This is a genomic window from Massilia glaciei (genome assembly GCF_003011895.2).
GTDB lineage: Bacteria > Pseudomonadota > Gammaproteobacteria > Burkholderiales > Burkholderiaceae_D > Telluria_A > Telluria_A glaciei.
This window is the reverse complement of the sequence record NZ_PXWF02000223.1, coordinates 1-53,444: the sequence shown is the minus strand read 5'-3', so window position 1 is coordinate 53,444 and position 53,444 is coordinate 1. Positions and strand designations below refer to the sequence as shown.

Annotated in this window: 58 protein-coding genes and 2 pseudogenes; 26 read left to right on the top strand and 34 right to left on the bottom strand. The window is 64.7% G+C overall.

Annotation, left to right across the window (positions count from 1 at the left end; all coding sequences use genetic code 11):
* Window positions 1-165 precede the first annotated feature (165 nt).
* A complete protein-coding gene (gene rpoH, locus C7C56_RS13645) occupies window positions 166-1,065 on the top strand; it encodes an RNA polymerase sigma factor RpoH (RefSeq protein ID WP_181373175.1) in 900 nt (299 codons plus the stop codon).
* A 146-nt stretch (window positions 1,066-1,211) separates the two neighbouring features.
* Window positions 1,212-1,634: a hypothetical protein gene (locus C7C56_RS13640; protein ID WP_106757927.1), complete on the top strand. Its 423-nt coding sequence runs from the start codon at window positions 1,212-1,214 to the stop codon at window positions 1,632-1,634.
* Window positions 1,635-1,890: 256 nt separating this feature from the next.
* Here C7C56_RS13640 and C7C56_RS13635 read toward each other — a convergent pair whose 3' ends face one another.
* The 4 genes and pseudogenes from C7C56_RS13635 to C7C56_RS13620 all read right to left on the bottom strand — a co-directional run bounded on the left by C7C56_RS13635 (window position 1,891) and on the right by C7C56_RS13620 (window position 4,963).
* A complete protein-coding gene (locus C7C56_RS13635) occupies window positions 1,891-2,472 on the bottom strand; it encodes a TerD family protein (protein ID WP_106757926.1) in 582 nt (193 codons plus the stop codon).
* 15 nt (window positions 2,473-2,487) lie between these two features.
* Window positions 2,488-3,170, bottom strand: a pseudogene (locus C7C56_RS13630) (TIGR00266 family protein).
* A 60-nt stretch (window positions 3,171-3,230) separates the two neighbouring features.
* Window positions 3,231-3,806 (bottom strand): TerD family protein, encoded by a 576-nt coding sequence (locus C7C56_RS13625; RefSeq protein ID WP_106757925.1) that lies wholly within the window; start codon window positions 3,804-3,806, stop codon window positions 3,231-3,233.
* A 119-nt stretch (window positions 3,807-3,925) separates the two neighbouring features.
* The gene (locus C7C56_RS13620) at window positions 3,926-4,963 is read right to left on the bottom strand and encodes a DUF475 domain-containing protein (RefSeq protein ID WP_106757924.1); all 1,038 of its coding nucleotides are present in this window, start codon (window positions 4,961-4,963) and stop codon (window positions 3,926-3,928) included.
* A gap of 110 nt (window positions 4,964-5,073) precedes the next feature.
* Here C7C56_RS13620 and nhaR point away from each other — a divergent pair, with 110 nt between their 5' ends.
* Together nhaR and C7C56_RS13610 are read left to right on the top strand one after the other, a co-directional pair.
* The gene (nhaR, locus tag C7C56_RS13615; protein ID WP_106757923.1) at window positions 5,074-5,982 is read left to right on the top strand and encodes a transcriptional activator NhaR; all 909 of its coding nucleotides are present in this window, start codon (window positions 5,074-5,076) and stop codon (window positions 5,980-5,982) included.
* Window positions 5,983-6,085: 103 nt separating this feature from the next.
* Window positions 6,086-7,426, top strand: a complete 1,341-nt coding sequence (locus tag C7C56_RS13610) for a hemolysin family protein (protein WP_106757922.1) — start codon at window positions 6,086-6,088, stop codon at window positions 7,424-7,426.
* Window positions 7,427-7,463: 37 nt separating this feature from the next.
* On the opposite strand, the gene C7C56_RS13605 is transcribed toward C7C56_RS13610, so the two are convergent.
* From C7C56_RS13605 to C7C56_RS13580, 6 genes are read right to left on the bottom strand one after another with little or no spacing between them, the layout of a single operon-like run.
* On the bottom strand, window positions 7,464-8,549 hold the full coding sequence (locus C7C56_RS13605; protein ID WP_106757921.1) for an AI-2E family transporter: 1,086 nt from the start codon (window positions 8,547-8,549) through the stop codon (window positions 7,464-7,466).
* 60 nt (window positions 8,550-8,609) lie between these two features.
* On the bottom strand, window positions 8,610-9,203 hold the full coding sequence (locus tag C7C56_RS13600; RefSeq protein ID WP_106757920.1) for an SCO family protein: 594 nt from the start codon (window positions 9,201-9,203) through the stop codon (window positions 8,610-8,612).
* 12 nt (window positions 9,204-9,215) lie between these two features.
* On the bottom strand, window positions 9,216-10,112 hold the full coding sequence (gene cyoE, locus C7C56_RS13595; protein ID WP_106757919.1) for a heme o synthase: 897 nt from the start codon (window positions 10,110-10,112) through the stop codon (window positions 9,216-9,218).
* Complete coding sequence (locus C7C56_RS13590) at window positions 10,109-11,275, bottom strand: COX15/CtaA family protein (RefSeq protein WP_229458761.1); 1,167 nt, start codon at window positions 11,273-11,275, stop codon at window positions 10,109-10,111. Before C7C56_RS13590 ends, cyoE begins: the two co-directional genes overlap by 4 nt.
* 3 nt (window positions 11,276-11,278) lie before the next feature.
* The gene (locus tag C7C56_RS13585; protein WP_106757917.1) at window positions 11,279-11,884 is read right to left on the bottom strand and encodes an SCO family protein; all 606 of its coding nucleotides are present in this window, start codon (window positions 11,882-11,884) and stop codon (window positions 11,279-11,281) included.
* Complete coding sequence (locus C7C56_RS13580; protein WP_106757916.1) at window positions 11,877-12,599, bottom strand: SURF1 family protein; 723 nt, start codon at window positions 12,597-12,599, stop codon at window positions 11,877-11,879. The genes C7C56_RS13585 and C7C56_RS13580 overlap by 8 nt, the downstream gene beginning before the upstream one ends.
* A gap of 36 nt (window positions 12,600-12,635) precedes the next feature.
* Here C7C56_RS13580 and C7C56_RS13575 point away from each other — a divergent pair, with 36 nt between their 5' ends.
* The gene (locus C7C56_RS13575) at window positions 12,636-12,842 is read left to right on the top strand and encodes a twin transmembrane helix small protein (protein WP_106757915.1); all 207 of its coding nucleotides are present in this window, start codon (window positions 12,636-12,638) and stop codon (window positions 12,840-12,842) included.
* Between the two features lie 182 nt (window positions 12,843-13,024).
* On the opposite strand, the gene C7C56_RS13570 is transcribed toward C7C56_RS13575, so the two are convergent.
* The 7 genes from C7C56_RS13570 to C7C56_RS13545 all read right to left on the bottom strand — a co-directional run bounded on the left by C7C56_RS13570 (window position 13,025) and on the right by C7C56_RS13545 (window position 19,137).
* Window positions 13,025-13,885 carry a cytochrome c oxidase subunit 3 gene (locus tag C7C56_RS13570; protein ID WP_106757931.1) on the bottom strand — a complete coding sequence of 287 codons (861 nt, stop codon included), beginning with the start codon at window positions 13,883-13,885 and terminating at the stop codon, window positions 13,025-13,027.
* 100 nt (window positions 13,886-13,985) lie between these two features.
* Window positions 13,986-14,225: a DUF2970 domain-containing protein gene (locus C7C56_RS13565; protein WP_106757914.1), complete on the bottom strand. Its 240-nt coding sequence runs from the start codon at window positions 14,223-14,225 to the stop codon at window positions 13,986-13,988.
* A gap of 11 nt (window positions 14,226-14,236) precedes the next feature.
* Complete coding sequence (locus C7C56_RS13560; RefSeq protein WP_106757913.1) at window positions 14,237-14,791, bottom strand: cytochrome c oxidase assembly protein; 555 nt, start codon at window positions 14,789-14,791, stop codon at window positions 14,237-14,239.
* Between the two features lie 6 nt (window positions 14,792-14,797).
* Window positions 14,798-14,902, bottom strand: coding sequence for a cytochrome oxidase small assembly protein (locus tag C7C56_RS29370; RefSeq protein WP_219933156.1), 105 nt, complete (start codon window positions 14,900-14,902; stop codon window positions 14,798-14,800).
* Between the two features lie 78 nt (window positions 14,903-14,980).
* Window positions 14,981-16,579 carry a cytochrome c oxidase subunit I gene (ctaD, locus tag C7C56_RS13555; protein ID WP_106757912.1) on the bottom strand — a complete coding sequence of 533 codons (1,599 nt, stop codon included), beginning with the start codon at window positions 16,577-16,579 and terminating at the stop codon, window positions 14,981-14,983.
* Between the two features lie 11 nt (window positions 16,580-16,590).
* Window positions 16,591-17,790: a cytochrome c oxidase subunit II gene (gene coxB, locus C7C56_RS13550; protein ID WP_106757911.1), complete on the bottom strand. Its 1,200-nt coding sequence runs from the start codon at window positions 17,788-17,790 to the stop codon at window positions 16,591-16,593.
* A gap of 432 nt (window positions 17,791-18,222) precedes the next feature.
* Window positions 18,223-19,137, bottom strand: coding sequence for a methyltransferase domain-containing protein (locus C7C56_RS13545; protein ID WP_106757910.1), 915 nt, complete (start codon window positions 19,135-19,137; stop codon window positions 18,223-18,225).
* A 78-nt stretch (window positions 19,138-19,215) separates the two neighbouring features.
* Here C7C56_RS13545 and C7C56_RS13540 point away from each other — a divergent pair, with 78 nt between their 5' ends.
* A complete protein-coding gene (locus tag C7C56_RS13540) occupies window positions 19,216-19,968 on the top strand; it encodes a ComF family protein (RefSeq protein WP_106757909.1) in 753 nt (250 codons plus the stop codon).
* A 29-nt stretch (window positions 19,969-19,997) separates the two neighbouring features.
* Window positions 19,998-20,468, top strand: a complete 471-nt coding sequence (trmL, locus tag C7C56_RS13535) for a tRNA (uridine(34)/cytosine(34)/5-carboxymethylaminomethyluridine(34)-2'-O)-methyltransferase TrmL (RefSeq protein ID WP_106757908.1) — start codon at window positions 19,998-20,000, stop codon at window positions 20,466-20,468.
* 704 nt (window positions 20,469-21,172) lie between these two features.
* Here trmL and C7C56_RS13525 read toward each other — a convergent pair.
* Together C7C56_RS13525 and C7C56_RS13520 are read right to left on the bottom strand one after the other, a co-directional pair.
* Window positions 21,173-21,652 carry an adenylyltransferase/cytidyltransferase family protein gene (locus tag C7C56_RS13525; protein WP_106757907.1) on the bottom strand — a complete coding sequence of 160 codons (480 nt, stop codon included), beginning with the start codon at window positions 21,650-21,652 and terminating at the stop codon, window positions 21,173-21,175.
* Window positions 21,653-21,741: 89 nt separating this feature from the next.
* The gene (locus C7C56_RS13520) at window positions 21,742-22,926 is read right to left on the bottom strand and encodes a PilT/PilU family type 4a pilus ATPase (protein WP_106757906.1); all 1,185 of its coding nucleotides are present in this window, start codon (window positions 22,924-22,926) and stop codon (window positions 21,742-21,744) included.
* Between the two features lie 139 nt (window positions 22,927-23,065).
* On the opposite strand from C7C56_RS13520, the gene C7C56_RS13515 reads away from it, so the two are divergent.
* Window positions 23,066-24,007 (top strand): hydrogen peroxide-inducible genes activator, encoded by a 942-nt coding sequence (locus tag C7C56_RS13515; RefSeq protein WP_106757905.1) that lies wholly within the window; start codon window positions 23,066-23,068, stop codon window positions 24,005-24,007.
* 19 nt (window positions 24,008-24,026) lie between these two features.
* Here C7C56_RS13515 and C7C56_RS13510 read toward each other — a convergent pair whose 3' ends face one another.
* A complete protein-coding gene (locus C7C56_RS13510; RefSeq protein ID WP_106757904.1) occupies window positions 24,027-24,785 on the bottom strand; it encodes a CPBP family intramembrane glutamic endopeptidase in 759 nt (252 codons plus the stop codon).
* A gap of 118 nt (window positions 24,786-24,903) precedes the next feature.
* Here C7C56_RS13510 and ubiA point away from each other — a divergent pair, with 118 nt between their 5' ends.
* The 4 genes from ubiA to C7C56_RS13490 all read left to right on the top strand — a co-directional run bounded on the left by ubiA (window position 24,904) and on the right by C7C56_RS13490 (window position 26,951).
* Window positions 24,904-25,758 carry a 4-hydroxybenzoate octaprenyltransferase gene (gene ubiA, locus C7C56_RS13505; RefSeq protein ID WP_106757903.1) on the top strand — a complete coding sequence of 285 codons (855 nt, stop codon included), beginning with the start codon at window positions 24,904-24,906 and terminating at the stop codon, window positions 25,756-25,758.
* A 137-nt stretch (window positions 25,759-25,895) separates the two neighbouring features.
* Window positions 25,896-26,216 (top strand): ElaB/YgaM/YqjD family protein, encoded by a 321-nt coding sequence (locus tag C7C56_RS13500; protein ID WP_106757902.1) that lies wholly within the window; start codon window positions 25,896-25,898, stop codon window positions 26,214-26,216.
* A 2-nt stretch (window positions 26,217-26,218) separates the two neighbouring features.
* Window positions 26,219-26,599, top strand: a complete 381-nt coding sequence (locus tag C7C56_RS13495; RefSeq protein ID WP_229458760.1) for a phage holin family protein — start codon at window positions 26,219-26,221, stop codon at window positions 26,597-26,599.
* Window positions 26,589-26,951: a hypothetical protein gene (locus C7C56_RS13490; RefSeq protein ID WP_106757901.1), complete on the top strand. Its 363-nt coding sequence runs from the start codon at window positions 26,589-26,591 to the stop codon at window positions 26,949-26,951. The genes C7C56_RS13495 and C7C56_RS13490 overlap by 11 nt, the downstream gene beginning before the upstream one ends.
* Before the next feature lie 76 nt (window positions 26,952-27,027).
* Here C7C56_RS13490 and proC read toward each other — a convergent pair whose 3' ends face one another.
* Entirely contained in the window at window positions 27,028-27,849 is an 822-nt protein-coding gene (gene proC / locus C7C56_RS13485; RefSeq protein WP_106757900.1) for a pyrroline-5-carboxylate reductase, read from the bottom strand.
* 50 nt (window positions 27,850-27,899) lie between these two features.
* Complete coding sequence (locus C7C56_RS13480) at window positions 27,900-28,601, bottom strand: YggS family pyridoxal phosphate-dependent enzyme (protein ID WP_106757899.1); 702 nt, start codon at window positions 28,599-28,601, stop codon at window positions 27,900-27,902.
* Window positions 28,602-28,700: 99 nt separating this feature from the next.
* On the opposite strand from C7C56_RS13480, the gene C7C56_RS13475 reads away from it, so the two are divergent.
* From C7C56_RS13475 to C7C56_RS13460, 4 genes are all read left to right on the top strand, one after another.
* On the top strand, window positions 28,701-29,744 hold the full coding sequence (locus C7C56_RS13475) for a type IV pilus twitching motility protein PilT (RefSeq protein ID WP_106757898.1): 1,044 nt from the start codon (window positions 28,701-28,703) through the stop codon (window positions 29,742-29,744).
* A 20-nt stretch (window positions 29,745-29,764) separates the two neighbouring features.
* Window positions 29,765-30,901 (top strand): PilT/PilU family type 4a pilus ATPase, encoded by a 1,137-nt coding sequence (locus C7C56_RS13470; RefSeq protein WP_106757897.1) that lies wholly within the window; start codon window positions 29,765-29,767, stop codon window positions 30,899-30,901.
* Window positions 30,901-31,389, top strand: a complete 489-nt coding sequence (locus C7C56_RS13465) for a glutathione peroxidase (RefSeq protein ID WP_106757896.1) — start codon at window positions 30,901-30,903, stop codon at window positions 31,387-31,389. Before C7C56_RS13470 ends, C7C56_RS13465 begins: the two co-directional genes overlap by 1 nt.
* A gap of 144 nt (window positions 31,390-31,533) precedes the next feature.
* Complete coding sequence (locus C7C56_RS13460; protein ID WP_106757895.1) at window positions 31,534-31,737, top strand: hypothetical protein; 204 nt, start codon at window positions 31,534-31,536, stop codon at window positions 31,735-31,737.
* A gap of 207 nt (window positions 31,738-31,944) precedes the next feature.
* Here C7C56_RS13460 and C7C56_RS13455 read toward each other — a convergent pair whose 3' ends face one another.
* Together C7C56_RS13455 and C7C56_RS13450 are read right to left on the bottom strand one after the other, a co-directional pair.
* A complete protein-coding gene (locus C7C56_RS13455) occupies window positions 31,945-33,288 on the bottom strand; it encodes a sigma-54-dependent transcriptional regulator (RefSeq protein ID WP_106757894.1) in 1,344 nt (447 codons plus the stop codon).
* A complete protein-coding gene (locus C7C56_RS13450; protein ID WP_106757893.1) occupies window positions 33,285-35,144 on the bottom strand; it encodes a sensor histidine kinase in 1,860 nt (619 codons plus the stop codon). Before C7C56_RS13450 ends, C7C56_RS13455 begins: the two co-directional genes overlap by 4 nt.
* A 170-nt stretch (window positions 35,145-35,314) precedes the next feature.
* Between C7C56_RS13450 and C7C56_RS13445 the strand changes: the two genes are divergently transcribed.
* The gene (locus C7C56_RS13445) at window positions 35,315-35,863 is read left to right on the top strand and encodes a hypothetical protein (protein ID WP_146204475.1); all 549 of its coding nucleotides are present in this window, start codon (window positions 35,315-35,317) and stop codon (window positions 35,861-35,863) included.
* Window positions 35,864-35,875: 12 nt separating this feature from the next.
* Entirely contained in the window at window positions 35,876-36,700 is an 825-nt protein-coding gene (locus tag C7C56_RS13440; protein ID WP_106757891.1) for a fatty acid desaturase, read from the top strand.
* Here C7C56_RS13440 and glcF read toward each other — a convergent pair.
* The 3 genes from glcF to C7C56_RS13425 are packed head-to-tail and all read right to left on the bottom strand — an operon-like array spanning window position 36,697 to window position 40,452.
* Window positions 36,697-37,920 carry a glycolate oxidase subunit GlcF gene (gene glcF / locus C7C56_RS13435; RefSeq protein ID WP_106757890.1) on the bottom strand — a complete coding sequence of 408 codons (1,224 nt, stop codon included), beginning with the start codon at window positions 37,918-37,920 and terminating at the stop codon, window positions 36,697-36,699. The two genes, C7C56_RS13440 and glcF, sit on opposite strands and share 4 nt — an antisense overlap.
* 4 nt (window positions 37,921-37,924) lie before the next feature.
* Window positions 37,925-38,971 carry a glycolate oxidase subunit GlcE gene (gene glcE, locus C7C56_RS13430; protein WP_106757889.1) on the bottom strand — a complete coding sequence of 349 codons (1,047 nt, stop codon included), beginning with the start codon at window positions 38,969-38,971 and terminating at the stop codon, window positions 37,925-37,927.
* Window positions 38,971-40,452 (bottom strand): FAD-linked oxidase C-terminal domain-containing protein, encoded by a 1,482-nt coding sequence (locus C7C56_RS13425; RefSeq protein WP_106757888.1) that lies wholly within the window; start codon window positions 40,450-40,452, stop codon window positions 38,971-38,973. The genes glcE and C7C56_RS13425 overlap by 1 nt, the downstream gene beginning before the upstream one ends.
* Before the next feature lie 84 nt (window positions 40,453-40,536).
* On the opposite strand from C7C56_RS13425, the gene C7C56_RS13420 reads away from it, so the two are divergent.
* Window positions 40,537-41,091, top strand: coding sequence for a cob(I)yrinic acid a,c-diamide adenosyltransferase (locus C7C56_RS13420; RefSeq protein ID WP_106757887.1), 555 nt, complete (start codon window positions 40,537-40,539; stop codon window positions 41,089-41,091).
* 13 nt (window positions 41,092-41,104) lie between these two features.
* The gene (locus C7C56_RS13415) at window positions 41,105-42,118 is read left to right on the top strand and encodes a hypothetical protein (protein WP_146204474.1); all 1,014 of its coding nucleotides are present in this window, start codon (window positions 41,105-41,107) and stop codon (window positions 42,116-42,118) included.
* Window positions 42,119-42,137: 19 nt separating this feature from the next.
* Here the strand turns inward: C7C56_RS13415 and C7C56_RS13410 are convergent, their stop codons facing one another.
* The 3 genes from C7C56_RS13410 to C7C56_RS28180 form a co-directional block, all read right to left on the bottom strand.
* A complete protein-coding gene (locus C7C56_RS13410; protein WP_106757885.1) occupies window positions 42,138-42,449 on the bottom strand; it encodes a helix-turn-helix domain-containing protein in 312 nt (103 codons plus the stop codon).
* Window positions 42,436-42,813 (bottom strand): type II toxin-antitoxin system RelE/ParE family toxin, encoded by a 378-nt coding sequence (locus C7C56_RS13405; protein ID WP_106757884.1) that lies wholly within the window; start codon window positions 42,811-42,813, stop codon window positions 42,436-42,438. The genes C7C56_RS13410 and C7C56_RS13405 overlap by 14 nt, the downstream gene beginning before the upstream one ends.
* Window positions 42,814-43,215: 402 nt before the next feature.
* Window positions 43,216-43,533, bottom strand: a complete 318-nt coding sequence (locus tag C7C56_RS28180) for a hypothetical protein (protein ID WP_146204473.1) — start codon at window positions 43,531-43,533, stop codon at window positions 43,216-43,218.
* A 51-nt stretch (window positions 43,534-43,584) separates the two neighbouring features.
* Here C7C56_RS28180 and C7C56_RS13400 point away from each other — a divergent pair, with 51 nt between their 5' ends.
* From C7C56_RS13400 to C7C56_RS13385, 4 genes are read left to right on the top strand one after another with little or no spacing between them, the layout of a single operon-like run.
* A complete protein-coding gene (locus C7C56_RS13400) occupies window positions 43,585-46,158 on the top strand; it encodes a hypothetical protein (protein WP_106757883.1) in 2,574 nt (857 codons plus the stop codon).
* Entirely contained in the window at window positions 46,151-46,441 is a 291-nt protein-coding gene (locus C7C56_RS13395; protein WP_106757882.1) for a molecular chaperone DnaJ, read from the top strand. Before C7C56_RS13400 ends, C7C56_RS13395 begins: the two co-directional genes overlap by 8 nt.
* Window positions 46,438-47,091: a nucleotide exchange factor GrpE gene (locus tag C7C56_RS13390; protein WP_106757881.1), complete on the top strand. Its 654-nt coding sequence runs from the start codon at window positions 46,438-46,440 to the stop codon at window positions 47,089-47,091. The genes C7C56_RS13395 and C7C56_RS13390 overlap by 4 nt, the downstream gene beginning before the upstream one ends.
* 14 nt (window positions 47,092-47,105) lie before the next feature.
* The gene (locus C7C56_RS13385; protein ID WP_106757880.1) at window positions 47,106-48,845 is read left to right on the top strand and encodes an Hsp70 family protein; all 1,740 of its coding nucleotides are present in this window, start codon (window positions 47,106-47,108) and stop codon (window positions 48,843-48,845) included.
* 309 nt (window positions 48,846-49,154) lie between these two features.
* Here C7C56_RS13385 and C7C56_RS29900 read toward each other — a convergent pair whose 3' ends face one another.
* Complete coding sequence (locus tag C7C56_RS29900; protein WP_229458759.1) at window positions 49,155-49,742, bottom strand: hypothetical protein; 588 nt, start codon at window positions 49,740-49,742, stop codon at window positions 49,155-49,157.
* 285 nt (window positions 49,743-50,027) lie between these two features.
* Here C7C56_RS29900 and C7C56_RS13370 point away from each other — a divergent pair, with 285 nt between their 5' ends.
* Both C7C56_RS13370 and C7C56_RS13365 read left to right on the top strand, forming a co-directional pair.
* Complete coding sequence (locus C7C56_RS13370) at window positions 50,028-50,741, top strand: transposase (RefSeq protein WP_106757877.1); 714 nt, start codon at window positions 50,028-50,030, stop codon at window positions 50,739-50,741.
* A gap of 166 nt (window positions 50,742-50,907) precedes the next feature.
* Window positions 50,908-51,255, top strand: coding sequence for an ORF6N domain-containing protein (locus C7C56_RS13365; RefSeq protein ID WP_267874698.1), 348 nt, complete (start codon window positions 50,908-50,910; stop codon window positions 51,253-51,255).
* A 97-nt stretch (window positions 51,256-51,352) separates the two neighbouring features.
* Here C7C56_RS13365 and C7C56_RS13360 read toward each other — a convergent pair whose 3' ends face one another.
* From C7C56_RS13360 to C7C56_RS13350, 3 genes and pseudogenes are all read right to left on the bottom strand, one after another.
* The gene (locus C7C56_RS13360) at window positions 51,353-51,859 is read right to left on the bottom strand and encodes a hypothetical protein (RefSeq protein WP_146204472.1); all 507 of its coding nucleotides are present in this window, start codon (window positions 51,857-51,859) and stop codon (window positions 51,353-51,355) included.
* 3 nt (window positions 51,860-51,862) lie between these two features.
* Window positions 51,863-52,627 carry a hypothetical protein gene (locus C7C56_RS13355; protein WP_146204471.1) on the bottom strand — a complete coding sequence of 255 codons (765 nt, stop codon included), beginning with the start codon at window positions 52,625-52,627 and terminating at the stop codon, window positions 51,863-51,865.
* Window positions 52,608-53,444 (bottom strand): annotated as a pseudogene (locus tag C7C56_RS13350) (GspE/PulE family protein); the annotation flags it as partial. The pseudogene C7C56_RS13350 and the gene C7C56_RS13355, both read right to left, overlap by 20 nt.

The following is a 53,444-nucleotide window of genomic DNA, read 5'->3' as shown; positions in this document are numbered from 1 at the left end:
ACCGATTGGCAGTCTAAGCAAGAGAGTGCTAATATATGATTTCGCGTGGCGGGGAGCGCATTCAACCCACCGCCGGCGTCAGCGAGTATCCACACCGAGTCGTGCCCGGCGCCAAGCTTTGCGCCGCTCGACTATGCTGCACTGATCACACAAACGAGGAAATACATGACTATGGCGTCCGCACAATCCGCATTGGTTCCGACCAGCAATCGTGCTCTGGGACTCGGCTTCACCGGCAACCTGGGCAACATCGACGCTTATATCTCGGCCGTCAACCGCCTGCCCATGCTGACCCACGAAGAGGAAGTCTCGCTTGCCAAGCGGCTGCAGGAACTCAACGACCTCGGGGCCGCCCAGGAACTGGTGCTCTCGCACCTGCGCCTCGTCGTCTCGATCGCGCGCGGCTATCTTGGCTACGGCCTGCCGCACGCCGACCTGATTCAGGAAGGCAATATCGGCCTGATGAAGGCCGTCAAGCGTTTCGACCCCAACCAGGGCGTGCGCCTCGTGTCCTATGCGATGCATTGGATTAAGGCCGAAATGCACGAGTACATCCTCAAGAACTGGCGCCTCGTCAAAGTGGCCACCACCAAGGCCCAGCGCAAGTTGTTCTTCAACCTGCGCAGCAACAAGCTCGGCCTCGACGCGATGACCCCGACCCAGATCGACGCCCTCGCCAAGTTGCTCGACGTTAAGCGCGAAGAAGTGATCGAGATGGAGACCCGCCTGTCCGGCCGCGACATCGCCCTCGAGGCGCCCACCGACGACGAGGACGACAAGTTCTCGCCGATCGCCTATCTGTCGTCCGACCTGTCGGAGCCGACCAAGGTGCTCGAGGCGCAGCAAGTGACGCGCCTGCAGTCCGAGGGCCTCGAGACCGCGCTAGGCAAGCTCGACGCCCGCTCGCGCCGCATTGTCGAGGCGCGCTGGCTCGCCAACGACGACGGCTCGGGCGCCACGCTGCACACGCTGGCCGAGGAATTCGGCGTCTCCGCCGAACGCATCCGCCAGATCGAAGCGGCCGCGCTCAAAAAAATGAAGGCGGCGCTGACCGCTTTCGTGTAAACGTTTCGAGCACCGACCGGGGCGCCTGTTTTGGGCGCCCTTTTTCGTTGGCGCGGCGTAAGCGTCCGCCCCGGCCGCCGCGCTCACGACCGCCCCCGGTGTTCTTTGATACTATTGAATCCATCTCGATCGCAAGGGCTACCACGATGGCTATCTCTCCCCGCACCTTAAGCGCGCTTAGCATCGCCGCGATCGCGGGCGTCTTGTCCGCCTGCGCCACTGAGTCGGCAGGCACCGCCGTCAACAAGGGCCAGCACACCTTGACCCAGGGCCAGCAAGTGGCCGTCACACCCAAGCTCACGCTCAGCTTCGACAACGTCAACGACAGCCGCTGCCGCAAAGACATGGTCTGTGTCTGGGCCGGCAAGATCATCTACAACTTCACGCTGCACGGCGCCATCGACGAGACCTTCTCCCTGTCCGACAACGCGCCCCGCTACGCGTCGCCCAGCCATGCCGGGGTTCTCGTCACGCTGGCCAATCCGGGCCCGGCGCCGCTGCCGGCCGCGACCGATCCGGCGCCGGTTTACGCCGTCACGCTCAAGCTCGGCACCACCGACGCCGACTGACACGCCCGCAAACCGCCGCGCACAGCGGCACGCCACGGCACCGGCACGGCCGATACGAGGGCGCACGCGTGCCGGCCCGCGCCGGCGGCGGCAAGTCGGGACCAAAGGGAGTTTGAAGAAGCGGGGACGGGCGGAAACAGGCGGGGAAACAGGCGGAAACAGGCGGAAACAGGCGCCACCCTCGCCGGCGGTGTCAAGTGGACTGCAACCATCGCAGTCCACCAGTCAGGCGTGAAACGTGGAACGTGAAACGGGCTTACAGGTGCGGGGTGATGCGCGGCATCAGATCTTCGAAGGTGCGGCCGCTGCCGTTTTCGCCGATCGCGTGCATCTTCCATTCGCCGCCGTGGCGGTACAGCTTGGCCATCACCTGCGCCGTGTGCGCGCCCTGCACCGACAGGTCGTAGCGCGCGACCTCTTTCTTGTCCGCGGCGTTGATGATGCGGCAGTACGCGTTCTCGACCTGCGAGAAGTTCTGGCCCGTGAAGCTGTTGACGGTGAACACAAGCGACTTCACGTTGGCCGGCACTTGCGACAGGTCCACGTTGATCTGCTCGTCGTCGCCGTCGCCTTCGCCGGTGCGGTTGTCGCCCGTGTGCAGGATGCTGCCATCTTTGCTCTTGAGCTGGCGGAACCAGACGTAGTCGACCGGCTTGTTGTTCTCGTCGAACAGGATGCACGAGGCGTCGAGGTCGACGCTTTCGGATTTGCTGCCGAAACCGAACAGGCCCTTGGTCTTGATGGCGTCCCAGCCCAAGCCCATCGTGATGCGCGTGAGCGCGCCACCGGCCTCTTTGTCGAGGGAAATCTTCTGACCTTTTTGCAAACTCACTGACATGCTTGTCTCCTTGGATTAGCGTGCAACCTGGCGCGTCCAGGCTTGGAACGCGGCGCGGTTGCGCGAACATACATACACTTTGCCCTGCCCTGAAAAACGCAGGACCACGCCTTCACCGCTGGTCTGGCTGTTGATCAGGTTGCCCAGGAAACCGCTGCTGGCCCCGGTCGTGATCGAGATCTCGTAGCGTACCGAACTGTCCCAGCACACGACATGCGCATTGTCGATCGTGATGTCTTTGCCCGGTTCGACCTCGAGCCGAAACCGGAGACCACGAGCTGGCCCTTGCCCGACGTTTCGGTCACGAAAAAACCACCGCTGCCGGCGAACAAGGCGTTGCCCACGCTTTGCGTGCGCACCTTGAGTTCGACGTCGGAGCTGGCCGCGACAAATGCGCCGTCGCTGATGATGTACTGGCGCGCGCCGACGTCGACCACCTGCATGGCGCCCGGCAGCATCGGCGAGAGCAGGCAATCGCCGGCGCCCCGTACCGCTTCGATGTGCTGCTGGAAGAACGATTCGCCGTTGGCGAAGGTGCGCATCAGGGCGCTGCCCAGACCGCCCTTCATCTTGCCTTTGAGGTCGAGATTGGCCTCCATCATGACCATCGCGCCGGACTCGCAGTAGATGGTTTCGCCCTTCGCGAGCGTGGCGTGGAGGAATGGATCGACGTCGCCCGTGACTGTGAAAACCGGCATTGCTTATCCTTTGAGTCAGTGTGCGGCCCGCCGCTTGGCCGGCCGCACAGGCGATTAGACTTAGACGTTGACGCCGTAGTTCTTGGCCAGTGGGCCGAGGCCGCCTTTGAAGCCCTGGCCGATGGCGCGGAACTTCCAGTCGGTTCCGGCGCGGTAGACTTCGCCGAACACCATCGCCGCCTCGGTCGAGCCGTCTTCGGACAGGTCGTAGCGCGCGATTTCGGCGTTGCCGGCGGCGTTGATGCAGCGTACGAACGCCTTCGACACCATGCCGAAGTTCTGGCCGCGCGCCTCGGCGTCGTGGATCGTGACGCAGACGGCGATCTTGTCGACGCCGGCCGGCACATTGCCCAGTTCGATCGTGACGGTCTCGTCGTCGCCGTCGCCGTCGCCGGTGGTGTTGTCGCCCGAGTGGGTCACGGAACCGTCGGTCGATTTGAGGTTGTTGTAGAACACGAAGTCCGCGTCGGTGCGTACCTTGCCGTTGGCGTCGAGCAGGAATACCGCACCGTCGAGGTCGAAACCGGCGCCGTCGGTGGCGCGCGTGTCCCAGCCGAGGCCGACGATCAATTTCGACAGGCCCGGGGCTTCTTTGCTCAGATTGACGTTGCCGCCTTTTTGCAGACTGATTGCCATGATGTGGTTCTCCAGATAGTTGATTAAAAAAGCGCGTGGGTGTACAGCTTACTGCAATAGCGCGGCGAACCGGTGTTCGTCCGTTCGCCGCGGGTTTTTTTACGCTGCCGGTTGGATCGTCATTCTTTTGGCAGTTGCTTGCGGTGTTTCAGCGAGGACCAGAGCGAGGCGAGAATGAATGCCACGCCGATCAGGCCGGTGAACAGCTCCGGCACGTGGAACTTCATGCTCGCCAGCATGATCAGGGCCAGGATGCCGATCGCGTAGTGCGCGCCGTGCTCGAGGTAGACGTACTCGTCGAGCGTGCCCTTGCGCACCAGGTAGACCGTCATGGAACGTACGAACATGGCGCCGATGGCCAGGCCGAGCATGATGATGACGACGTCGTTGGTGATCGCGAACGCGCCGATCACGCCGTCGAACGAGAACGAGGCGTCGAGCACCTCGAGGTACAGGAAGCCGCCGATGCCGCCGCGCTTGACCATCTCGCCGACATTGGTGCCGCCCTCTTCCTCTTTTTCGAGGAAGCTGCTGATGGCGTCGACGCCGACGTAGATCAGGATGCCCCACAGGCCCGACACCAGCACCACCATCTTCTGCGCCTCGGGGACCATCGTTAGCGCGCCCATCAGGGTGCCGATCGCAATCATCACCGCCAGCGAGGACACCTTGCCCAGCGAGGCGAGCTTCTTTTCGAAGTTGCCGAGCCAGTGCATTTCCTTTTCTTCGTCGAACAGGAAGTTGAGGAACACCAGCAGCAGGAACATGCCGCCAAAGGCGGCCACCTCCGCGTGGTGCGCTGTCAGATGGCCAGAGTAGGCCTTCGGATCGTTGAGCGCGAGGTTCCACACCTCCATCAGGCCGAGGTCGGCGGCGGCGGCGACGATCACCAGCGGGAACAGCAGGCGCATGCCGAACACGGCGATGATGATGCCCACGCCGAGGAACAACTTCTGCCAAAACTCATCCCAGTTCTTGAGCACCGAGGCATTGACGACCGCGTTGTCGAACGACAGCGACACTTCCATCACGGCCAGGATGGCGGCGATCGAGAGTGCCGTGACAGCGCCCGCGAGGCCATGGTTGCTGTAGCCCCACCAGGTGGCCAGCATAAGGCAAACGGCGGTCACGACGAATGACCAGGTGAAATGCTTCATAAATAAGTCTTCCAGTATAGATATTGAATGGGCATGAGTGTAGGGCCGTCCGATTGATAAAAAAATAGGAGATAATGGAAGAGTTACTTCGCAAAAACAGAAGGATTGCTTTGAAGAACCACAATATCAATTTCAGGCACCTGTATTACTTCTGGGTGGTCGCCAAGGAGGGCAGCGTCACGCGCGCCGCCGAGCGGCTGGGGCTGGCGATCCAGACCGTCGGCACGCAGCTGGGACTGCTCGAGCAGTCGGTCGGCAAGGCCCTGTTCACGCTGCAGGGGCGGCGCCTGGTGCTGACCGAGCCGGGCCGGTTGGCGCTGAGCTATGCCGACCAGATCTTCCTGCTAGGGGAACAATTGCAGGAGGCGCTGGGCGAGGCCGACACCGGCCGCGCCCGGCTCACGGTCGGGATCTCCGATTCGGTGCCCAAGCTGACTGCGTTCCGCCTGCTCGAGCCTACCCTGCAGCTGGCCACGCCGGTGCGGCTGGTCTGTTTCGAGGGCCAGTTCGAGGCCCTGCTGGCCGACCTGGCGCTGCACAAGCTCGACGTGCTGCTGACCGACCGCGCGGTGCGCTCGGGCACCACCTTGCGCGTGTTCAGCCATCTGCTGTTCGAGAGCGAGACCATCGTGGTCGGCGCGCAGGCGCTCGCCGACAGGTACGGCCCCGGCTTTCCGAAGAACCTCAACCAGGCCCCGTTCCTGCTGCCCACGCGTAACAACGCGCTGCGCGGCAAGATCGACGAATGGTTCGAGTCGCACGAGGTGCGCCCCGACGTGGTCGGCGAATTCGAGGACAACGCCCTGCTCAACACCTTCGGGCGGCGCGGCGCGGGTCTGTTCTTCTCGCCCGCCGCGCTGGCCTCGGACCTGTCCGAGCAGCTCGGCGCGGTGCTGGTGGGCACCGTGCCGCAGGTGCGCGAACAGTTCTACGCGATCTCGAACGAGCGCAAGATCCAGCACCCGGCGGTAGAGGCGATCCTGTCGGCGGTCCACCAAAGTGGCTCGGGCACGGCCTGATCGGTATAATGGACGGGTCGAGCCGGTACGCGCCCGCATCCCCTGACCGCGGGCCAAGCCGGCGCGCGCCCAGCGCGCGCCACCCGGACCGCCCAAAAAAACTATGCAAAATATCCTGTTTGTCCTGCTCGCCCTGTTCCTGGTCGTGCTCAATGGCTTCTTCGTGGCGGCCGAATTCAGCATCGTCTCCCTGCGCAAAACGCGCATCCGCGCCATCGCCAAGACCCAGGGCCTGCGCGGGCGCATCCTGATGAAGGTCCACGGCGAACTCGACGCCTACCTGTCGGCCTGCCAGCTCGGCATCACGCTCGCCTCGCTCGGCCTCGGCTGGGTCGGCGAGCCGGCGTTCGCCAGCCTGCTCGAGCCGCTGCTGAGCGCCGCCGGGGTCACCTCGCCGAAGGTGCTGCACGGCATTTCGTTCGTGGCCGCGTTCAGCGTCATCTCCTACCTGCACATCGTGGTCGGCGAACTGGCCCCCAAATCGATGGCGATCCGCAACCCCGAAGTGGTCGGACTGTGGAGCGCGATGCCCCTGTACGGCTTCTACTGGTCGATGTACCCGTTCATCTTTGTGCTCAACAAAAGCGCCAACGCGGTGCTGCGCGTGTTCGGTATCGGCGGCGGCGGCTCGCACGACGCCCATTATTCGACCGAGGAGCTCAAACTCATTTTGCGCACCAGCCAGCCGGGCGAGAAATTCACCCGCGACGAGCGCCACATCCTGGCCCAGTCGCTCGACTTTTCCAAGATGACGGTGGCCGACCTGATGCGCCCGATCAACGAGGTGATCGCCCTGCACGCGTCCAAGTCGCTCGAGGAGAACCTGCAGACGGTGCTGCGCAACCGCTTCAGCCGCTACCCCTACTTCGCCAAGAACGGCGAGGACGTGCTCGGCGTGATCCACCTGAAGGACTTGTTTTTCGCGCAGCAGGCCGGGCACAAGATCAACGACCTGACGAGCTACCTGCGGCCGGTCGAAACCATGTCGGCGCGCACCCCGGCGCAGGAGATGTTCCGCCGCTTCCGCGACGGCGCGCCGCACTTCGCGCTGATCGGCGAAAAGGGCAAGCGCGCGGTCGGCTTCATCACGCTCGACAACCTGCTCGGCGCCATGGTCGGCGAGATCCGCGACGAATTCCGCCTCAACGAGAACGACTGGCTGCGCCAGCCCGACGGCACCTTCGTGGGCAAGGCCAGCCTGCCGATCTTCTCGCTCGAGCGCATGCTAGGGATCGACATCGACAATGAAACGCTCGGCCTCGACGAGGTCGAATCGGTCGGCGGCATGCTCATGGTCAAGCTCGGCGACATCCCGCAGCAGGGCCAGTGCATCGAGTTCCCCACCTTCGACATCGTCGTCAAGAAGATGAACGGGCCGCGCATCGTGCTGCTCAAAGTGATCCCGCGGCCCGACCGCGAGCCCGACCGGGACGAGCGCGACTAGGACGAACGCGACCTGGACGAGCGCGACCAGGAGACGATCAGGCCTTCGGTTCGCCGGGCAATTGGATCAGCGGCGGCGAACGGGTCGAGATCCAGTCGCGCAGCAGGGTGTAGCCGACCGCCAGCAAAACAGGGCCGATGAACAGGCCGACGAAGCCGAACGCGAGCACCCCGCCCAGCACGCCGAGCAACACCAGCAGGAAGGGCAGATCGCTGCCCTGGCTGATCAGCATCGGCTTGACCACGTTGTCGACCCCGCTGATGAGCACCAAGCCCCATACCAGCATGAAGATCCCCCAGCCGGTCTGGCCCTCGGTGAACAGCCAGACCGCGGCGCCACCCCAGATGATCGGCGGGCCGATCGGCACCAGCGAGCCGATGAAGGTGGCCACGCTCAGCAGCGGCACCGCCGGCACGCCGGCGATCGTGAAGCCGACCGCGGCCACGATGGCCTGCGCCAGCGCGGTGCCGAGCAGGCCGTACATGACGCCGCGCACCGTGTGGCTGACGATCTCGGCGACCTTGGCGGCGCTCTCGCCGATGATCCGGTGCATCATCACGGCGAGCGCGGCGAGGATGCGCACGCCGTCGCGGAACAGGAAGAAACTGACGAAGGCGGCCAGGCTCATCTGGGCCAGGCCGGTGCCCACCGCGACGCTCCCGACCATCAGCGTCTGGCGCGCCGGTTCGACCATGCGCTTGCCCATCTCGATCATCCGCTCGCGGTCGCCGAACACGCCGCGCACGTAGTTGTCGAGCCACTCGCCGACCACCGGCACCTGTTGCAGCCAGGCCGGCGGCACGATCTTGCCGGTTTCGAGCGCGCCCCGCAGCTGCGCGTAGAAGCGGCTGGCGTCGTCGGCGAGTTGGTAGAAGATGAGTGCGATCGGCGCGACCACGAGCAGCAGCAGGCTCAGGGTCATGACCAGCGCGGCCATCGAGCGCCGCCCCTTCATGCGCGCGAGCAGCCGCAGGTAGAGCGGCCAGGACGAGATGGCGATGGCCGCCGCGAACAGGATCGCGGGGAGGAAGGGCAGCAGCACGAATACGCAACCGGCCACGAGCAGGAAGGTCACCGTGATCTGGGGGTAGTTGCGTTCCTTACTTTCCAGGTATTCTGACATTCCCCCTCCAGCGTGACCACGGACAATCGGCCAACGCGGCGTGCCGCTACGTCGGGATAGTCAAGATAATAACTGTTTCAGATCGTGCACGATTGGAGTTGGACCGTTGCCGTGCCGCACCAGCAGGCGGATCTTGCCGTTGCGGTCGAACACATAGCTGGCCGAGGTGTGGTCGACCGAGTAGTTGTTCGGCGTGCTGCCGGCGACCTTGGCGTAGTGGATCTTGAATTCGCGGGCCACCTTGGCGGTCGCGGCGGCGTCGCCGCGCAAGCCGAGGAAGCGCTTGTCGAACGCCGGCACGTACTGCGCCAGCAGGGCCTGGGTGTCGCGCTCCGGGTCGACCGTCACAAACAACACCTGCACCTCGTCGGCCTGGGGGCCGAGCGCCTGCATCACGCCGGCCATCTCGGCCAGCGTGGTCGGGCACACGTCGGGGCAATGGGTGAAGCCGAAGAACATCAGCACGACCTTGCCCTTGAAGTCGGCCAGCGTGCGTGCCTTGCCGTTGTGGTCGGTCAGGGCGAAGTCGCGCCCGAACTCGAGGCCGGTGATGTCGTTATTGTTGAAGCTCAGCGGTTTTTTGGCGATCTTGTCGCAGCCCGGCAGCAGCACGATGCACGCGACCATCGCCATGAGGCCCAGGAATTTTTTCATCTTGTGGCAATCCTATATCTGTATCGGGATGTAATGGTCGACCAGCAGCGCCGCGAACAACAGCGACAGGTAGACGATCGAATACGTGAACGCCTTGCGCGCGACCAGGTCGGTGTAGTGGCGGTGCACGCGCCAGGAGTGCAGCAGGAAGAAGAAGTTGAGCACCACGGCCGAGGCGAGGTAGATCAGGCCGCTCATCTTGACGATGAACGGCAGCATGGTGGTGGCCGCCAGCGCGATCGCGTACAACCAAACGTGGAAGCCCGTGAAGCTCATGCCGTGCGTGACCGGCAGCATCGGCAGGCCCGACTTGGCGTAGTCGTCGCGCCGGTACATGGCCAGCGCCCAGAAATGCGGCGGCGTCCAGACAAAAATGATCAGCACCAGCAGCCAGGCCTGCATCGGCACCTCGCCCGCCACCGCTGCCCAGCCCAGCGCCGGCGGCATCGCGCCCGACAGGCCGCCGATGACGATGTTCTGCGGGGTGGCTGGCTTGAGGATCAGGGTGTAAATCAGCGCGTAGCCGACGAAGGTGACCAGCGTGAGCCACATCGTGAGCGGGTTGACCAGGAAATACAGCACGGCCATGCCGGCGCCGCCGATGATGGCCGAGAAAATGACGGTCTCTTGCTTGGTCAGCTCGCCCATGGCGGTGGCGCGGCGCGCGGTGCGCGCCATGCGCGCGTCGATCTCGGACTCGAGCAGGCAGTTGACGGCGAACGCGGCGCCGGCGAGCAGCCAGATGCCGACTGTGCCGGCGAGCACGATGCGCCAGCTCGGCAAGCCGTCGGTGGCCAGGAACATGCCGATCACGGCGCAAAACACGGCGAGCTGGGTCACGCGCGGTTTGGTCAGCGCCCAATACTGGGCGATGCGGTTGCTCGGTTTTGTTGCGGTCTGGGTGGTCATGGATGCGGCCTGGCTGACAAAATGGGCGAACTGGCGGGCGCGCCGGGCGCCGCTGCGGGAAGGGTCGCCGCCTGGGGGTTGATCATGTAGCGCAGCTTGTAGTTTAACATGGTCACCAGCAGCACAAGCAGCGCGGCCCCCGCGTTATGCAGCACCGCGATGGCGAGCGGGAAGTTGAGGTACACCGTGGCCACGCCCGAGGCGAACTGGGCCGCCAGCACGAGGCCGATGTAGCGCGCCACGGGACGCAGCGCCGGGGTCGCCCGGGCGCGCCAGGCGGTCCAGCCGAGCACGCCGATGACGACGAACGCGAAGTTGCGGTGCACCCAGTGGATCGCGGTCAGCGCCGAAAACGGCAGGTATTCGCCGCCGGCGGTCATGCCGAGCTCGCGCCAGAGCGTGAAGCCGTGCGCGAAATCCATCTCGGGCACCACCTTGCCGCCGCACAGCGGGAAGTCGAGGCAGGCCAGGGTCGCGTAGTTGGTGCTGACCCAGCCGCCGAGGGCGATCTGGAGCGCCAGCAGCGCGGCGCTGGCGAGCGCTAGCGCGCGCAGACCGAACACCACGACAGCGTCCGGGGCCGGCTTGAGCAACTGGTCCTGACGCGACCCCATCCAGACGAGCAGCGACAGCAGCGACATGCCCAGCAGCAGATGGATCGTCACGATCACCGGTTGCAGCTTGAGCGTGACGGTCCAGGCGCCGAACGCGCCCACCACCATCACCAGCAGCAGCAGCGCGCTCGGCAGCGCGGGCGCGAATGCGGCGCGGCGCGTCTTGCGCCACTGGATCCATGCGGTGGCCATGATGGCGATGCACAGGCAGCCGATGCCCATCGCAAAGTAACGGTGCAGCATTTCGATCCAGGCCTTGACCACCGTCACCGGACCGGTCGGCATGAGCGCCTCGGCCGCCTTGATGTCGGCGTGCGCGAGGAAGGGGTTGGCCGCGCCGTAGCAGCCGGGCCAGTCGGGGCAGCCGAGCCCGGAATCGGTCAGGCGCGTGAACGCGCCGAACAGGATCAGGTCGAACGTGAGGAAGACCGTGAGCCAGACCAGTTTGCGGTATTTGTTGGCGTCGCGCGAGACGTAGACCATTGCCAGCGGCACGCTCGCGACGAGCAGCCCCTTGACCGCCAGCAACATCATGGAGGACGCTTGCATGGCTTATCCGATGGCCGAGGCTTTGAGCAGCTTATTGAGATCCTTGCTCACTTTTTTCGGATCGGGCTGCTTTGGAAAACGCATCATGAGGTTGCCCAGCGGGTCGACCAGGTAGTAGTGGTCCGACACCTTGCCGCCCGCCTCGACCGGCAGCCATTGGGCCAGCGGCCCGGCCGGCGCGCGCAGCATGCGGGTGCCGTCGAGGTCGCGCATGAGCACGCTGTCGAGCGGTTCGGCGTCGGTGATCAGCCAAACCCGCTCGATGCGCGTCATGGCCTTGCCCTGCATCGTGCGCAACTGGCGCATCGTGTAGAGCTGGTCCTTGCACTCCTTGGCGCAGGCGCCCGCGCCGGTCTGCAGCATGAGCCACTTGCCCTTGTAGGCCGACAAATCGGCCGGCGCGCCGTCGAGCGTGCGCAGGCCCAGTTGCGGCACCGGATGGACCCGCGGGTCGATCAGCGTGCCGTAGTTGGTGCGTCCCTCCGGCTTGATCACGTAGTAGGTCAGGTAGGACATCAGCATCGGGGCGGCGCACACGAGCACCACGGCCAGCAGCTTCCAGCGGCCCTTGCGTTGGGCGGCACCAGTCAGTTGGGCGGTATCAGTCATTTTGTTTGCTTCCACGTCGAAATCCTGTAATCACGAAAAAGAGCAGCGCCATCAGTGCCAACGCATACCATTGAAATGCATAACCCTTGTGCTTGTCGGCGCCGAGGGCGGGCGCCGGCCAGTCGCGCACCAGTTGTTCGCCCGGCCGCGCCGGGTCGGTTTGTTCGATGAAGAACGGTTGCAGTTTGAGCCCGCTAGACGCCGCGAACTGCCCGACGCTGACATTTTGCACGATCGACTTCGGCGCCAGCGGCGTCGGTGTGCCCAGTTGCATGACCTTGCCCATGCTTTCCTTGGCGACGCCCTCGAGCGTGACCTCGCCGGCGGGCGTGTCGAACGGCGGCAGGCGTCCGTATTCGCCCGCGTGGCGCGGCAGCCAGCCGCGCGCGACCAGCACATGCAGGTCCGAACCGGCGATGCGCAGCGGCATGAGCAGGTAGAAACCCGCCCTGCCGCCCTGCGGCCGGTTGTCGAGGAACACAGGCCAGTCCTGCACGAAACTGCCGCGCACGCGCACCCGCTGGAACGTGGGCGCGGCCACCGGCTGCGGCCCGAGCAGCAAGGGCGCCTCTTGCGCGCGCGCCGCCAGTTGCTCCTGCATTGCGATCTTGCCGGCCGCGCGCCGGTCCTGCCACTGGCCGAGCGCTATCCCGAGCGCGACCAGCAGCACCGTCGCGACGAAGGGAATGGCCCGAAACCGGAAGCGGATACGCATTACAATGGAACCTTCGCTAAAAAAACCTGCCACCACATGAATATCATTATCCCGATTGCCTTCACGCTGATCATCGGATGCCTGGGCGCCGCCCTGTTCTTCATGATGCGCGACAAGGGCAAGAGCAACCGCACCGTGAACATGCTGGCCATGCGCGTGGGCCTGTCGATCACCCTGTTCATCCTGTTGCTCGCGTCCTACGGCATGGGCTGGATCGCGCCGACCGGCATCCGGATCGGCTGAACGACCCGGCCGAAACAACATCGGCCGCACAAGCCGCGGCTGAAACACGAAACCGGGGACGGATCCCAATTTGATTGCCATCAAATTGAGGTCGGTCCCCGGTTTTTTATTCTGCTTTTCTTAAGCGGCTTTTTTTATGCTGCTTTTTTATTCGCATGCGGGGCTTGCGCCCCGCCACCGCTTTACAGCCAGTAGACGACGACGTACAGGCCGAGCCAGACCACGTCGACGAAGTGCCAGTACCAAGCGGCGCCTTCGAAACCGAAGTGGTTGTCGGCCGTGAAGTGGCCTTTGAGCACGCGATAGAGTACCACCGACAGCATGATCGCGCCGAGCGTGACGTGGAATCCGTGGAAGCCGGTCAGCATGTAGAAGGTCGATCCGTAAATGCCCGAGGTCAGTTTCAGGTTCAGGTCGCTGTAGGCGTGCATGTACTCGTAGACCTGGAAGCCCATGAAGATGGCGCCGAGCAAAATGGTGGCGAACAGCCAGATCGCGGTTTGGGCCCGGTGGCCGGCGCGCAGCGCGTGGTGCGAGATGGTCAGGGTCACGCCCGACAGCAGCAGCAGCGCGGTGTTGATGGTCGGGATCCAGAACGGGGTCATGGTGGTGAAGGCGTCGGTGACGCCGGCCGGACCGCCCGAACCCCACTGGGCCGCGTAGTCGGGCCAGATGATCTTGTGGTCGAGGTCGCCGAGCCAGGGCATCGAGATCGCGCGCGCGTAGAACAGGGCGCCGAAGAAGGCCGCGAAGAACATGACCTCGGAGAAGATGAACCAGCTCATCGACCAGCGGTACGACAGGTCGATGCGTTTGTTGTACTGGCCCGCCTCGGATTCGCCGATGGCGTCGCCGAACCAGAAGTACAGCACCAGGATCGTCGCCAACACGCCGGCGATGTTCACGGCCGGACCCCAGCTGGCGTCGTTGACCCAGCCCGAGGCGCCGATCATCGTAACCAGCAGCGAGGTGCCGGCCAACATGGGCCACTTGGAGGGACCTGGCACGAAATAATACGGCGCTGCTGCGTGTGGTGCACTCATCTTCATCTCCTAAATCAAACTGTATTCGTTCAAGTATTCGTTTAAATTCTGTACTGCCGTATGACTTTTGCTTCGACTTTGCTTCGAGCTTACTTTGGTTTTACTTCGCGACAGCGATCCGCACCAGCATCACCAGCACGCCGATGAACAGCGCCACGCCGATCAGGGCCGCGATGACCACGTGGACCGGATTGAGGTTCGCGGCGTCGCGCTCGTAATCGCTGCGCTTGCGGATCCCGAAAAACGACCAGAACACGGCCTTGAGCGTGGCCCCGAAAGACGCCTTGCGCGCGGCCGGCATGGGCTGTTCACCCGCCTGCTCATCGACCTGCTCATCCATTTGCCAGATCCTTATTTCGACACGTCGGCGCCGGCGATTTCAAAAAACGTGTACGAGAGCGTGATGTTCTTCACTTCGCGCGGCAGCTTCGGGTCGATGAAGAAAACCACCGGAAACTGCCTGGCCTCGTTCGGCTTGAGCGTCTGCTGCTTGAAGCAAAAACATTCCACTTTCTTAAAGTGCGGCGTCGCCGACTGCGGCGAGTAGCTCGGTATGGCTTGCGCCGCCATCGCGCGCGACTGCGTGTTGACCACTTCGTACATCACCGTGGCCAACTCGCCCGGATGCACCTTCATGCTGCTCTGGACCGGGCGGAACCGCCACGGCCCGCGCGCATTGGCGTCGAACTCGATCGTGATCGTGCGCGACTTGTCGATCTGCGTGTTGGCGTCGCGCTCGACCGTGCCGTCGGACTGCGTCAGCACGTTGATGCCCATGATCTCGCACAGCTGCTTGTAGATCGGCACCAGCGCGTAACCGAAACCGGCCATCAGCAGCGCGCAGACGACCAGCTTGATGAGCAGCTTGCGGTTCGATTCGGTCTTGCCGGTTGGTTCAGTTGCCACGTTCGCTCACAGCCAGATTCGTTTGATAAACACCATCGCGAAAAAAAACGCGGCCAGTGCGGCGATGATCAAACCGGTCTTCAGATTGTTCGGCTTCTTTGGATCAGACATCAGACATCTTTTCAACTTAGCGGTTCTGGCGTGGCGGGCAACTCCTGCGAGCGCCCGCCAGCGCCAGTATTACTCTAATTACTTGACCGTCGGTGGGGTTTCGAAGGTGTGGAACGGGGCCGGGCTCGGCACGGTCCACTCCAGGCCTTCGGCGCCGTCCCATGGCTTGGCCGGTGCCTTGGCGCCGCCGCGGATCGCCGGGATCACCACGAAGAACAGGAAGTATGCCTGCGACAGACCGAAACCGAAGGCGCCGATGGTGGCGACGACGTTGAAGTCGGTAAACTGCGCCGAGTAATCGGCGTAGCGGCGCGGCATGCCCGCAAGTCCCAGGAAGTGCATCGGGAAGAAGGTGATGTTGAACGTGATCAGCGACAGCCAGAAGTGCATCTTGCCGCGGAACTCGCTGTACATGAAACCGGTCCACTTCGGGCTCCAGTAGTAGAAGCCCGCGAACAGCGCGAACAGCGAACCGGCCACCAGCACATAGTGGAAGTGGGCGACGACGTAGTAGGTGTCTTGCAGCTGGATGTCGATCGGGGTCACCGCCAGGATCAGGCCGGTGAAGCCGCCCATCGTGAACACGAAGATGAAGCCGACCGAGAACAGCATCGGGGTTTCGAACGTCATCGAGCCCTTCCACATCGTGGCGACCCAGTTGAACACCTTGACGCCGGTCGGCACCGCGATCAGCATCGTCGCGTACATGAAGAACAGCTGGCTCGTGACCGGCATGCCGGTGGTGAACATGTGGTGGGCCCAGACGATGAACGACAGGATCGCGATCGACGCGGTGGCGTAGACCATCGACGCGTAGCCGAACAGCGGCTTGCGAGCGAACGCCGGCAGGATCTGCGAGACGATGCCGAACGCCGGCAAAATCATGATGTAGACCTCGGGGTGGCCGAAGAACCAGAAGATGTGCTGGTACATGACCGGGTCGCCGCCGCCGGCGGCGTTAAAGAACGAGGTGCCGAAATGACGGTCGGTCAGGGTCATGGTGATCGCGCCAGCCAGAACGGGCATCACGGCGATCAGCAGGTAGGCGGTGATCAGCCAGGTCCAGCAGAACATCGGCATTTTCATCAGGGTCATGCCGGGGGCGCGCATGTTCAGGATGGTGACGATGATGTTGATCGAACCCATGATCGACGAGGCGCCCATCAGGTGCATCGCGAAAATCGCCATGTCCATGCCGGGGCCCATTTGCGTCGACAGCGGCGCGTACAGGGTCCAGCCGGCGGCGGTGGCGCCGCCGGGCACGAGGAACGAGGTTGCCAGCAGCAGCGCCGCGGGCGGCAGCAGCCAGAACGAGAAGTTGTTCATGCGGGCGAACGCCATGTCGGCGCAGCCGATCTGCAGCGGGATCATCCAGTTGGCGAAGCCGACGAAGGCCGGCATGATGGCGCCGAACACCATCACCAGGCCGTGCATGGTGGTGAGCTGGTTGAAGAACTCGGGACGGAAGAACTGCAGGCCGGGCTGGAACAGCTCGGAGCGGATCATCAGGGCCAGGATGCCGCCCGAGATCAGCATGGTCATCGAGAACCACAGGTACAGCGTGCCGATATCCTTGTGGTTGGTCGCGAACAACCAGCGGCGGTAACCGTGCGGATGGTCGTGCGCGTGGTCGTGCCCGTGGTCGTCGTGGGCCTTGTCTAGAATGCTTGTGCTCATCTAACTACTCCTTATTGCTTGCGTGCAGCCAGAACTTCGGCTGGTTGAACGATGTTTTCCGATGCTTTGTTCGACCAGTTGTTGCGGGTGTAGGTGATCACCGCAGCAATTTCCGAATTCGACATGCTGTTCCAGGCCGGCATCGCCGTCGGGAACTTGCCGCTCTTGAGACCGTTGAGCAGGACATCGATGTGGGCCGCTTTCGGGCCGTTCACGATGGCCGAGCCGTCGAGCGCGGCGAAGGCGCCCTCGGAGCCCTGGCCGTTGGCCATGTGGCAGACGGCGCAGTTCTTGGCGTACACGTCGGCGCCCTTGGTGTTGAGTTCGTCGAGGGTCCAGACCTTGCTTGGGTCTTCGGCCAGCAGGGCCATTTCCTTGTTCTTTCCCTCGACCCACGCCGTGTATTCCTTGTCGGTGACGACCCGGACCACGATCGGCATGAAGGCGTGCTCCTTGCCGCACAGCTCGGCGCATTGGCCGCGGAAGGTGCCGGTGCGCTCGGACTTGAACCAGGTGTCGCGCACGAAACCGGGGATCGCATCTTGCTTGACGCCGAAGGCGGGGATCATCCACGCGTGGATCACGTCGTTGGCGGTCAGCACGATGCGGATCTTCTTGTTGACCGGCACCACGACTTCGTTGTCCACCTCCATCAGGTAGTGGGCGCCGCGGGCCTGGGTGGCGGCGACGCCCGGCTGGCCGATCTGCTCGCGCGGGGTCGACAGGTTCGACAGGAAGGTGATGCCCTTGCCCTCGCCCTCGAGGTAGTCGTAACCCCACTTCCATTGCATGCCGGTAGCTTTAATGGTGATGTCGGCGTTCGAGGTGTCTTTCATGTCGACCACGGTGCTCGTGGCCGGCAGCGCCATGACGATGACGATCAGGAAGGGAATGATGGTCCATGCGATCTCGACGGCGGTCGACTCGTGGAACGTCGCCGGCTTGTGGCCGACCGATTTGCGGTGCTTGAGGATGGAGTAGAACATCACGCCGAACACTGCCACGAAAATGACGATGCAAACAGCCATCATGCCGTTGTGCAGCGTGTAGATTTCCTTGGCGATCTGCGTCGCCGGCTCCGCCAGATTGAGCTGATAATCCACCGGCGCGCCCCCCGGCGTCGCCGGCGCGGCCGGTGCGGCCAACGCTGGGATACCGGCGCCCACCGCCAGGCCGAGCATCAAGGCTTGAAGTCGCTTTGCATATGTCATGTTTTCCCCAACCACCCAAAAATAAAAATCTTTTTATGACGTCCGACCCCGTCAATGCTGGCGCCGCCGCTCCTAAACCATCGCACAAAAAGGCCCCATGCCGGCCCGGGGCGCAAAAAACGCCGTGGGCCCGGCTGGAACCGGGACATCGATCACAGGTGAACTGAAAACACTGATGAGCGCTGACTTGCCATTGCTTTCGGCCGAACCGGGGCGCGGGAAGCCTTGAATTCGAGCGCTTCAACCCCAGAGTCGACAAAATTAGTCATTGATTATACTAAAGGACTAGCTCCACCATCAAGGAGTAATGCGTTGCCCCATAGGCACTTTGGCGCGAAATATTGCGCCTTTGTAGCCTTTTGGGCAAGCATGGCGGAAAATCCAAGCACGCCGCGCCCGCCCCGCGCGCCGCCCGGCCCGCCGCCCGACCCGCTACTTGCGCGGCATGAAGCGCACGATCGCCTCGCCGCCGGCGGTCACGCGCGGCGCCGGCCGGAACGCGTGGCCGTAGATCACCTCGAAGGTCAGGCCGAGCTTGCCGTCGGGCCGGCGCTGGCGCTCGAAGGCGTCGAGCACGCGCTGCCAGGCGGCGCGCCCGACCAGGCCGCGCCGGCGCGTGGCCAGCGGCTGGCCACCCAGCGCGCGCACGTCGGCCAGCAGGGCCGGCAGCGTGTCGTAGGTGACGGTGATCACCTCCATGTCCATGACCGGGGTCGAGAAGCCGGCCTCGACGAGCTGGTCGCCGAAGTCGTGCATGTCGACGAAGGGCAGCGCGTGCGGCGCCGCGTCGAGCGCGCCGAAGGCGGTGCGCACCTCGCGCAGACTGTCAGGGCCGAAATTGGAGAACATCAGCAGGCCGTCGGTGCGCAGCACGCGGCGCCACTCGGCGAACACGCGGTCGGGCTGCGGATGCCAGTGCAGCGCCAGGTTCGACCAGACCAGGTCGATGCTGTCGCGCGCCAGCGGCAGCTCGCCGAAGTCGCCGCACAGCAGGTCGATCCCGGCCTTGGAGGGCAGCAATTTGCTGAGCATCTGGTTGAGCGAGCGCAGCGCGGACGCGGGCGCTTGCGCGGCCTCGACCATCGCCGGGGCGGCGTCGAGCCCGATGATCTGGGCGGCCGGGAAATCCTTTTGCAGCAGCGCCAGGTCGGCGCCGGCGCCGCAACCGGCGTCGAGCACGCGGCGCGGCATGATCTTGACCACGCCGAGCCGCTCGTGCATGCGGCCGGCGATTTCGCGGCGCAGGAAGTTGGACGGGTCGATTTTGTGCGGGCGCGAAAACAGGCGGCGCACGCGCGCCAATTCGATCGGCGCGCTCAGCTTGGACGGGGATTGTGGGGAAACCATGGTGGCGAAGCGGCGAAATGAGATAGTGGGATTATGGGACAATGCGGCAGTGTACATGCTTGAAGGGGAACCAGTCCGATGACCGCCCGATTGCGCCTGCCCTCCCTGCAATGGTCCGTGGTCGCGGCCGCGCTGGCGCGCGCCCTGTTGCCGTCCTCGTGCGCCCTGTGCGGCGCCCGCAGCGACGCCTGCGTGTGCGCGCCGTGCCACGCGCAGTTCATCGCGCCGCGCCGCGCGCGCTGCAAGCAATGCGCCAACCCGCTCGCCGCATTCGAGGCGGGCCTGCGCTGCGCGGCCTGCCTGGTGCGCCGGCCGGCGTACGATGCGACGGTGGCGGCGGCCGACTACGCGGCGCCGGTCGACCAACTGCTGCTGCAACTGAAATTCGGCGGCCAGCTCGCGCTGGCGCCTTGGTTCGCGCAGGCAATCGCCGCCAGCGTGCGCGCGCAGGCGGCGCTGCTGCTGCCCAATGTGCTGTGCCCGGTGCCGCTGGGGCCGCGCCGGTTGCAGGAGCGCGGCTTCAACCAGGCGCTCGAGATCGCGCGCCCGCTCGCGCGCGCGCTCGGCATCCCGCTGCGGGCGCGGCTGGCGATCCGGGCGCGCGAGACGGCGGCGCAGTCGAGCGTGGCGCCGCAGGAACGGGTCGGCAACCTGCGCAATGCGTTTATCATTGCGCCCGAGGCGCTGGCGATGGTGCGCGGCCAGCACGTCGGCCTCGTCGACGATGTCATGACGAGCGGCCACACCCTCGACGAGCTGGCCGCGACGTTCAAACGTTTTGGCGCGGCGCGCGTGAGCAATTTTGTGTTCGCGCGCACCCCGCCCCACTGATCATGTTTTGCCACTGAAGGAGAAGCACCTTGTTCCACGTCGTTTTGGTCGAACCCGAGATCCCGCCCAACACGGGCAACGTCATCCGCCTGTGCGCCAACACGGGCGCGCAGTTGCACCTGATCGAACCGCTCGGCTTTCCGCTCGACGACAGCAAAATGAAGCGCGCCGGGCTGGACTATCACGACTACGCCACGATGAAGGTGCACAAGGATTGGGATGCGTTCATGGCCGACACCCGGCCCGATCCGGCGCGCATGTTCGCGATGACCACGCACGGGTCGTCGCCGTTCGCCGACGCGGCCTTTTTGCCGGGCGATGTGTTCGTGTTCGGGTCGGAGACGCGCGGGCTGGCCGTCGCGCTGCGCGAGTCGTTTCCGGTCGGGCAGCGCATCCGCCTGCCGATGCGGCCGGATAACCGCAGTTTGAATTTGTCGAACACGGTGGCGGTGGTGGTGTTTGAGGCTTGGCGCCAGAACGGCTATGCTGGCGGCGCGTAAGGCGGCGGCGTATCCCCGTCACTCCTGAGAAACGGCTCCCCGCGAATCTCTGCCATTCCTGCCATTGGCAGAAAACTTCTCGCGAATCCTCGTCATCCCCGCGAACATCCCCCGTCATCCCCGCGAAAACTACCGTCATCCCCGCGAACGCGGGGACCCATGCTGAATATACAGTCATGGGTCGCCTCAAATTTTTTTTACGCGCAGGTTGCGGGCCTAAACATTCGAACTGCACGTGTTTACTCGCTCAGTATGGGTCCCCGCCTTCGCGGGGATGACGGAGTGTTTAGTTTGCGCTTTCTGTTAGCGCTGCTTGGCGCTGCTTGCCGCTGCTTGCTGCTTGCTGCTTGCTGCTGCTTGCTGCTGCTTGCTGCTGCTTGCTGCTTGTTGCTGCTTGTTGCTGCTTGTTGCTGCTTGTTGCTGCTTGTTGCTGCTTGTTTCTGCTTGCTTCTGCTTGCTTCTGCTTTCTTCTGCTTTCTTCTGCTTGCTTCTGCTTGCTGCTGCTTGCTGCTGCTTGCTGCTGCTTGCTGCTGCTTGCTGCTGCTTGCTGCTTGCTGCTTGCTGCTTGCTGTTGCTTGCTGCTTGCTGTTGCTTGCTGCTTGCTGCTTGCTGCTTGCTGCTTGCTGTTGCTTGCTGCTTGCTGCTTGCTGCTTGCTGTTGCTTGCTGCTTGCTGCTTGCTGCTGCTTGGTCCTGCTCGGCGCCGCTATTTAGCTTCGCGCACTTTCGTGAGCAGCTTCGTGGTCGAGCGGTCGTGCTCGAAATCGATCGCGACGGCCTGCCCGCCGTAGGCCAGCACCGCCCGCCCCTCGGGAATGGCGGCCATGTCGTAGTCACCGCCCTTGGCGTAGATCTCCGGGCGCGCCTGCAGCACCACCTCGAGCGCCGTGTCCTCGTCGAAATCAACGACCAGACTGACCGACTCCAGCGCGGCGAGCACGGCCATGCGGTCGGCCGCGTTGTTGAGCGGACGGTCGTCGCCCTTGCCGAGCCGGCGCACCGAGGCGTCGGTGTTGGCGGCCACCACCAGCGAGGCGCCCAGCGCGCGCGCCTGCGCCAGATAGGTCACGTGGCCGCGGTGCAAAATATCGAACACGCCGTTGGTCAGCACGACCGGCTTGGGCAGCGCGGCCACGCGCGCCTGCAATTGCTCGCGGGCGCAAATCTTCGATTCAAAATCGGGCATAGGGGTCTTTGTCGAATTCGGAACGGTAAACTAACACAGGCCCCCACCCGAAAGCGGAGGCCCGTCGTGGGCGGGACCGCCTGCCACCCCTACTTGGCCGGCTCTTCTTCCTCCGGTTCCTCCTCGATCGCCATCGACAGGTCGTTCGAATTGCCCTTGTTGGCGGCGTCCGGCTCCTTGCGGTCGCCACGCAGCTTGATCTGCAGGCGCAGGCCGTTGGCCGAGTCGGCGTTGCGGATCGCCTCGTCGTAGCCGATCGCGCCCTTGTTGTAGAGCTCGTAGAGCGCCTGGTCGAAGGTGCACATGCCCAGCTCGCGCGACTTGTGCATGATTTCCTTGATCGCCTGGAAATTGCCCTTGAGGATCATCTCGGCGATCGTCGCTGTGTTGAGCAGAATTTCGATCGCCGCCTTGCGGCCCTTGCCGTCCTCGGTCTTGACCAGGCGCTGCGAGACGATCGCGCGCAGGTTCGACGACAAGTCCATCAGCAGCTGGTTGCGCCGCTCCTCGGGGAAGAAGTTGATGATCCGGTCCATCGTCTGGTTCGAGTTGTTCGCGTGCAGCGTGCCGAGGCACAGGTGGCCGGTCTCGGCGAACGCGATCGCGTGCTCCATGGTCTCGGTGTCGCGGATCTCGCCGATCAGGATCACGTCGGGCGCCTGGCGCAGCGTGTTCTTGAGCGCATTGTGCCAGCTCAGCGTGTCGACCCCGACCTCGCGGTGTGTGATCAGGCAGCCCTTGTTGCGGTGCACGTATTCGACCGGATCCTCGACCGTGATGATGTGGCCGGCCGAATTCTGGTTGCGGTAGTCGATCATCGCCGCCAACGTGGTCGACTTGCCCGAACCGGTGCCGCCAACGACCAGCACCAGGCCGCGCTTGGTCATGATGACGTCCTTGAGCACGTCGGGCAGGTCGAGCTTTTCGAAGTTCGGAATTTCGGAGGCGATCGTGCGGCACACCATCGCCACGCATTGCTGCTGCACATAGACATTGATCCGGAAGCGGCAGACGTTCGGCAGCGAGATCGCGAAGTTGCACTCCATCATCTCCTCGAACTCGGCGCGCTGCTTGTCGTTCATCAGCGACAAGGCCAGCGAGCGCGTCACCTCGCCGCTCAGTTTTTGCTGGCTCATGGGCTTCATCGCGCCCTGGTGCTTCATGCTGGGAGGGAAATCGGCCGAGATGAACAGGTCGGAGCCGCCCTGATGGTGCATCACGGTCAGCAATTTGTGGATGTAGGTTTGCGCTTCGGCTGGACCAAATGTGGACATGCGGGCTTTCTGTGTGGGGCCGTCGGACGCGGCTGGCCTGGCAATTATATCGACACGGTTCCGGTAAAATGCAAATAAATCAGCGGCCGACCACCATTTTAACTGTTGTATCTAGGCAACCAATATGTTTCAATAAATTATGACATTGACAGAATTGAAATACATCGTCGCCGTCGCGCGCGAAAAACATTTCGGCCACGCGGCCGAGGCCTGCTTCGTGGCCCAGCCGACGCTGTCGGTGGCGATCAAGAAACTCGAGGACGAGCTCGGCGTGCTGCTGTTCGAACGCGGCGGCGCCGAGGTCTCGGTGACCCCGCTCGGGGCCCAGATCATCGCCCAGGCCGAACGCGTGCTCGAGCAGACCGCCGCGATCAAGGAGCTCGCCAAGCAGAACAAGGATCCGCTGGCCGGCCCCTTGCGGCTCGGCGTGATCTACACCATCGGCCCCTACCTGCTGCCGCCGCTGGTGCGGCAGGTGATCGAACGGGTGCCGCAGATGCCGCTGATCCTGCAGGAGAATTTCACCGTGCGCCTGCTCGAATTGCTGCGCCAGGGCGAGCTCGACGCGGCCATCATGGCGCTGCCCCTGCCCGAGCACGGCATGTCGATGGAGCCGCTTTACGACGAGCCGTTCGTGGTCGCCATGCCCAAGCAGCACGCGTGGGCCAAGCGCAAGGCCGTGTCGGCGCAGGATCTCAAGTCCGAGACCATGCTGTTGCTCGGCAACGGCCACTGCTTCCGCGACCAGGTGCTTGAGGTGTGCCCCGATATGGCGCGCTACGCCTCGAGCGGCAACGGCATGCAGCGCACCTTCGAGGGCTCATCGCTCGAGACCATCCGCCACATGGTCGCCAGCGGCATCGGCCTGACCGTGCTGCCGCGCGCCTCGGTGCCCGACATGGGCAGCACCGACGGGCTGCTGCGCTACGTGCCGTTCGCCGAGCCGGTGCCCACGCGCCGCGTGGTGCTCGTCTGGCGCAAGAGCTTCACGCGGCGCGCCGCCATTTCGGCCCTGTGCGCGGCGATCGCCGCGTGCGAACTGCCGGGCGTCGAGATGCTCGCGCCGGCCAGCGCCGGCTAGACTGCCGGACTTGGGGCGCTCACCAGAGCGCCTGGAAGATCGCCATGCTCATCGTGAAGTTGAAGGCGGCGTGGGCGGCGATCGCGGGCAGCACCGAGTCGGCGCGCCGCCGGATCTCGCCGAACATGCGCGCCGTAAGCACCATCAACACCACCCACAGCGCGGCCGAGACGATCCCCGGCCGCAAGCCGGCGGCGTTGGCCACCAGGCCGTGGTGCACCAGATGGACCAGCCCGAACACGCTTGACTCGATCCAGCCGCCGGCGCGCGCGCCCCAGCGCTGCGCGAACGCGCGCTGCAAAAAACCGCGGAAGAAGATCTCCTCGCCGACCGGGCTGAAGATGCAGGCCGGCAGCGTCAGGGCGATTTGCAGCATCAGCGGGCTCATGCCGCCGGCCGGGATCGCCCGGCGGTAGCTGTCGGCGATGCTGACGTACCAATTGTCGGCGCCGCGCCCGTACAGGAGCATGCCCAGTGCGAAGCACAGCAGGGCCGAGGCGGCGCCGCAGGCGAGCGCACCGGAGAAGGCGAAGCGGCCGGTCGGCGCCTTCAGGCCGATCTCGCGCCGGCCCTGGCGCGAAAGCAGTATCCACGGCACGGCCGCCATCAGCACGAAACCGAGCGGCAACGCCCACTGCCAGCGCGCCGGGCCCAGCACGCCGGCGCCGCGCATCAGCAAGAACACCAGCGCCAGCGCGGCGCCGACGAAGGGCGCGGCCGGCAGCAGGCCGCTCCAGGCGGGACGCAGGCGCAGCTGGTTCGCGGTCTCGGGTGTCATTGGCGCCTGATTGTTGAAAATGCAATAATCTTATCATGGGAAAATCGGCCACGGGGATCGCCCGCAGTACGCCCCCGGGGAGTAAAATTCGCATCTTTCGTAGAACAAAGTTTGCGACATGGACAAGCTGGCCCTGTACTTCCGCTTGATCAGGCTGGACAAGCCGATCGGCATCCTGCTGCTGCTGTGGCCGACCCTGGTGGCCCTGTGGCTGGCCTCGGGCGGCGTGCCCGACCCGCTGGTGCTGGCCATCTTCGTGCTCGGCACCGTGTTGATGCGCTCGGCCGGCTGCGCCGTCAACGATTACGCCGACCGCGACATCGACAAGCACGTCAAGCGCACCGCCGAGCGGCCCCTCACGAGCGGCAAGATCAAGGGCTGGGAGGCGCTGGCGGTGGCCGGCGTGCTCGCCCTGCTCGCCTTCGCGCTGATTTTGCCGCTCAACACGCTGACCAAGCAATTGTCGGTCGCGGCGGTCGTGATCGCGGCCAGCTACCCGTATTTCAAGCGTTTTTTCGCCATTCCCCAGGCCTACCTCGGGATCGCCTTCGGCTTCGGCATCCCGATGGGCTTTGCCGCCGTGCAGGGCCAGGTGCCCGCGCTGGCGTGGTGGCTGCTGCTGGCCAATGTGTTCTGGGCCGTGGCCTACGACACCGAGTACGCGATGGTCGACCGCGACGACGACCTCAAGATCGGCATCCGCACCTCGGCCATCACCTTCGGACGCTACGACGTGGCCGCCGTGATGCTGTGCTACGGCCTGGCGCTGGCGATCATCCTGTGGTGCGGCTGGGAATTCGGCCTGCGCGCCTGGTTCGTGGCCGGCGTGGCCGTCGCCGCCGCGGTCGCGCTTTACCACTACACCCTGATCCGCGCGCGCGAGCGCATGGGCTGTTTTGCGGCATTTCGCCACAACAATTTCTTGGGTGCGGCCATCTTTGCTGGAGTCGCGTTAGACTATGCATTACGATAAGTTTGTTTCGTGAGCTATCCTGAAAGTGTGCTGTACTTAGGGCATGCGGCGGGGAATGGGCTTGTTCGGGCGCAAGGTGCGCCAGGGCGTCCTACCTACACTGTCATGCACACCATATTTTACCAATGAGGCCAACCATGATCGAACCAATTCCAACCCAGACCGGCGCCCGCGACCAGTTGATGAACGACCTTAAAACCGTCATTTCCGACGCCGAATCGTGGCTGCGCAACGGCGGCCAGTTGACGGGTGAAGAGTTCCAGGCCGCCAAGGCCAAGTTCGAGCGCACCTTGCACAACGCCAAGGAAGACCTGGTCCGTTTCGAGCAGAACGTGGTCGAAAAGACCAAGATCGCGGCCAAGGCCACCGACGAGTACGTGACCGAAAACCCATGGAAGTCGGTGGGCATCGGCGCGGCGGTCGGCGTCGTGATCGGCATGCTCATCGCCCGTAAATAACCGTGGCGCTCCCCGAGGTGGTGGGACGCATCGCGTCCACGTTCACGGACATCCTGCGCACGCGGGTCGAACTGGCCGCGCTCGAACTCGAAGAAGAATCGCGGCGCCTGATCGGCTATCTGCTGCTCGCGCTGGCCTCGATGTTCCTGCTCGGCCTGGCCACGATTTTCCTCGCGTTTTTCGTCATCGCGATATTCTGGGACACGCACCGCCTCGCGGCAGTGCTGTCGTTGGCCGGTTTGTTCACGGTGGCCGGCGTGGCGCTGGGCCTGAAGGTGCGCAACAGCTTTGCGACCAAGCCCAAACTGCTGGGCGACACCCTGGCCGAATTTGGCAAGGACATCAACTTCATCAAGATGGCGAGGCAATCCGATGAACACTGACACACTGCCCGACGCGCGGCTCGACGCATCGTCCGACGCAGGCCGGGACGCCCCCCCCGACGCACTCTGCGACGCGATCGCGCCGGCGGCGCCGACCACGGCGGCGCGGCGCGCGGCCCTGATCGCGCAGATCGCCGCCCAAAGGCAGCAGGTGAGCGAGCTGGTCGCCCCGGTCGCCGGCGGCGCCCTGTCGGCCATGTTCGGCGGCCGCGCGAAAATCGCGCTCGCCGTCGGCGGCGTCGTGCTGGGCCTGATCGCGACCCGCCCGGGCGGCGCGATGACGCTGATCACGGGCGCCATGTCGGCCTACAAAATGGTGCGCGGCATGCTGCAGCGGCGCGCCCTCGGCTAAGGAACCGTTTATTCACGGCTCCTAAGACGGCACGCGGGCCGGCGTTTGCGCCGGCCCGTTTCAATTCAATTTCCGGTCAATCGCCCGCGCCGAGTTCGTCGCCGAGCTCGCGCCCGCGCGCCGCCGCCGCCTTGATCGCAGCCACGATCGCCGGCCCCACCGCGTCCTGCTCCATCCTGGTGATGGCCGCGTGCGTGGTGCCGCCCTTGGAGGTCACGCGCGCGCGCAGCAGCTCGACCGGCTCGTTGGAGGCGGCCGCCAGCTCGGCCGCGCCGGCAAAGGTGGCCAGCGCCAGCTCGCGGCCCTGCTGCGCCGACAAGCCCAGTTCGACCGCCGCCTGCTGCATCGCCTCGATGAAGTAGAAAACATACGCCGGGCCGCTGCCCGAGACCGCCGTGACCGGATCGATCAGCGCCTCGTCGGCCAGCCAGACGGTGGCGCCGACTGCCTTCATGATGGCGTCGGCAGAGGCCTTTTGCGCCGCGCTCACGCCGGCGCTGGCGACCATGCCCGTGATGCCGCGCCCGATCAGGGCCGGCGTGTTCGGCATGCTGCGCACGATCGCGCCGTAGCCGCCCAGCCAGCGCGCCAGGTCGGCGCTGCGGATCCCGGCCGCGATCGACAGCAGCAGCGGCCGCGCCCGGCCCAGGTGCGGCAGCAGCGCGGCCGCCACTTCGCGCATCTGCTGCGGTTTGACGGCCAGCACGATCACCTCGCTGTCGGCCAGCGTGGCGTCGATCTGCGGGGCCACGCCGACCCCGAACGCCGCCTGCAGGCGCGCCAGCGCGTCGGGGTTCGGGTCGACCACGTGGATGTTGGCGCCGTCGGTGAGCTTGCCGGCCAGGCCCGCGATCAGGGCCGAGGCCATATTCCCGCCGCCGATGAATGAAATACGCATGCGTGTTCCTTTATGTAGTCGTAGTGACGGTCGTAGTGTCAGTTGTAGTGTCAGTCGTAGTGTCTGGCGCCGAAGATGGCCGAGCCGATGCGCACCATGGTCGCGCCCTCGGCGATGGCGGCGCCAAGGTCGCCCGACATGCCCATCGACAGGGTGTCGAGCGCATGGCCTTCGGCGCGCAGTTGTTCATACAGGCGCCGCACGGCGGCGAAGGCGGCGCGCTGGCGCGCCGGGTCGGTCTCGGGCTCGGGGATCGCCATCAGGCCGCGCAGGCGCAGGTTGGGCAGCAGCGCGACCGCGCGCGCGAGCTCCGGCAGCGCCGCGGGGGCCGCCCCGCTCTTGCTCGCTTCGCCACTGATATTTACCTGAAGACAGATATTAAGGGGCGCGAGCCCCGCCGGACGCTGCTCCGACAGGCGCTCGGCGATTTTGAGGCGCTCGACCGTGTGCACCCAGTCGAAGGCGGCGGCGATCGGGCGCGTCTTGTTGCTCTGGATGGGGCCGATGAAATGCCACGCGAGCGGCACCTCCGGCAGGGCCGCGGCGAGCGCGGCGATCTTGTCGAGCGCCTCCTGCAGGTAATTCTCGCCGAAGGCGCGCTGGCCGGCCCCGACCGCCTCGATGACGGCGGCGGGCGGGAACGTCTTGCTCACCGCGAGCAGCGAGATGGACGCGCGCGGGCGCCGCGCCGCGTCGGCGGCAGCAACAATACTCGCATCGACCGCTTGCAAGTTGTGGGAGATTGTGGACATAATCATTTTCAGCGGGCAATTAAAGCACTTCGATCGATGCGCGAGCGCACACGGGGCGTGCCCCCCATACACGGCACAAACACGGCACAAGGATTATAAATGGACATCTCGGAATTACTCGCATTCTCGGTAAAGAACAAAGCGTCGGACTTGCACCTGTCGTCCGGCCTGCCGCCGATGATCCGGGTGCATGGCGACGTGCGCCGCATCAACCTGCCGCCGCTCGAGCACAAGGACGTGCACGGGATGATCTATGACATCATGAACGACGGCCAGCGCAAGGCCTACGAGGAAGTGCTCGAGTGCGACTTTTCGTTCGCGATTCCGGGCCTGGCGCGCTTCCGCGTCAACGCCTTCAACCAGGAGCGGGGCGCCGCCGCCGTGCTGCGGACCATTCCGTCGAAGATCCTGAGCCTCGAGGACTTGAAGGCGCCCAAGATCTTCGGCGACCTGGCGATGCGTCCGCGCGGCCTGGTGCTGGTCACGGGTCCGACCGGTTCGGGCAAGTCGACCACGCTGGCGGCGATGGTGAACCACCTCAACGAGAACGAATACGGCCACATTTTGACGATCGAAGACCCGATCGAATTCGTGCACGACTCCAAGAAGTGCCTGATCAACCAGCGCGAGGTCGGGCCGCACACGCTCTCGTTCAACAACGCGCTGCGCTCGGCGCTGCGCGAAGACCCGGACTGCATCCTGGTCGGCGAGTTGCGCGACCTCGAGACGATCCGGCTGGCGCTGTCGGCGGCGGAGACGGGCCACCTCGTGTTCGGCACGCTGCACACCTCGTCGGCGGCGAAGACGATCGACCGTATCGTCGACGTGTTCCCGGCGGACGAAAAAGAGATGGTGCGGGCGATGCTGTCCGAGTCGCTGCAGGCGGTGGTTTCGCAAACCCTGCTCAAGACCAAGGACGGCAGCGGCCGCGTGGCCGCGCACGAGATCATGATCGGCACGCCGGCGATCCGCAACCTGATCCGCGAAGCGAAGATCGCCCAGATGTACTCGGCGATCCAGACCGGCAGCAACGTCGGCATGCAGACCCTGGACCAAAATCTGACGGACCTGGTGCGCCGCAACGTTATTTCCCCCAGCGCGGCGCGACATGCGGCTAAAATCCCGGACAACTTCCCCGGCTAACCTGCATCCAAGGATAAACAATGGAACGCGACCAGGCATCAAAATTCATGTTCGACCTGCTGCGCCTGATGACCAGCAAGGGCGGCTCCGACCTGTTCATCACGGCCGGCTTTCCGCCCGCCATCAAGATCGACGGCAAAATGACGCCCGTGTCGAGCCAGCCGCTGACGTCGGTGCACACCGCCGATCTGGCCCGTTCGATCATGAACGACAAGCAGACCGCCGGTTTCGAGCTGACCAAGGAGTCGAACTTCGCGATCAGCCCCGGCGACCTCGGGCGCTTCCGCGTCTCGGCCTTTGTGCAGATGAGCTGCGTGGGCATGGTGCTGCGTGTCATCACCACCACCATCCCGCGGCTCGAGGACCTCGACCTGCCGCCGGTGCTGTCGGAGGTGGTCATGTCCAAGCGCGGCCTGGTCATCATGGTGGGCGCGACCGGTTCGGGCAAATCGACGACGCTGGCGGCGATGGTCGGGTACCGCAACGAGAACAGCTACGGCCACATCATCACGATCGAGGACCCGGTCGAATACGTGCACCCGCACCGCAACTGCGTGATCACGCAGCGCGAGGTCGGGGTCGACACCGAATCGTTCGAGGCGGCGCTTAAAAATTCGCTGCGGCAGGCGCCCGACGTGATCCAGATCGGCGAGATCCGCGACCGCGAAACGATGGAGCACGCGATCGCGTTCGCCGAGACCGGCCACCTGTGCCTGGCCACGCTGCACGCGAACAGCTCGAACCAGGCGCTCGACCGGATCATCAACTTCTTCCCCGAGGAGCGCCGCCAGCAACTGCTGATGGACTTGTCGCTCAACCTGCGCGGCCTGATCTCGCAGCGACTGATTCCGCGCAAGGAGGTCAAGGGCCGCTGCGTGGCGATCGAGATCATGCTCAATTCGCCGCTGATCTCGGACCTGATTTTCAAGGGCCAGGTGCACGAGATCAAGGAGATCATGAAGAAGTCGCGCGAACTGGGCATGCAGACCTTCGACCAGGCGCTGTTCGACCTGCACGAGGCCGACAAAATCAGCTACGAGGACGCGCTGCGCAACGCCGACTCGGTCAACGACCTGCGCCTGCAGATCAAGTTGAAGGGCAAGGAGTCGGTAGGCCGCGACCTGTCGTCGGGCACCCACCATCTGGGGATCGTGTAATGAGCGCCAACATCTTCGATTTCCAGGCGACCGGCATCAGCGGCGACGAGGTGGACCTGTCCCAGTACAAGGGCAAGGTCCTGCTGATCGTGAACACGGCCAGCGCCTGCGGCTTCACGCCCCAGTACAAGGGGCTCGAAAAGGTCTACGAGCAGTTCAAGGACAAGGGCGTGGTGGTGCTCGGCTTCCCGTGCAACCAGTTCAAGGGGCAGGAGCCGGGCAGCGAGGCCGAGATCGGCGCGTTTTGCGAGAAAAACTTCGGCGTCACCTTCCCCCTGTTCTCGAAGATCGATGTCAACGGCAACGCCACCCATCCGCTGTTCGCCGCGCTCAAGAAGGAGGCGCCGGGCCTGCTCGGCTTCGAGGCGATCAAGTGGAATTTCACCAAGTTTTTGGTGCGCAAGGATGGCAGCGTGTACAAGCGTTATGCGCCGTTGACCGAGCCCGAGAAGATGATGGACGATATAAAAAAACTACTCGCTGAATAAAAACATTATTCACGCAATCGATATCAGCCATAAAACATTTCGCTCAAAACATTCGATTTGTGAATGGGTAGCATCTAAACATTGAATTGGAGTTATATGTCGCGGGGATTCATACTGTGTCCACACTAATCAAAAGGACACAAAATGAACATCCTCAAAAACATGGAACTGGTTTTCATCGTCGCCCTTGCACTGACCGCCGTGACGGCGATTGCGGCATCGCCTTCAGCGCCGGCACGCGCACCGGTCGCGGCGCCAGCCGTCGAAGTTATCGACACTGAGATGATGACGGTCGTGGTCAGCGCCAAGCGCATGACGCCCGCGCAAAAAGCCGCACCCGACGCGTAAAGCGTTCCAGGCTCCCGCACGGTCGATCGAACAGATCCCGTGCGAAGGGCCTGCCCGAAGTAATCCCGGGCCATATCAATAACCAAATTGCGTCAGAAATCGCGTCGTAAAAACACCCCCACATCGTCCTCGCGGATGCGGGGACCCATAGAACAGTTGCTCTGAGCCACCGATCTATAGGTCCCCGCATCCGCGAGGACGACGGCGCTAACGCAAGCCGTGCCGCCGCATCTTGTTGAGCAGCCCGACACGCGAGATCCCAAGCTGCCTGGCCGCGTGCGTGTGGTTGTGCCGGCTCTCCTCGAGCGCGGCCACGATCAAGCGCTTCTCCAACACCGCCAGCTGGGCCTCGAGCGGCCCGGCCTCGGCCTGCTGCGCGGGCGCCGCCACCTCGCCGCAGGCGAGCGCCAGATCGTCGACCGTAATCTCGCTTTGCTTGCCCGCCAACGCGGCCGCCGTTTGCACACAATGCTGCAACTGCCGCACATTGCCCGGCCACGCGCGCGCGCCGACCCATTCGAGCGCCGGCGCCGCGAGCCGCTTGGCACCGTCCGCAGCGGCGGCGATGGCCTGCGCGATCGGCGCCACATCCTCGGCCCGCTCGGCCAGCGCCGTGGTCCGCAAGCCGATCCCCTTGAGACGGTAGAACAGGTCGTCGCGGAACGTCTTCTCGTCGATCATCGCGGCCAGGTCGCGGTTGGTGGCGGCGACGATGCGCACGTCGACGCGCTGTTCGGCGCGCCCCCCGATCGCAAAGAAACTGCTCGACTGTAAAAAGCGCAGCAGCTTGACCTGCATCGCCAGCGGCATCTCCCCGACCTCGTCCAAGAACAAGGTGCCGCCGTCAGCGGCGGCGATCAGGCCGATGCGGTCGCGGTCCGCGCCCGTGAAACTGCCCTTGCAATGGCCGAACAACTCGCTCTCGAACAGCTCGCCCGGAATGGCGCCGCAATGGACCGCCACGAACGGCTTGCCGGCGCGTTTGCCATGCCCGTGAAGGGCGCGCGCGACGAGCTCCTTGCCGGTGCCGCTGGGTCCGGTGATCATGACCGGCACATCGGTCGGCGCGATGCGCCGGATCAGGGAGCGCAGTTCGCCCAGGTCGGCGCTGGCGCCGATCAGGCCCATGGTGCTGTCGTCCTGCAGTCCGCGCGCGCGCCACTGCGCCAGTTCGTGCTCGAGGCGGCGCTTGGTCAGCGCGCGCTCGACCACCACGCGCAACAGGTCCGGGTCCAGCGGCTTGGGCAAAAAGTCCCACGCCCCCAGGCCGATCGCGCGCAGGGCCAGTTCGCGGTCGGCGTGGCCGGTCATGACCACCACCGGCGCCGGCGCAAGGCCAGGCAGCAGCGCCAGGCCCTCCTCCGGCGTGAACGACGGCGGCAGGGCCAGATCGAGCAGCACCAGGTCGAAGCTGTGCTGCGCCGTCAGCGCGTGCACTTGCTCGGCCGTGGCCGCCATCATGACCTGGTAGCCGAGGCTAGAGAGCCACGCGCCACACAGGCGTTGGAAGGCCGGTTCGTCGTCGACAAGCAGGATGCGTTGCATGGTCATGGGGTGTCCGGTAAGTGGAGTTCGAAGCAGCAGTTCCAGCCGACCCGCGTGACCAGCTCGACGCTGCCGCCGTGCGCCTCGGTCAGGCGGCGCACGATCGCCAGGCCAAGTCCGGTGCCGCCCGGTCGCCGCGTTTTAAATGGCTGGAACAGCTCGCCCGCAAGGTCGGCCGCCACACCCGGACCGTTGTCGCACACGCGCAGCGCGATCCGCTGGCCGGGCGCCGATGCGGCCTCGATCCGCACGCGCGGGTCGGGACGGCCGCGCAACATGGCGATCGCATTGTTAAGCAGGTTGCCCAGAATTTGTTCGCCGCGCATGCGGTCGATGTGGGCATTCAAGCCCGCGTCGATGGCGATCTCGATGTTCGCCCCGGGATGCGCGGCGGCGACCGAGCGCGCCAGTTCGGCCACGTTGACCGGTTGGCGGTTGAGGCGCACTTCGCCCGAGTAACTGAGCAAATCCTGGATCAGGTGGTCGGCCCGTTCGATCTGGGTGCGGATCTCGGCGCGCGTCTCGGGCGGGCACGACACGGCCGCCATGCTGATTATGTTGAGCGGGTTGCGCAACTCGTGCGCCACCGTCGCCGACAGCCCGCCCAGCTCGAGCAGGTGGGCCTGCTGCAGGCTGCGCTTTTCCTGTTCGGCGTAACGCAGCAGCTGGTCGAGCCGCGCGGCCGCCGCCGCCAGCAGGGCGCCAAACACCTCGCCGACCCGCTGCACGGTCGGGGTGGCGCCCTCCCACCCGATCAAATCGCTGCGCCAGTTAGGCAAGGGCTGGCCGGCTTCGAGCTTGAGGTAGCAATGCACGCAGGGACCGCCACCGGGCGCGGGCGCGGTCGCGGCCAGCACGACGCTCATCGGCTGGCGCAGGTGGGCGCCGAGCGTGTCGGCGGCGACGGTTTCGAGCGTCTGCCAGTTGCCGGCCGCCTCGAGCCGTTCGCGCCACTCCGCGAGCACGCCCGCCTCCAGATGGGCGCCCGGGAAAATCAGCTTTTCCATCGCGCGCCGGGTCGGCCCTTCGAGCACCAGCGTGGCGCCCAGCATCATGGTCCCCAGCAGCCAGAGCTGCCACAAGGGCAGCGCCGCGAAAGGCGCAAAACCGGTCTGCGCCACCAGGCTGATACACAGCGCGGCGATGGCCACCGTCGCCACGCTTAGCGCCAGCCACGCGAGGAAGCGGTTGGCCCACAGGTTGACCGCCATCAGGTCGTAGCGCAGGATGCCGAACACCAGCAGCGCGGCGTAGAACGGCAGCAGGATCACGCTGTACGGAAAAATCGGAATCCCGAACGAGGCGTTCAGGAACATCAGTGTCGCCACCGAGCCCCAGATGCCTGCCAGGCACAAGGCCACGATCTGGCCGCGCTTTTTGGGCCCCGCTGCCGGCCACGCCAGCAGCAGCAGAACATACGCCCAGGTGCTTGTGAAGGTGACGAAGATGCCGGGCACCCAGCCCCATGTGGGGAACACGTAATAGCGCGCGAAGCCGAGCCAGGGCTGGAGCTGCCCCATGTCCCAGATCCAGATCGCCAGCACCAGCGACACCGCCGCCGCATACCAGGCGAGCAGGCGGCCCTTGTGCAGGCGGCCCAAAAAGCTCAGCACGAAATGCAGAAAAAATACCGTGTTCAGTGGCCCGGTGTTGACCAGCATTTTGCCGAACTGCGCCACCTGGTCGTCGCCGAGGTTGATCGCGAGCTGGCCGGTGCCCCACAGGCCGATGCCCATGCAAAACAGCGCGAGCGGCCGCATGCCCGTCTGCTGGCCGGCCTTGACCCACAGCCATGCCGCGAGCAGGAAGCTGATCACCCCCTGGAGGGCGAGCGAAAAATAGTAGAGGCCGTACAGGTCCATGGGGAGGTGTCCATCGCGTTGATAGTCAAACCGGCTCAACTATATAGGAAGCTTACAGCCAGCGGGGAGGCTAAAACGAAAAAGCCAATCAAAACAAGCCCTTAGAAAGGGCCTGCAAGTGGCATGGCGATTGCGTATGTAAACGTAAAACACAATCGCCGGAGGAAGCCATGAGCACACTGATTCACACATTGTCCGTATCGCTGTTTCCATCGCGGATGGCCTGGATGCGCTTGAACCGCATACTCGCCTGGGCGCTGCTCATCTCACCCGTCGTGCAGCTTCTGATGGGCACCAACTTCTGGCGCGCCCTGCCCTTCGACTTCGCCTTGCTGCTTGGCCACGGCGCCTTGTCGCTCGTGCTGTTCGGCGTGCCCAAGATGAAGGGGAAAGGTCTGTCGACGCCGATGCTGGGGTTCGGCATCCGTGACATCGGCATGAGCGCCCGCAACGACTTTTTGCTGAGCGGTTATCGGATCGCCATGGTCGTCGTCGCCGGCATGTTGGTCTGGGCGCACCCCCTGCTTTGGATGACCATCCCGACGGCGTTCTATTCGATCCTTCGCTTGCCTGTCTCGATCATCGAGCACCTGTACAACGCCATCGTCTACGCCTTCAAACGTTGGGGCGTGGGTGGCCGCACCTCCGACTTCGCCGAATTGATCGTCACCGCCTACTTCCTGCTGTCGATCGCCAACCTGGTCGTCAACTACAAATAACCGGAGATTGCGATGCTTACCACTGCCGCGAACCGGCGCAACGCCGGCCTGCCAAACCTGAAGGCGCTTGGCCACGACCTGCTGCTCGCCACCACGTTCCAGCGCACGCTGTGGCCGATGCTGCCGCTGATGACCCTGGCCGCGTTTGCAGGCGCCTTTACGCTGGACTGGTATCTGCTGCTGCCGCCGATTATGATCGCGCACTTTCTGGTGTCGGTGACGTTCACGCACGACGTCGTGCACGGCGCCGCAGGCGTGAACCGGCGCCACGCCGATTGGATTTTGTTTGGAATGAGCCTGGTGCTGATCGAAAGCGGCCACGCGTTCCGGCATACGCACCTGCATCACCACAGCCACTGCCTCGACGACGACGATTTCGAAGGGGCGCCGGCGCGCATGACACTGGGCGAGGCCCTGCTGGCCGGGCCGTTCTACTTGCCGCGACTATGGCTCGAAGCCATCCGCACCACCAAACATGCGCGCGAGCGGCGCTGGATGATGGCGGAATTGGGCGCGGCACTGGCGCTGATTGCGGCGGCCGTCGCGCTGCTGCAATGGAGCGGCGCGCCCCTCGCCTATTTCGGATTGATCTGGGGCGGCAGCTTTCTCTACCCGCTCACGACGGCCTGGCTGCCGCACTACAAGCCAACCGATGCGGTGCTGGGACAAGCGCGCACCCTGCGCGGCAAGTTGGTGCCGGCCTTGCTTTGCAACCTGTCCTACCATCTGGAGCACCATCTGTATCCACAGGTGCCGAGCTTTAACCTGCCGACGCTGGCGGGCCGCCTCGACCCGTATTTTGCCGAGCGCAGCTACCATCCTGTCGCCGTGTATTAGACCGCGAGCGCGCGGTCGACCAGTTCGATCCAGTGGCTGACCGGCGTGTCGGTGCCCGACTGCAGGTGCGCGATGCAGCCGATGTTGGCCGAGACGATCAGCGCGGCGCCGGTGGCCTTTAAATCGGCGAGCTTGCGGTCGCGCAGTTCGGTGGCGAGCGCCGGCTGCAGCACCGAATAGGTGCCGGCCGAGCCGCAGCACAGGTGGCTGTCGGCGCACAGCCGCACGTCGACACCGGCCGCGCGCAGCAGCCCTTCGACCTTGCCCCGCACCTGCTGCCCGTGCTGCAGGGTGCATGGCGGATGCCAGGCCACGCGCTCGCTGATTTTCCCGTGCAGCTTTTGCGCCAGCGCCGCCTCGAACTGCGGCATCACTTCGCTGAGGTCGCGCGTGAGTTCGGAGATGCGCCGCGCCTTGTCGGCGTAGGCGCTGTCGTGCGCGAGCAGATGCCCGTAGTCCCTGACGGTGGCGCCGCACCCCGACGCTGTCATGACGATCGCTTCGACCTGCTCCACCAGCGGCCACCACGCGTCGATGTTGCGGCGCATGTCGTCGAGCCCGCGCTCCTGGTCGTTGAGGTGGTAGCGCAGCGCGCCGCAGCAGCCCGCCTTTGGCGCGACCACGAGCTGTACCCCGAAGGCGTCGAGCACGCGCGCGGCGGCGGCGTTGATGTTGGGGCCCATCGCGGGCTGCACGCAGCCGTCGAGCACGAGCATCTTGCGCGCGTGAATGCGCGCGGGCCAGGCCCCGGCCGCCGGTGTGCGCACGAGTTTGTCTTGCAGCGACTTCGACAGGAGCGGCCGGAACAGCTGGCCCGCCTTGAACGCTGGCGTGAACAACCACTTGCGGGGCAGCGCCTCTTTGAGCACCATCCTTTTGACGCGTTCGGCCAGCGGGCGTGGCACGCGCTGCTCGAGCACCCTGCGCCCGATGTCGGCCAGCCGCCCGTATTTGACGCCCGATGGGCAAGTCGTCTCGCAACTGCGGCAGCTCAGGCAGCGGTCCAGGTGGGTCTGCGTTTTTTGGGTGACCGGCGCGCCTTCGAGCATCTGCTTGATCAGGTAGATGCGCCCGCGCGGGCCGTCGAGTTCGTCGCCGAGCAGTTGGTAGGTCGGGCAGGTCGCCGTGCAAAAGCCGCAGTGGACGCAGGCGCGCAGGATAGATTCGGCCTCGTCGCCGTCCCGCGTGCCCTTGATGAAATCAGCCAGATTGGTTTGCATGGTGTCAGTACATCCGTCGCGGGTTGAATACATTGTGCGGATCGAAGGCCAGCTTCAGGCGCTCGTGGATCTTGCCCACCGCCGGCGCCAGCGGATGGAACACGCCGACGCTTTTGTCGCCCCCACGGAACAGCGTCGCGTGGCCGCCCGCGGCGGCGGCCACGCGCCTGATGTTGCGCGCCATGTCGGCGTCGGCGTCGACCTTGAGCCAGCGCTGCGCGCCGCCCCACTCGATCAACTGCTCGCCCCTGAGGATGATCGCGCTGGCCGCCGGCGGCACCGACAGGCGCCAGATGCTGGCCCCTTCAAAAAAGGCGTGCCGCTGATCGCGCAAGGCGCGCCAGAAAGCGTCGGCGTCGGGCACCGCGTCGCCGCCGAGCACGCGCAATGCGGCGGTGATGGCCGCGTCGGCACCGGACAGGCGCAGCGTGAGCACGCCGTTGTGCCAGCAACTGGCCGACAATGGCAGCGGCTGGCCACCCCACGCGTTAAGGCGGGCGATGGCGTCGATCTCGCTCATCTCGAAGCGGATGGTTTGTTCGCGCGTGGGGCGCGGCAGCACCTTGATCGAGTGTTCGAGCATGAGGCCGAGCGTGCCGAGCGAGCCCGCCAGCAGGCGCGAGACATCGTAGCCGGCCACGTTCTTCATGACCTGGCCGCCAAAGGTGAGCACCTCGCCCTTGCCGTCCATGAGCACCGTGCCCAGGACGAAATCGCGCACGCCGCCACTGGTGGCGCGGCGTGGCCCGGCCAGGCCGCTGGCGACCGCGCCGCCGAGGGTGCCGCCGTCGCAGAAGCGGGGCGGCTCGAACGCGAGCATCTGGTTCCGCTCCGCGAGCGCGGCCTCGATCTCGGCCAGCGGCGTGCCGCAGCGCGCGGTGATCACCAGTTCGGTCGGTTCGTAATCGATGATGCCGCTGTGGGCGCGCGTGTCGAGCGGTTCGCCGTCGAAAGCCTGGCCGTACCAGTCCTTGCTGCCGCCGCCGCGCAAGCGCAGCGCCGTCTTGTTGGCGGCCGCCGCGAGGATTTGTTCCCTGAACTGTTCGACCATTAAAAGCGCTCCAGATGGGCGAACCGCAGCAGGCCCGCCGAGACGCGCATCTTGCCCGATTCGGCGCAGCGGTTCAGGGTGGGAATCGCCTTGTCGGGGTTAAGCAGGCCGTGCACGTCGAAGGCGCGCTTGACAGCGTGGAAGGCGGACAGTTCGGCGCTTGAAAACTGCACGCACATCGAACCGATCTTCTCGACACCGACGCCATGCTCTCCCGTGATGGTGCCGCCGACCTCGACGCACAGCGCCAGGATGGCCGCGCCAAACGCCTCGGCCCGCGCGAATTCGCCCTCCTTGTTGGCGTCGAACAGGATCAGCGGATGCAGGTTGCCGTCGCCCGCGTGGAACACGTTGGCGCAGCGCAGGCCGTACGTTTCCTCCATCTTTGCGATCCCGGTCAGCACCTGCGCCAGGCGCTTGCGCGGGATGGTGCCGTCCATGCAGTAGTAGTCGGGCGAGATGCGGCCCGCCGCCGGAAACGCGTTTTTGCGCCCCGACCAAAAGCGCAGCCGCTCCGCCTCGCTCTGCGACACGGCTATCGCGCTCGCGCCGGCGTTGGAGAGCACCTCGGTCATGCGCGCGATTTCCTCGTCGACCTCGAGCGCGGTGCCGTCGGCCTCGCACAGCAAGATGGCGGCGGCGTCGGTGTCGTAGCCGGCCTTGACGAAGGGTTCGACCATGCGCACCGATGTGCGGTCCATCATTTCGAGCCCGGCCGGGATGATGCCGGCGCCGATCACGCGCGCCACCGCATTGCCGCCGGTGACGATGTCGTCGAACGAGGCCATGATCACGCGCGCCTTTTCGGGCTTTGGCACCAGCTTGACGGTGACCTCGGTGACGATGCCGAGCATGCCCTCGGACCCGATGAACACGGCCAGCAGGTCGAGGCCGGGCGCGTCGAGCGATTCGCCGCCAAGCTCGATGATGTCGCCGTCGATGGTGGCCACGCGCACGCGCAGCACGTTGTGCACGGTCAGACCGTATTTAAGGCAATGCACGCCGCCCGAATTTTCGGCCACGTTGCCGGCGATGGTGCAGGCGATCTGCGACGACGGGTCGGGCGCGTAATACAGGCCATGCTGCGCGGCGGCGTCGGAGATGGCGAGGTTGCGCACGCCGGGCTGCACCACCGCCACGCGCGAGAGCGGCTCCATGCGCACGATGCGGTTCATCCGCGCGGTCGAGATGACGACGCCGTTGGCCAATGGCAGGGCGCCGCCCGACAGGCCGGTGCCGGCGCCGCGCGGCACGATCGGCACGTTCAGTTCGCGGCATAGGTTGAGGATCGCGAGCACCTGCGCCTCGGTGTCGGGCAGCGTGACGAGCATCGGCAACTGGCGGTACGCGGCCAGGCCGTCGCACTCGTAGGGGCGCGTGTCTTCGGGCGCGGACAGCACGCAGCGCTCGGGCAAAATGGCAAGCAGGGCGGCGTTGACCAGGCGTTGGCGCTCGGGGTCGATCGGGAGGGATGCGGACATCGGATGATTGTAAGACATTCGGTCAGGCGCCGTGAAAAACGGGTATGCTCGCCCTATTCTTTTTTGCTAATACAGGATAACCAAATGGGTAACCGACTTTCTAAGATCGCCACGCGCACGGGCGACAATGGCACCACCGGCCTGGGCGACGGCAGCCGCACCGAAAAAGACAGCTTGCGCGTGCATGCGCTGGGCGAGGTCGACGAGCTCAACTCCTTCGTCGGCCTGCTGCTGTGCGAAGACATGCCCGCCGCGCTGCGCGAGGAACTGGTCTCGATCCAGCACGATTTGTTCGACCTGGGCGGGGAGCTGTGCATTCCGGGGTACAAACTCATCACCGACGAGCACGTCGAGCGGCTTGACGGTTTGCTCGAAAAGTACAACGCCGACCTGCCGGCGCTGAAGGATTTCATCCTGCCGGCCGGCTCGCGGGCAGCGTCGGTCGCGCATGTGTGCCGCACCGTGTGCCGACGCGCCGAACGCGCCATCGTCACGCTGGGCAAAAACGAGACCATCAACGAACACCCGCGCCAGTACGTGAACCGGCTGTCGGACCTGATGTTCGTGCTCTCGCGCGTGCTCAATCGTTTTGCGGGCGGCAGCGATGTGCTGTGGCAGCACGAGCGCAAGCGGGGCTGAAGCCGATAAAGCCATGAAATATCCCGCTGTCATTCTTTGCGCGATATTGGCGACAGGCCTGCTCGGCTCCTTGGACGCGCTGGCTTGTCGCCCTTCCGGTATTCCCGAAAGGGTTCCGACAAAAGCCGAACTCCTTGCCCAGTCCGACATGGTTTTCTCCGGGAAAGTGGTTGACGTTGAAACGGAAGCCAAAGATCAACTCTATGGTTTCCGGTTCGAGGTGGCGAATTACATCAAGGGCAAAGGCGCGGCGACGCTCCGGGTCTTTACTGGCATGCCAACAACCTGCCCCGGTGACATCGAGCCGCTGAAAGTCGGGGAATGGTGGACGGTATATGTTCGTCGAAACGCGGCGGACGGAAGATTTTTCATCCGAAGTCTCGACACAGTATGCGCACCAGGCGCAGACCCGACACCCGGTTCACCCCTCGGTTATTGCTCGAAAGTGCAAACGGAAGCCGTCAAGGTCGACGATGTCCTTATCGATGCCGGCTCGAGCGTATCGTTCGGGCCCGACCGTTCGAGGAAAAGCATGGGGTCCGTGCTTTTGCGCGGTCGGAGCACCTTCGCCGGTATCGCCCTTCCAGCCGGGACCGAGTGGTTCCCAACAATAAAACAATTCCGATTCTCGCAAGAAGTTGCGATCGGACCCGCGCGGCTGACGGGTCAAATGCGCCTTATGTACATTGCAGCGGAAGATAAAATCCACGGCGCATACTATGCCGCGCTGGACCGGCAGCAGATAGGCAATATTACGCTCGACGGCACCCCGGTTTATCAAGTGCGGTTTGCGGCACCCGGGTTTGCGGTCCTCGATGCCACTTTGGATCAACCGGGCGTTATCAGGGGAATTCACGTCGCGGACTACATCAGGTTTTCGCCCTCCGGCAAGATAGCGAGTTTCCGCGCCGGACGCGACCAAGTCATCGACGGGGTTCGCCTGAAGCGCTGCGACAATGTGGTTCTGGTTGAGGGACGCGTCGTGGAACAAGCCTTCTACAATCCATGCGGTGCGTCAAAGCAGTAGCGGCAGCGGTAGCGGTTCGTCAGGCCAACGCGTCCAAACCTTTTCGGTCGGCCAGGTTTAATAGTTTGAGTGAGGGGCCGTTTGGCTGTTTTTGCCCCTGCTCCCATTTTTGGACGGTCGACGTACTTATATTGAGGTAAGCGGCGAAAACCGCTTGGCTGGCCTTGAACCGGAGGCGCAAGCCCTTAATTTGCTCAGCGCTGTAGGTTCGCATGGGCGCGAGGCATAGCGCGTCGAACTCACGCATCGTTGTCGCATCCATCGTCCCGGACGCATGCAGTCCCCGTGCGGTCTCGTGCAACACGTCAAGCAACTTCTCATGTTTGATCATTTATCACCTCGATCAATTCCCCTGCCTTGATCGCTTTCGCGAGAGTCTCACGGTCATACGATAGCAAGTGGGAAGCCATTTTCTTTAATGCCTGCAACTCTTTGTCGTCGATATTGTCTCGCTGATTCTTGGCAAAGCCATAAAGGAAGAACGTTTTCTCCCTCGACTTGAACGCCAAAATCGTTCGTACGGCGCCACTCTTTCCGCGACCGCCGATGCTGATACGCTTCTTGTAGACATGGCCGCCCAGATTGACATCGATTAATCCAAGCTCCATCTCCGCGACTACATCGCATAGCGTCCGTTCATTCAGACCTTCCTTCGTGGCCCATCGGGCAAACCACTTTGTCTGGAAGATTTGCATGTTGGCCTTAAGCTTAAGGTATGCGATAAGTATAGCACTAAGTGTCACAATACGAATCGGATCAACTGTCTGCTATTGTCCCCGTCGCGCCCCCTCTACGATCCGTTGTTGGCCAGGATCACGCCGCCACTGCTGCCCGGCGTCGAATTAATGCGTGCCGCATCGGGTCAACCGTTTCCGACAAACAGTGGTCGGTCCCCTGCTCGCTGCTCGTTACAGCATCGCGACCAGCAAGTTCAGGCGGCAGGCTGCGGGCGCCAGGGGCGTACGGGTTGAGAACCGGATCCATAAATACCTTTTTTAGAGAGTTTATGCTCCTGAGATAAATTAGATAATCTACGTAGCAATGTCAACGGAATGATGCCCGCCCCCCCGGGAAATACGTTTTTCTTCATGGGGACCTCAGAGGCTGAGAGTTTTTCGGGCGTGTCCGAGCAGCCAGCCAGAAAGCGGCAGATCGAGGCACAAAGCACAGCCATAGCGGGCTATGGCGAGCATTTGCAACGACGAACTGGCGCTTTCTGGCGTGATGAGCGGGCATGATCGAAAGACTCTCAGCCTCTCAGCCCCAAGGCGAGATACAAACTTGGCGACTAAGTGCCGCAATGGTGACAAAGAAAACGTCTGTACCCGCTCTTGCCCGGCCGCAAGGCCACCAAGCAGAATACGCCCTTCCCCGCGGCTAAGTGCCGCGCGCACCCGGCCGAACGGTTGATTCATGGGCCATTTCCAGCTAAAATCCCCGGCCACCACTTCCCCTCCCCCACACCCATGTCGCGCAAAAACAAGCCCGCCAAACCGGCAGCCAAGGCCGCCAATCCGGTAGCCAAGGCCGTCCCGATCGCGGCCCGCGATAGCGCCACCCTGGCAACCGACGCTGCGGCCGCGTACGCGGGCGCGCACTTCAAAGAGGCGACCGAGCTTTACAAAGAGCTCGTCAAGCGCGAGCGGCGCCCCGAATGGGTCGACGCCCTGGCCGCCTGCTATGCAGGCCGCGCGCGCGGCCTGGCCGACAAGGGCATGCACAAGGAATCGCTGGTGCTGTGGCGCAACCGCCACCAGTTGTGCGGCAAGCCGCTGGTCGAGGGGCCGTATCTGCGCTGGCTGTTGCCGGCTGGCGAAAAGGGCGAATTGTTCCGGCTCCTGCGCGAGGGCGCGCTCCAAGGCCCCGAACTGGCCGAGCTCGAAACCCTGATGGCGCCCCTGGTGCTGGCCGCGCCCGACAAGGAGTTGTCCGGGTTGCCCGCCGACAGCGCGCTGCTGCGCCAGCGCCCCGCCGTCCTCGCCGCCCTCGACGCCTACGGGCGCGCCGATTTCGACGCGATGGCCGGCCAGCTCCAAGCGATCCCGTTCCGTTCGCCCTACCGCGACCTCAAGCCGATGCTCAAGGCGCTGGCCCAGTTGCATGCCGATCCCGCCGCCGCGGCCGAGGCGGTCGCGCGCCTGCCGACCGAGACGCCGTTCGCGCGCATGGCCGCCGTGCTGCGCGCGGCCGTGATGCCGGCGCCGCAATGGCTCGCGGCCATGTCCGGGCTCGACGACGACAGCCGCCACATGCTGCTCGACGTCAAGGGTTACGCCACCGCCCTGCGCCCGATGCTGTTCGAGCTTGCCAAGCAGGGCGCAGCGCCCGCGCCGACGGCGCTGTTCGACCTGCTCGCGCGCCACCGCCGCGTGCTGCCCGAGGGCGCGGCCGCCGCCCTGTGCCTGCGCCTGCTGCCGCGCGCGCCCGGCCGCATGGCCCAATACGAGAGCTTGTTCGGCAGGCTCGCCGAGTCCGTGCGCGAGCACGTGCTGGCCCTGGCCGCCGACGCCAGCGGCGACCAGGGCGCCGCGCGCCACTGGCGCCGCATGGCCGAGTTGATCGGCGCCGACGCTGCCCAGCATGAGCGCGCCGCGCTGGTCTGGTGGCACCTGGGCGATCCCGGGCGCACCGACCTCGCCCCCCACGCCAGGCTCGACTATCTGGAGCGCAGCGTGGCGCTCGACCCGCGGCGGCAGGCCCCGCAACTGGCGCTGGTCAGGACGCTGCGCGCCGGAGGCGCCCCCAGCCTTGCCGCCACAGCGCTCAAGTCCGCCCTCGCCAGGTTCCCGCGCGACGTGCCGCTGCTGCTCGAGGGGGTCCACATGGCCCTCGCGACCAAGGCCTTCAAGAAGGCCTACGGGCTGGCCAAGCAGGTGCTCGAACTCGATCCGATCAACACCGGGGTGCGCGCGCTGACCGGCCAGGCCCTGCTGTCGCACGCGCGCAAGCTGCTCAAGGCGGACAAGCGCGAGGCCGCGCGCAAGGAGCTCGCGGCCGCGGCCGAGTGGCTGCGCACGCCGGCCGAACAGGCCGCCCTGCACCTGCTCGAGGCGTTCGCCCACGACGGCGACGCCCCGCATGCGCAATGGCTGGCGGTCGCCGACGAACTGGGCGGCTCGGCGGCGGCTGCGTTCCTGCTGCGGCTCGAGGCCGCACGGACCGGGCGCATTCCGGATGAATTGCTGGCGCGCGCCGGCCTGGCCAAACTCACCACGCCGTCGTGCGCCGGGGTGCTCGCGCTGGCGCAGGCGCTCGAGGCGGCGGCCGGCGAGGCAAGCCTCGCGCGCACCGCGCTGCGCCCGTTGCACGTGGCCTTGCGGCAGGCGGCCGGCCACGATTATGCCGAGGCCGACCAAGCGCGCATCTGCGCCGCGTTGCAGGCCATCGACGACTTCGACCTGCTCAAATTCTTCGCCGCAAGTGCGCTCAAGCGCTGGCCGCAGCGCCCGCTTTTCGTGTATTTCTTCATCTTGGCACGCCATGACAACGTTCTCGCGGACATCACGGAGGACGGGTACGACCTGCTCAACGAAGCCTGCAAACGCGCCATGGACGAGGGCGACATGCGCACGCACGGGCGCATCGACCGGCTGCTCGACGAAATCGACAACATCGACGACTTCGATCCGTTCGGCGGCCCGGCGGGCGGCGGGTTTTCCATGCCGCAGATGCTGTTTCGGGCCATGCTCGAGACCGGCGGCGAGAAAGCCTTCATGAACATGGCCAACGACATCCTCGGCGCCGCCGTGGTCAAGTCCCTCAAGGAACGCATGGCCGGCGACAAAAAGGCGTTCCACACCGTCCTGATCGACCTGATGGTCAAGGCCGGGCCACCGGCCATGTTGCCACGCCTGCCGCAGTTCGAGCCGGCGCAGTTCGAGCCGGCGCAGTTCGTCCCACCGGGCCCGGCGAAAAAACCGGCGCCCGCCAAAGCCCCTCCGAAGCAGCGATCGGAGCAAAAGCCGGAGCAAAAACCGGAACAAAAACCGGACAGAAAAACGGACCAAATAATGGACCAGAAGGACTTGTTCAATGACTGACCCCTACCGCATCCTCGGCCTCGCGCCGGGCGCCGGCGACGCGGCGATCCGCGCCGCCTACCTGGCCGCCACCCGCGCCTGCCCGCCCGAGCGCGACCGCGTCCGCTTCGAGCAGGTGCGCGGCGCCTACGAGGCGATCTCCGGCGAAGCCGAGCGGCTGTCGCACGCGCTGTTCTCGCACACGGCGCCGACCCCGGCCGACGTGCTCGGCGCGCTCGACGCCGGATCGGCGCCGCAGATCGTGCCGCCGGCGCGCCTGCGCGCCGTGCTGGGCGCGGCATGAGCGCGCTCGACCCCGACGCGCGCGAACGCCTGATCGCGCAATTCGAGGCCTGCCTCGACCAGGACGGCGCCGCCGACGCCCCCGCGGGCGAGGCCGTCGACCTGCGCGACCTGCTGGCCGAGGTGGCGATGCTCAAAAACGAGATCCGGCTCGAGTCGCGCCAGTTCAAGGGCATGCTCGACGAGATGCGCGCCCTCGGCGAGAGCCTGCGCGGGCAGAACGAGCGCCTCGCGCGCGAGCTCGAACGCGCGCGCGAGCAGGCGGCGGGCGCCGCGCGCGAGGCCGGGCGCGGCCCGCTGCTCGACATGCTCGACCTGCACGACCGGCTCCGGGCCGGGGTCGAGGCGGGCGCGGCGCACCGGCCCGGTTTGCTCGCGCGCCTGGCGCCGGGCAGCGCGCGCCTTGCTGCCAGCCTGGCCGAGGGCCAGGCCCTGACCCTGCAAAGGCTCGACGAGACGCTGGCGCGCCACCGGGTGCGCCCGCTCGAGGTGCTGGGCCGGCCGCTCGACCCGCACCAGATGCGCGCGGTCGGGGTCGAGGCGGTCGCCGGCACGGCCGACGGCATCGTGCTGCGCGAGGCGCGGCGCGGCTTCTTCCTCGACGGCGAGCTGCTGCGCGCAGCGGAAGTCATCGTCAACAAGATCACCTAAGAAAGAGACAGAACATGAACGACATCATCATCGGGATCGACCTCGGCACCACCAACTCCGAGGTGGCGGTATTGCGCGACGGCCGCGTGGAGGTCCTCTCGGTCGGCCCCGGCACCCGCATCCTGCCGTCGATGGTGGGGCTGGCCGACGACGGCGCCCTGCTGGTGGGCGAGGCGGCGCGCAACCAGTACGTGCTGCGCCCGGAATCGACGGTGCGCTCGATCAAGCGGCGCATGGGCGAGGACGCGCCGGTCGAGCTGGGCGGCAAGCAGTACAGCCCGCAGGAGATCTCGGCCATGATCCTGCGGCGCCTTAAAAAAATCGCCGAGGACCACCTGGGGCAACCGGTCGGCAAGGCCGTGATCACGGTGCCCGCGTATTTCTCCGACACCCAGCGCCAGGCCACGCGCGAGGCGGGCCAGATCGCCGGGCTCGAGGTGGTGCGCATCATCAACGAACCGACCGCGGCGGCGCTGGCCTACGAAAGCGGGCACGAGGGCGCGCGCAAGGTGCTGGTCTACGACCTGGGCGGCGGCACCTTCGACGTCTCGGTGGTCAACCTCGAAGGCGACGTGGTCGAGGTGCTGGCCAGCCACGGCAACAACCACCTTGGCGGCGACGACTTCGACGAGCTGATCGTCACGCTCGCGCTCGACCATCTGCGCGAGCTGCACGGGGACGACCTGGCGCTCGCGGCGGGCGCGCAGGCGCGCGTGCGGCGCGCGGCCGAGACGGCCAAGATCGCCCTGTCGGACCAGCCCTTCGCCACGCTGTCGGAGGAATACCTGCTCGAGCGCGGCGGCGTGCCGGTGCACCTGTCGCTCGAGATCTCGCGCGAGCGCTACGAGCAGATGATCGCGCCGCTCATCGACGAAACCATGGACGCGATGCACACCGCGCTGGCCGGCGCCGGGCTGACCGCGTCCGGCATCGACGAAATCCTGCTGGTCGGCGGCGCCACCCGCACCCCGCTGGTGGCGCGCCGCCTCGAGCAGATGCTCGGGGTGCAGCCGCGCGGCGAGCTCGACCCCGACCTGTGCGTGGCCATGGGCGCGGCGATCCAGGCCGGCGTGATCGCCGGCGCCAAGACCTCGGCGGTGCTGGTCGACGTGACCCCGTACACCTTCGGCACCTCCGCGCTGGCCGACCTGGACGGCGAGTACTATCCGCACTGCTTCGTGCCGCTGGTGCGCAAGAACACCGCGATCCCGGTCTCCAAGAGCGAGGTGTTCTACACCAGCTACGACGGCCAGGAGAAGGTCGAGGTCATGGTGTACCAGGGCGAGCACCCCGACGCGCTCGAGAACATCGAGATCGGCCGCTTCATGATCGACAACCTGCGCCCCAACGCGCCGGCCAACAACCCGATCGTGACCACCTTTTCAATCGACGTCGACGGCATCTTGCATGTGAGCGCGCGCGAGAAGGAGACCGGGGTCGAACAGTCGATCACCATTGCCAACGCCATCGCGCGCTTCGAGGACGACAAGCTCGAGCAGGCGCGCGCGCGCGTGGACACGCTGTTCGGCGACGAGGCGCCGGCGGCCGGCATCGTCGGAGAGCGCCGGCACAAGGTCGAGGCGGTGGCGCTGATCGAAAAGGCGGCGCGTTTGCTCGACCTGGCCGGGCCCGAGGACGGCGAGGACCTGGTCGACGCGATCGAGGCGGTCAAGGACGCGCTCGACGGGCCGGACGAGGCGCTGCGGGAGGCCTCGGGCGCCTTGGCCGACCTGATCTACTACCTCGAGGGCTAGGGCGTGGAGCGCTGCGGCGCCTGCCGCGCACGCATGGGGGACGAGGAGGTATGCCCGCGCTGCGGTTGCGATTTCAGCCTGGCGATCCGGGCTGAACGGCAAGCGGCACTGCTGCTCGGGCGGTCGGTCGACGCATGGGCGGATGGCCGGCAGGAGCGCGCTCGCGCGCTGCTGGCCGCGTCGCTGACCTTGCACAGGACGCCATTGGGGCTCGCTCTCGGGGACATGCTGGAGCGGCCGTTTCGGCGATGAAAGCAGGTGGGCCGGGACCATGTCGGTTGAACCGGCGGCGTGGACGGTTTGCCTAGATCACTTACCAGCGCGCGGCATTGGGACGAAGGCGATGCAGTTCACGAGATTGACTATGGAAAGCATAATGTGACTGTCAGTCTCTTCAGGGGCGACGCCGGCAAGCCATTTGGACAGTTCCGTTGTGACGAACGCCAGCAGGGGTTTTTCTGGAAACGTTATTAGGTATTTCTTCATAGCGCGCGTGTTTTGGCCGGGCCCTAGGCGCCCCATATCTTCGCCGACCCGGACCGCGGCAATGTACCGGCCGAGTTGCTTTTCCTGTTCAGCTTCTGTGATCAAAGGCCAGTTTAAGCCCGCTTGCTTCATGGCTTGGAAGCAGATGAGCAGCATTTCGATCGGGACCTCCATCTTCGACAGCGAAACGCCCATGCGCGGGAGCACCACCACGGAAGCGAGCATGTTAGGCTGAACACGGGATAATTCGCCCGCCAGAATTTCTTTTTGCGCTATGTTCATGGCGCGGATCATGACGATGGCGTCAGCAAGCGCCGTCATGGAGATGCGGCTCATTCCAACACAGCAGTTGTTGACATCACGCTTTGTTCGCGTCTTGTCCACGCCATGCAGTTTTCTATTTTTCGGCATTTCTCACCAACTTGTTCACTAGATTTTGACAACACTCCTGACTGCGACGGCGCACTTGCCACGCCCGCAGTCGGGGTCGAGATTGGCGCGAGCGCCTGAAATGCGATGCGGGATGGCCGCCTGCGGAAACGGGGTAGGACAGGCGGCACGCCTAATTCTCGCATGACATCGCGAAAATACTCCAAGCCCGATTTCGCTCGCTGCCCCCGTACAGATGTTGAGAGTGATCAGCCGCACGCCTTCATCAACGGATAATCTGACTCTTTGATTTTCTGCGAGCTATCCATGCCCCGCCGCGCCCGCCTGATGCTTCCCAATGTGCCCATTCATCTCATCCAGCGCGGCAACAATCGCCAAGCCTGCTTTTTCGCCGACGAGGACTTCCGATTCTATCTGCACTGGCTCGGCGAGCACGCCCGCAACAACGGGTGCCATGTTCACGCCTACGTACTCATGACGAACCACGTCCATCTGATCATTTCCGCCGCAGCGTCTGGATCAACAGGAGACATGATGAAAGCCCTCGGGCAACGCTACGCCCAGTACGTGAATCGCACGTATCGACGCAGCGGAACACTGTGGGAGGGGCGCTTCCGCTCATGCCTGACACAAGATGAAGGCTACCTCCTGGCCTGTCATCGCTACGTCGAACTCAACCCCGTACGCGCCAACATGGTCGAGCATCCCGCCGAATATCGCTGGTCCAGTTACCGGGCCAATGCACAAGGCGAGTTAGATCCGTTGCTCCATCCACACGCCTCCTACGACGCGCTTGGCGCCGACCAAAACAGCCGACAAGCCGCGTACCGCGAGCTGTTTCGATTTGAACTGGCGCCCGATCTGGTCGATGACATTCGACGCGCGACCAACGGAAACCTCGCGCTCGGCGATCAACGCTTCGCGGCGCAGATCGAGGCCGCACTTGGGCGCCGAGCCGCCGCAGGCACGCCAGGCCGACCGCGCAAACCGCCGGCGCCAGTATCTGGATACCTCTTTTAGATTCCAGCGCTTCCAAGAAACAGGGGTCTGTCCACCGCGTCCCACCAAACGCTGGACCCCGCCCGCCGCGCCGACAAGCAAGACCAATTCTTCAAAAACGAAGTGATGACTACGACCAACCAAGCCACCATCGGCACCACCGTCGCGAATTGAGCGCCACATTTTATTGGTTCGCGAACAGAAAGTGATGCTCGACGCCAATTTGGCTGGGCTCTACGGCGTCACCACCGGCGCCCTGGTGCAGGCTGTCAAGCGTAACCTGGATCGGTTCCCGGACGACTTCATGTTTCAGCTTAGCGCCGACGAGTGGGAGGCTTTGAGATCACAATCTGTGATCTCAAACGTCGGCCGGGGTGGCCGCCGCTACGCACCATACGCCTTCACAGAGCAAGGCGTGGCGATGCTCTCTTCGGTGCTGGGTAGTGCGCAGGCGATCGCGGTCAATATTGAAATCATGCGCGCCTTTGAGCGTCTGCGCGAAGTCATCCTATCGAACAAAGCGGAAACGGGGTAAGACGGGCGGCGCGCCTAAATTTCGCATGACATCGCGAAAATACTCCAAGCCCTATTTCGCTCGCTGCCCCCGGTGTCCGAACGCGATCGGATCCGACTCAAAATTTTCCACGAATTTCAAACTCCACGAAAACGAGGCCCTCCCGCTTCGCCGGCTGCCGTCGCACCAGATGCACGGCCCGTAGGTGAGGCTGCATGGTCAAAGCATCGAGATATTCAATGAGAGCCGCGTTATCCTTTGCCTCCCCTCGTAACATGAGGTGCCGGTGCACCTTGTCTGGCACAAATTCCAAAAGCTCGATATCTTTGGTCGCAGCACCTTCGATCGCCTTGAATCCACGATTCCAAGGGAATTCACGATCATCTTTCAGCGTTTGCCATTGCTTGGCCTGCTCGGGATCCATAGGCTTGACGGCGGGGATAGCAAACCGCGCCAATCGCACGCGCACCCTTTCGTTCTCCAACGCTTTGGCAGCGACCACACGTTCTTGGCGTTCAATAGCGACGCCTATCAACATGGCGCCCAGCAACAGTGCACCCGCAGCACTCCAACCTAACGCTGATAAGCGGACGCGTGGACGCAGCAGTTTTTTATGTCTATTCACCGTTTAGCTCCAGGCATCGCGCTTCACGCGCGTATATTTCGCTTTAGGCGCGCATGCTGTGATCAGTTCGTGCCAAGCGGTGTCGTCGGCGCTGTCTGCGGACCAGTCGGCCACGCTCGCGATCTCGTGTGCGCCTGCGAGGCGCCGAAGCAAACGCGACAACGATTCGGGGCCTCTCTTCGTCGTCGGTTCCATCGTGTAGTCCACCAACCCGCTTGCCCCGTACACCAAGGCGCTCGTCCGGTTTGTCTCACGCAGGATCAGGACCGATGTTTTGCCGTTGCCCGCACGCCTATGGCGACCGAAAGCCGCGGCTGTGACCGGCAAAACGGAATCGAGCCGCATTCCATGCGTTTGGATAATTTCGTTGAGCAGGTCCAACCAAGCGGTCGGCAGCGCATATGCCAAGCCCATCGCTCGGTAGTGCCGGAAATAGCTGTTCATTGTCCAACCGTCGTTGACGGTCTGGCCGATTTGTTCAAAGCATGCGTCGGCGTAGGCGTCCAGCTCTTCCGGCCCGCTCAATGCATCTTGCCAAGGCAAGCCGACAATTGCAGCAACGCTATCGGACACGGTCAGCGATACTGTGCAAGTACCTTTGCTTGTGTGCGCGTACTCGCCCAGCAGGGCGTCGAAAGCGGCAAGCATGCCTTGCGCATCGCCGGCGCCCAGCGGGATCTTGCGCACCAACTCGTCGGCAGGCGTGCGCAGCCAACATTGATCCGGAAACAAACCGGCGTGAAGTCGCTTAGGCCACAAACGTAACACGGTTCACCTCCTGTAATGTGGTCTGTCCATCGCGCACCAGTTCCAGCGCGACATCACGCAAGAAGCGGGTCCCCTGCTTGCGCGCCTGTTCCTTCAGTATTCGGATCGACGCGCGGGCAATGATCATTTCACGGATTTCATCGGTCAGGCGCAGCACTTCCGCGACCGCACGGCGTCCCTTGTAACCCGTGCCCCGACACTGGGTGCAGCCCGCGCCGGCGCGGAAACGATAGCGCTCGGGATCGCGCACATCTGCTTCGGCCAACAAGTCGGCATCTACCGTAACGTCGCGCACGCAATGGGGGCAGTTAAGCCACAGCAGGCGCTGCGCCACCACGCCGGTAAGCGAGGACACAAAACTGTAAGGATCGACGCCCATGTGCATAAACCTGCCGATCACGTCGAAGGTGTTGTTGGCGTGGACCGAGGTCAATACAAGGTGCCGGTCAATGCCGCTTGCACTGCGATCTGCGCGGTTTCGGGATCGCGGATTTCGCCGACCAAAATCTTATCGGGATCATGCCGCAAAATCGACCGCAGGCCGAGCGCGAAGGTGAGCCCCTTTTTTTCATTGACGGGGATTTGGAGCACGCCGGGTAATTGGTATTCGACCGGATCCTCAATCGTGATGATCTTGTCCTCGTCGCGATTGATCTCCGTGAGTGCTGCGTACATCGTCGTGGTCTTGCCGCTGCCGGTCGGGCCGGTGACGAGCATCATGCCGTAAGGCTCGGAGGCGAGGCGGCGCATCAGGCGCACGGTCTCCGCGTCGAACCCGAGCGAATCTAGTGTAAGTTGTTGGCGCCGACCGAATATT

Coding starts and splice junctions, on each gene's coding strand:
- C7C56_RS13465 (WP_106757896.1), top strand. CDS start 30,901: ATGAGCGCCAACATCTTCGATTTCCAGGCGACCGGCATCAGCGGCGAC.
- C7C56_RS13440 (WP_106757891.1), top strand. CDS start 35,876: ATGCTTACCACTGCCGCGAACCGGCGCAACGCCGGCCTGCCAAACCTG.
- glcF (WP_106757890.1), bottom strand. CDS start 37,920: ATGCAAACCAATCTGGCTGATTTCATCAAGGGCACGCGGGACGGCGAC.
- C7C56_RS13475 (WP_106757898.1), top strand. CDS start 28,701: ATGGACATCTCGGAATTACTCGCATTCTCGGTAAAGAACAAAGCGTCG.
- C7C56_RS13520 (WP_106757906.1), bottom strand. CDS start 22,926: ATGTCCACATTTGGTCCAGCCGAAGCGCAAACCTACATCCACAAATTG.
- glcE (WP_106757889.1), bottom strand. CDS start 38,971: ATGGTCGAACAGTTCAGGGAACAAATCCTCGCGGCGGCCGCCAACAAG.
- C7C56_RS13460 (WP_106757895.1), top strand. CDS start 31,534: ATGAACATCCTCAAAAACATGGAACTGGTTTTCATCGTCGCCCTTGCA.
- C7C56_RS13405 (WP_106757884.1), bottom strand. CDS start 42,813: ATGCAAATCTTCCAGACAAAGTGGTTTGCCCGATGGGCCACGAAGGAA.
- cyoE (WP_106757919.1), bottom strand. CDS start 10,112: ATGACCACCCAGACCGCAACAAAACCGAGCAACCGCATCGCCCAGTAT.
- C7C56_RS13390 (WP_106757881.1), top strand. CDS start 46,438: ATGAGCGCGCTCGACCCCGACGCGCGCGAACGCCTGATCGCGCAATTC.
- C7C56_RS13545 (WP_106757910.1), bottom strand. CDS start 19,137: ATGGTTTCCCCACAATCCCCGTCCAAGCTGAGCGCGCCGATCGAATTG.
- C7C56_RS13385 (WP_106757880.1), top strand. CDS start 47,106: ATGAACGACATCATCATCGGGATCGACCTCGGCACCACCAACTCCGAG.
- C7C56_RS13525 (WP_106757907.1), bottom strand. CDS start 21,652: ATGCCCGATTTTGAATCGAAGATTTGCGCCCGCGAGCAATTGCAGGCG.
- C7C56_RS13370 (WP_106757877.1), top strand. CDS start 50,028: ATGCCCCGCCGCGCCCGCCTGATGCTTCCCAATGTGCCCATTCATCTC.
- C7C56_RS13420 (WP_106757887.1), top strand. CDS start 40,537: ATGGGTAACCGACTTTCTAAGATCGCCACGCGCACGGGCGACAATGGC.
- C7C56_RS13620 (WP_106757924.1), bottom strand. CDS start 4,963: ATGAAGCATTTCACCTGGTCATTCGTCGTGACCGCCGTTTGCCTTATG.
- C7C56_RS13610 (WP_106757922.1), top strand. CDS start 6,086: ATGCAAAATATCCTGTTTGTCCTGCTCGCCCTGTTCCTGGTCGTGCTC.
- C7C56_RS13635 (WP_106757926.1), bottom strand. CDS start 2,472: ATGTCAGTGAGTTTGCAAAAAGGTCAGAAGATTTCCCTCGACAAAGAG.
- C7C56_RS13580 (WP_106757916.1), bottom strand. CDS start 12,599: ATGCGTATCCGCTTCCGGTTTCGGGCCATTCCCTTCGTCGCGACGGTG.
- C7C56_RS13415 (WP_146204474.1), top strand. CDS start 41,105: ATGAAATATCCCGCTGTCATTCTTTGCGCGATATTGGCGACAGGCCTG.
- C7C56_RS13515 (WP_106757905.1), top strand. CDS start 23,066: ATGACATTGACAGAATTGAAATACATCGTCGCCGTCGCGCGCGAAAAA.
- C7C56_RS28180 (WP_146204473.1), bottom strand. CDS start 43,533: ATGAATCAACCGTTCGGCCGGGTGCGCGCGGCACTTAGCCGCGGGGAA.
- C7C56_RS13410 (WP_106757885.1), bottom strand. CDS start 42,449: ATGATCAAACATGAGAAGTTGCTTGACGTGTTGCACGAGACCGCACGG.
- C7C56_RS13500 (WP_106757902.1), top strand. CDS start 25,896: ATGATCGAACCAATTCCAACCCAGACCGGCGCCCGCGACCAGTTGATG.
- C7C56_RS13640 (WP_106757927.1), top strand. CDS start 1,212: ATGGCTATCTCTCCCCGCACCTTAAGCGCGCTTAGCATCGCCGCGATC.
- C7C56_RS13600 (WP_106757920.1), bottom strand. CDS start 9,203: ATGAAAAAATTCCTGGGCCTCATGGCGATGGTCGCGTGCATCGTGCTG.
- C7C56_RS13575 (WP_106757915.1), top strand. CDS start 12,636: ATGAATATCATTATCCCGATTGCCTTCACGCTGATCATCGGATGCCTG.
- C7C56_RS29900 (WP_229458759.1), bottom strand. CDS start 49,742: ATGCCGAAAAATAGAAAACTGCATGGCGTGGACAAGACGCGAACAAAG.
- C7C56_RS13400 (WP_106757883.1), top strand. CDS start 43,585: ATGTCGCGCAAAAACAAGCCCGCCAAACCGGCAGCCAAGGCCGCCAAT.
- C7C56_RS13450 (WP_106757893.1), bottom strand. CDS start 35,144: ATGGACCTGTACGGCCTCTACTATTTTTCGCTCGCCCTCCAGGGGGTG.
- C7C56_RS13490 (WP_106757901.1), top strand. CDS start 26,589: ATGAACACTGACACACTGCCCGACGCGCGGCTCGACGCATCGTCCGAC.
- C7C56_RS13565 (WP_106757914.1), bottom strand. CDS start 14,225: ATGGATGAGCAGGTCGATGAGCAGGCGGGTGAACAGCCCATGCCGGCC.
- C7C56_RS13445 (WP_146204475.1), top strand. CDS start 35,315: ATGAGCACACTGATTCACACATTGTCCGTATCGCTGTTTCCATCGCGG.
- C7C56_RS13570 (WP_106757931.1), bottom strand. CDS start 13,885: ATGAGTGCACCACACGCAGCAGCGCCGTATTATTTCGTGCCAGGTCCC.
- C7C56_RS13470 (WP_106757897.1), top strand. CDS start 29,765: ATGGAACGCGACCAGGCATCAAAATTCATGTTCGACCTGCTGCGCCTG.
- C7C56_RS13480 (WP_106757899.1), bottom strand. CDS start 28,601: ATGTCCACAATCTCCCACAACTTGCAAGCGGTCGATGCGAGTATTGTT.
- C7C56_RS13605 (WP_106757921.1), bottom strand. CDS start 8,549: ATGTCAGAATACCTGGAAAGTAAGGAACGCAACTACCCCCAGATCACG.
- C7C56_RS13625 (WP_106757925.1), bottom strand. CDS start 3,806: ATGGCAATCAGTCTGCAAAAAGGCGGCAACGTCAATCTGAGCAAAGAA.
- ubiA (WP_106757903.1), top strand. CDS start 24,904: ATGGACAAGCTGGCCCTGTACTTCCGCTTGATCAGGCTGGACAAGCCG.
- rpoH (WP_181373175.1), top strand. CDS start 166: ATGACTATGGCGTCCGCACAATCCGCATTGGTTCCGACCAGCAATCGT.
- C7C56_RS13590 (WP_229458761.1), bottom strand. CDS start 11,275: ATGCAAGCGTCCTCCATGATGTTGCTGGCGGTCAAGGGGCTGCTCGTC.
- C7C56_RS13425 (WP_106757888.1), bottom strand. CDS start 40,452: ATGTCCGCATCCCTCCCGATCGACCCCGAGCGCCAACGCCTGGTCAAC.
- C7C56_RS13540 (WP_106757909.1), top strand. CDS start 19,216: ATGACCGCCCGATTGCGCCTGCCCTCCCTGCAATGGTCCGTGGTCGCG.
- C7C56_RS13585 (WP_106757917.1), bottom strand. CDS start 11,884: ATGACTGATACCGCCCAACTGACTGGTGCCGCCCAACGCAAGGGCCGC.
- C7C56_RS29370 (WP_219933156.1), bottom strand. CDS start 14,902: ATGTCTGATCCAAAGAAGCCGAACAATCTGAAGACCGGTTTGATCATC.
- proC (WP_106757900.1), bottom strand. CDS start 27,849: ATGCGTATTTCATTCATCGGCGGCGGGAATATGGCCTCGGCCCTGATC.
- C7C56_RS13395 (WP_106757882.1), top strand. CDS start 46,151: ATGACTGACCCCTACCGCATCCTCGGCCTCGCGCCGGGCGCCGGCGAC.
- C7C56_RS13455 (WP_106757894.1), bottom strand. CDS start 33,288: ATGACCATGCAACGCATCCTGCTTGTCGACGACGAACCGGCCTTCCAA.
- C7C56_RS13510 (WP_106757904.1), bottom strand. CDS start 24,785: ATGACACCCGAGACCGCGAACCAGCTGCGCCTGCGTCCCGCCTGGAGC.
- coxB (WP_106757911.1), bottom strand. CDS start 17,790: ATGACATATGCAAAGCGACTTCAAGCCTTGATGCTCGGCCTGGCGGTG.
- ctaD (WP_106757912.1), bottom strand. CDS start 16,579: ATGAGCACAAGCATTCTAGACAAGGCCCACGACGACCACGGGCACGAC.